This window comes from Wolbachia endosymbiont (group B) of Parapoynx stratiotata, from assembly GCF_947250635.1.
In the GTDB taxonomy this organism is placed as follows: domain Bacteria; phylum Pseudomonadota; class Alphaproteobacteria; order Rickettsiales; family Anaplasmataceae; genus Wolbachia.
In genome coordinates this window covers 57,672-115,342 of sequence record NZ_OX366335.1, presented here as the reverse complement: position 1 = coordinate 115,342, position 57,671 = coordinate 57,672, and the positions used below count along the sequence as shown (strand labels likewise).

General features: G+C 34.0%; 60 protein-coding genes, 4 tRNA genes and 1 pseudogene (2 of these 65 cut by a window edge). 41 read left to right on the top strand and 24 right to left on the bottom strand.

The window, feature by feature from the left end; genetic code table 11:
• Together tilS and OOT12_RS00620 are read right to left on the bottom strand one after the other, a co-directional pair.
• A protein-coding gene (tilS, locus tag OOT12_RS00625) for a tRNA lysidine(34) synthetase TilS (RefSeq protein ID WP_264377202.1) crosses the window boundary here: on the bottom strand, positions 1-223 show its 5' end (the start). Its footprint begins 1,070 nt before the window's first position; only the first 223 of its 1,293 coding nucleotides appear in the window; the start codon lies at positions 221-223; the stop codon falls past the left edge of the window.
• A 142-nt stretch (positions 224-365) separates the two neighbouring features.
• The gene (locus OOT12_RS00620) at positions 366-845 is read right to left on the bottom strand and encodes an OmpA family protein (protein WP_264685291.1); all 480 of its coding nucleotides are present in this window, start codon (positions 843-845) and stop codon (positions 366-368) included.
• A 274-nt stretch (positions 846-1,119) separates the two neighbouring features.
• Between OOT12_RS00620 and OOT12_RS00615 the strand changes: the two genes are divergently transcribed.
• From OOT12_RS00615 to OOT12_RS00575, 9 genes are all read left to right on the top strand, one after another.
• Positions 1,120-2,538, top strand: coding sequence for a gluzincin family metallopeptidase (locus OOT12_RS00615; RefSeq protein ID WP_264685290.1), 1,419 nt, complete (start codon positions 1,120-1,122; stop codon positions 2,536-2,538).
• A gap of 20 nt (positions 2,539-2,558) precedes the next feature.
• Positions 2,559-3,626, top strand: coding sequence for a rod shape-determining protein (locus tag OOT12_RS00610; protein WP_019236777.1), 1,068 nt, complete (start codon positions 2,559-2,561; stop codon positions 3,624-3,626).
• 227 nt (positions 3,627-3,853) lie between these two features.
• Positions 3,854-4,960, top strand: a complete 1,107-nt coding sequence (gene mnmA / locus OOT12_RS00605) for a tRNA 2-thiouridine(34) synthase MnmA (RefSeq protein ID WP_264376559.1) — start codon at positions 3,854-3,856, stop codon at positions 4,958-4,960.
• A gap of 112 nt (positions 4,961-5,072) precedes the next feature.
• On the top strand, positions 5,073-6,365 hold the full coding sequence (locus tag OOT12_RS00600; RefSeq protein ID WP_264375090.1) for a WD1261 family protein: 1,293 nt from the start codon (positions 5,073-5,075) through the stop codon (positions 6,363-6,365).
• Between the two features lie 75 nt (positions 6,366-6,440).
• Positions 6,441-6,947, top strand: a complete 507-nt coding sequence (gene ppa / locus OOT12_RS00595) for an inorganic diphosphatase (protein ID WP_264375091.1) — start codon at positions 6,441-6,443, stop codon at positions 6,945-6,947.
• Positions 6,948-7,055: 108 nt separating this feature from the next.
• A tRNA-Ser gene (locus OOT12_RS00590) sits at positions 7,056-7,146 on the top strand.
• Between the two features lie 118 nt (positions 7,147-7,264).
• Entirely contained in the window at positions 7,265-8,392 is a 1,128-nt protein-coding gene (locus OOT12_RS00585; protein ID WP_264377203.1) for a SurA N-terminal domain-containing protein, read from the top strand.
• Between the two features lie 33 nt (positions 8,393-8,425).
• Complete coding sequence (locus OOT12_RS00580) at positions 8,426-9,055, top strand: ferredoxin reductase domain-containing protein (protein WP_264375093.1); 630 nt, start codon at positions 8,426-8,428, stop codon at positions 9,053-9,055.
• Entirely contained in the window at positions 9,039-9,590 is a 552-nt protein-coding gene (locus OOT12_RS00575) for a 5-formyltetrahydrofolate cyclo-ligase (RefSeq protein ID WP_010403418.1), read from the top strand. The genes OOT12_RS00580 and OOT12_RS00575 overlap by 17 nt, the downstream gene beginning before the upstream one ends.
• Positions 9,591-9,764: 174 nt before the next feature.
• Here the strand turns inward: OOT12_RS00575 and OOT12_RS00570 are convergent.
• Positions 9,765-10,603, bottom strand: a pseudogene (locus tag OOT12_RS00570) (IS630 family transposase).
• A gap of 298 nt (positions 10,604-10,901) precedes the next feature.
• Positions 10,902-12,140 (bottom strand): cell division protein FtsA, encoded by a 1,239-nt coding sequence (gene ftsA / locus OOT12_RS00565; RefSeq protein WP_264685289.1) that lies wholly within the window; start codon positions 12,138-12,140, stop codon positions 10,902-10,904.
• A 137-nt stretch (positions 12,141-12,277) separates the two neighbouring features.
• Here ftsA and def point away from each other — a divergent pair, with 137 nt between their 5' ends.
• The 3 genes from def (at position 12,278) to OOT12_RS00550 (ending at position 14,554) form a co-directional block, all read left to right on the top strand.
• On the top strand, positions 12,278-12,817 hold the full coding sequence (gene def, locus OOT12_RS00560; protein ID WP_264375094.1) for a peptide deformylase: 540 nt from the start codon (positions 12,278-12,280) through the stop codon (positions 12,815-12,817).
• Entirely contained in the window at positions 12,807-13,580 is a 774-nt protein-coding gene (locus tag OOT12_RS00555; protein ID WP_010403847.1) for a uracil-DNA glycosylase, read from the top strand. Before def ends, OOT12_RS00555 begins: the two co-directional genes overlap by 11 nt.
• Positions 13,581-14,026: 446 nt before the next feature.
• Positions 14,027-14,554, top strand: a complete 528-nt coding sequence (locus tag OOT12_RS00550; protein ID WP_007302313.1) for a demethoxyubiquinone hydroxylase family protein — start codon at positions 14,027-14,029, stop codon at positions 14,552-14,554.
• Positions 14,555-14,685: 131 nt separating this feature from the next.
• Here OOT12_RS00550 and OOT12_RS00545 read toward each other — a convergent pair whose 3' ends face one another.
• Positions 14,686-15,906, bottom strand: coding sequence for a hypothetical protein (locus OOT12_RS00545; RefSeq protein ID WP_264685288.1), 1,221 nt, complete (start codon positions 15,904-15,906; stop codon positions 14,686-14,688).
• 249 nt (positions 15,907-16,155) lie between these two features.
• On the opposite strand from OOT12_RS00545, the gene purF reads away from it, so the two are divergent.
• On the top strand, positions 16,156-17,541 hold the full coding sequence (gene purF / locus OOT12_RS00540) for an amidophosphoribosyltransferase (protein ID WP_264685287.1): 1,386 nt from the start codon (positions 16,156-16,158) through the stop codon (positions 17,539-17,541).
• 459 nt (positions 17,542-18,000) lie between these two features.
• On the opposite strand, the gene OOT12_RS00535 is transcribed toward purF, so the two are convergent.
• From OOT12_RS00535 to OOT12_RS00520, 4 genes are all read right to left on the bottom strand, one after another.
• Complete coding sequence (locus OOT12_RS00535) at positions 18,001-18,480, bottom strand: dihydrofolate reductase (protein ID WP_064085991.1); 480 nt, start codon at positions 18,478-18,480, stop codon at positions 18,001-18,003.
• Positions 18,477-19,730: a dihydropteroate synthase gene (gene folP, locus OOT12_RS00530; RefSeq protein WP_264376556.1), complete on the bottom strand. Its 1,254-nt coding sequence runs from the start codon at positions 19,728-19,730 to the stop codon at positions 18,477-18,479. Before folP ends, OOT12_RS00535 begins: the two co-directional genes overlap by 4 nt.
• A 141-nt stretch (positions 19,731-19,871) precedes the next feature.
• Positions 19,872-20,060 (bottom strand): dihydroneopterin aldolase, encoded by a 189-nt coding sequence (locus tag OOT12_RS00525; protein ID WP_264685286.1) that lies wholly within the window; start codon positions 20,058-20,060, stop codon positions 19,872-19,874.
• A 70-nt stretch (positions 20,061-20,130) separates the two neighbouring features.
• Positions 20,131-20,790 carry a CADD family putative folate metabolism protein gene (locus OOT12_RS00520; protein ID WP_108784268.1) on the bottom strand — a complete coding sequence of 220 codons (660 nt, stop codon included), beginning with the start codon at positions 20,788-20,790 and terminating at the stop codon, positions 20,131-20,133.
• Between the two features lie 180 nt (positions 20,791-20,970).
• Between OOT12_RS00520 and OOT12_RS00515 the strand changes: the two genes are divergently transcribed.
• Positions 20,971-22,104 (top strand): alpha/beta hydrolase, encoded by a 1,134-nt coding sequence (locus OOT12_RS00515; RefSeq protein ID WP_264375098.1) that lies wholly within the window; start codon positions 20,971-20,973, stop codon positions 22,102-22,104.
• 15 nt (positions 22,105-22,119) lie between these two features.
• On the opposite strand, the gene OOT12_RS00510 is transcribed toward OOT12_RS00515, so the two are convergent.
• The 4 genes from OOT12_RS00510 to OOT12_RS00495 all read right to left on the bottom strand — a co-directional run bounded on the left by OOT12_RS00510 (position 22,120) and on the right by OOT12_RS00495 (position 24,093).
• Positions 22,120-22,365, bottom strand: coding sequence for a hypothetical protein (locus OOT12_RS00510; RefSeq protein WP_264375099.1), 246 nt, complete (start codon positions 22,363-22,365; stop codon positions 22,120-22,122).
• Between the two features lie 585 nt (positions 22,366-22,950).
• Positions 22,951-23,027, bottom strand: a tRNA-Ile gene (locus OOT12_RS00505).
• A gap of 39 nt (positions 23,028-23,066) precedes the next feature.
• Positions 23,067-23,393: a thioredoxin gene (trxA, locus tag OOT12_RS00500; RefSeq protein ID WP_007302120.1), complete on the bottom strand. Its 327-nt coding sequence runs from the start codon at positions 23,391-23,393 to the stop codon at positions 23,067-23,069.
• A 79-nt stretch (positions 23,394-23,472) separates the two neighbouring features.
• A complete protein-coding gene (locus OOT12_RS00495) occupies positions 23,473-24,093 on the bottom strand; it encodes a ribonuclease D (protein ID WP_010402854.1) in 621 nt (206 codons plus the stop codon).
• Positions 24,094-24,252: 159 nt separating this feature from the next.
• Between OOT12_RS00495 and OOT12_RS00490 the strand changes: the two genes are divergently transcribed.
• The 4 genes from OOT12_RS00490 to OOT12_RS00475 all read left to right on the top strand — a co-directional run bounded on the left by OOT12_RS00490 (position 24,253) and on the right by OOT12_RS00475 (position 26,628).
• Positions 24,253-24,325: transfer RNA gene (locus OOT12_RS00490), tRNA-Gly, on the top strand.
• A gap of 101 nt (positions 24,326-24,426) precedes the next feature.
• Complete coding sequence (locus tag OOT12_RS00485) at positions 24,427-24,879, top strand: hypothetical protein (protein WP_264685285.1); 453 nt, start codon at positions 24,427-24,429, stop codon at positions 24,877-24,879.
• Between the two features lie 44 nt (positions 24,880-24,923).
• Positions 24,924-25,808 (top strand): GTPase Era, encoded by an 885-nt coding sequence (gene era, locus OOT12_RS00480; RefSeq protein WP_264375101.1) that lies wholly within the window; start codon positions 24,924-24,926, stop codon positions 25,806-25,808.
• Positions 25,801-26,628 (top strand): 3'-5' exonuclease, encoded by an 828-nt coding sequence (locus tag OOT12_RS00475; RefSeq protein ID WP_264375102.1) that lies wholly within the window; start codon positions 25,801-25,803, stop codon positions 26,626-26,628. The genes era and OOT12_RS00475 overlap by 8 nt, the downstream gene beginning before the upstream one ends.
• Positions 26,629-26,670: 42 nt before the next feature.
• On the opposite strand, the gene OOT12_RS00470 is transcribed toward OOT12_RS00475, so the two are convergent.
• On the bottom strand, positions 26,671-27,237 hold the full coding sequence (locus OOT12_RS00470) for a lipase family protein (RefSeq protein WP_264685284.1): 567 nt from the start codon (positions 27,235-27,237) through the stop codon (positions 26,671-26,673).
• A complete protein-coding gene (locus tag OOT12_RS00465) occupies positions 27,213-27,965 on the bottom strand; it encodes an alpha/beta hydrolase family protein (protein ID WP_264685283.1) in 753 nt (250 codons plus the stop codon). The genes OOT12_RS00470 and OOT12_RS00465 overlap by 25 nt, the downstream gene beginning before the upstream one ends.
• A gap of 328 nt (positions 27,966-28,293) precedes the next feature.
• Here OOT12_RS00465 and OOT12_RS00460 point away from each other — a divergent pair, with 328 nt between their 5' ends.
• The 5 genes from OOT12_RS00460 (at position 28,294) to OOT12_RS00440 (ending at position 31,901) form a co-directional block, all read left to right on the top strand.
• Positions 28,294-30,336, top strand: coding sequence for a WD0745 family porin (locus tag OOT12_RS00460; protein WP_264375104.1), 2,043 nt, complete (start codon positions 28,294-28,296; stop codon positions 30,334-30,336).
• A 121-nt stretch (positions 30,337-30,457) separates the two neighbouring features.
• Complete coding sequence (locus tag OOT12_RS00455; RefSeq protein ID WP_127463811.1) at positions 30,458-30,682, top strand: TA system antitoxin ParD family protein; 225 nt, start codon at positions 30,458-30,460, stop codon at positions 30,680-30,682.
• A 32-nt stretch (positions 30,683-30,714) separates the two neighbouring features.
• On the top strand, positions 30,715-30,957 hold the full coding sequence (locus OOT12_RS00450) for a type II toxin-antitoxin system RelE/ParE family toxin (RefSeq protein ID WP_230608979.1): 243 nt from the start codon (positions 30,715-30,717) through the stop codon (positions 30,955-30,957).
• A gap of 37 nt (positions 30,958-30,994) precedes the next feature.
• The gene (locus OOT12_RS00445) at positions 30,995-31,783 is read left to right on the top strand and encodes a DUF2163 domain-containing protein (protein ID WP_264375105.1); all 789 of its coding nucleotides are present in this window, start codon (positions 30,995-30,997) and stop codon (positions 31,781-31,783) included.
• A 31-nt stretch (positions 31,784-31,814) separates the two neighbouring features.
• Positions 31,815-31,901, top strand: a tRNA-Ser gene (locus tag OOT12_RS00440).
• A gap of 364 nt (positions 31,902-32,265) precedes the next feature.
• Here the strand turns inward: OOT12_RS00440 and OOT12_RS00435 are convergent.
• Positions 32,266-32,529, bottom strand: coding sequence for a hypothetical protein (locus OOT12_RS00435; RefSeq protein ID WP_264375106.1), 264 nt, complete (start codon positions 32,527-32,529; stop codon positions 32,266-32,268).
• A 137-nt stretch (positions 32,530-32,666) separates the two neighbouring features.
• Here OOT12_RS00435 and OOT12_RS00430 point away from each other — a divergent pair, with 137 nt between their 5' ends.
• Together OOT12_RS00430 and OOT12_RS00425 are read left to right on the top strand one after the other, a co-directional pair.
• On the top strand, positions 32,667-32,897 hold the full coding sequence (locus OOT12_RS00430) for a hypothetical protein (protein ID WP_264375107.1): 231 nt from the start codon (positions 32,667-32,669) through the stop codon (positions 32,895-32,897).
• 157 nt (positions 32,898-33,054) lie between these two features.
• Positions 33,055-33,165, top strand: a complete 111-nt coding sequence (locus tag OOT12_RS00425; RefSeq protein ID WP_264375108.1) for a hypothetical protein — start codon at positions 33,055-33,057, stop codon at positions 33,163-33,165.
• A 301-nt stretch (positions 33,166-33,466) separates the two neighbouring features.
• On the opposite strand, the gene OOT12_RS00420 is transcribed toward OOT12_RS00425, so the two are convergent.
• Entirely contained in the window at positions 33,467-33,622 is a 156-nt protein-coding gene (locus OOT12_RS00420) for a type II toxin-antitoxin system RelE family toxin (RefSeq protein WP_264685282.1), read from the bottom strand.
• 141 nt (positions 33,623-33,763) lie between these two features.
• Between OOT12_RS00420 and OOT12_RS00415 the strand changes: the two genes are divergently transcribed.
• On the top strand, positions 33,764-34,165 hold the full coding sequence (locus OOT12_RS00415; RefSeq protein WP_264376554.1) for a hypothetical protein: 402 nt from the start codon (positions 33,764-33,766) through the stop codon (positions 34,163-34,165).
• On the opposite strand, the gene trhO is transcribed toward OOT12_RS00415, so the two are convergent.
• Positions 34,162-35,007 carry an oxygen-dependent tRNA uridine(34) hydroxylase TrhO gene (gene trhO / locus OOT12_RS00410; protein ID WP_264375110.1) on the bottom strand — a complete coding sequence of 282 codons (846 nt, stop codon included), beginning with the start codon at positions 35,005-35,007 and terminating at the stop codon, positions 34,162-34,164. The two genes, OOT12_RS00415 and trhO, sit on opposite strands and share 4 nt — an antisense overlap.
• Before the next feature lie 130 nt (positions 35,008-35,137).
• On the opposite strand from trhO, the gene OOT12_RS00405 reads away from it, so the two are divergent.
• Positions 35,138-36,736: an ABC transporter permease gene (locus OOT12_RS00405; protein ID WP_264375111.1), complete on the top strand. Its 1,599-nt coding sequence runs from the start codon at positions 35,138-35,140 to the stop codon at positions 36,734-36,736.
• A 202-nt stretch (positions 36,737-36,938) separates the two neighbouring features.
• Here the strand turns inward: OOT12_RS00405 and apaG are convergent, their stop codons facing one another.
• Positions 36,939-37,343: a Co2+/Mg2+ efflux protein ApaG gene (apaG, locus tag OOT12_RS00400; protein WP_010402892.1), complete on the bottom strand. Its 405-nt coding sequence runs from the start codon at positions 37,341-37,343 to the stop codon at positions 36,939-36,941.
• A 106-nt stretch (positions 37,344-37,449) separates the two neighbouring features.
• Between apaG and OOT12_RS00395 the strand changes: the two genes are divergently transcribed.
• Positions 37,450-38,526 (top strand): 5-(carboxyamino)imidazole ribonucleotide synthase, encoded by a 1,077-nt coding sequence (locus tag OOT12_RS00395; protein WP_264375254.1) that lies wholly within the window; start codon positions 37,450-37,452, stop codon positions 38,524-38,526.
• Position 38,527: 1 nt separating this feature from the next.
• Here the strand turns inward: OOT12_RS00395 and OOT12_RS00390 are convergent, their stop codons facing one another.
• Positions 38,528-39,550, bottom strand: a complete 1,023-nt coding sequence (locus OOT12_RS00390; RefSeq protein WP_264375112.1) for an aspartate-semialdehyde dehydrogenase — start codon at positions 39,548-39,550, stop codon at positions 38,528-38,530.
• Between the two features lie 138 nt (positions 39,551-39,688).
• Here OOT12_RS00390 and OOT12_RS00385 point away from each other — a divergent pair, with 138 nt between their 5' ends.
• On the top strand, positions 39,689-40,114 hold the full coding sequence (locus OOT12_RS00385) for a hypothetical protein (RefSeq protein ID WP_264375113.1): 426 nt from the start codon (positions 39,689-39,691) through the stop codon (positions 40,112-40,114).
• 28 nt (positions 40,115-40,142) lie between these two features.
• Here the strand turns inward: OOT12_RS00385 and OOT12_RS00380 are convergent, their stop codons facing one another.
• On the bottom strand, positions 40,143-41,429 hold the full coding sequence (locus tag OOT12_RS00380) for an APC family permease (protein ID WP_264375114.1): 1,287 nt from the start codon (positions 41,427-41,429) through the stop codon (positions 40,143-40,145).
• 70 nt (positions 41,430-41,499) lie between these two features.
• Positions 41,500-42,774: an APC family permease gene (locus OOT12_RS00375; protein ID WP_264376552.1), complete on the bottom strand. Its 1,275-nt coding sequence runs from the start codon at positions 42,772-42,774 to the stop codon at positions 41,500-41,502.
• A gap of 145 nt (positions 42,775-42,919) precedes the next feature.
• On the opposite strand from OOT12_RS00375, the gene OOT12_RS00370 reads away from it, so the two are divergent.
• Both OOT12_RS00370 and surE read left to right on the top strand, forming a co-directional pair.
• On the top strand, positions 42,920-44,362 hold the full coding sequence (locus OOT12_RS00370; RefSeq protein WP_264375116.1) for a hypothetical protein: 1,443 nt from the start codon (positions 42,920-42,922) through the stop codon (positions 44,360-44,362).
• Between the two features lie 202 nt (positions 44,363-44,564).
• Positions 44,565-45,335 (top strand): 5'/3'-nucleotidase SurE, encoded by a 771-nt coding sequence (gene surE / locus OOT12_RS00365; RefSeq protein ID WP_264375117.1) that lies wholly within the window; start codon positions 44,565-44,567, stop codon positions 45,333-45,335.
• Here the strand turns inward: surE and hisS are convergent.
• Positions 45,332-46,555, bottom strand: coding sequence for a histidine--tRNA ligase (hisS, locus tag OOT12_RS00360; RefSeq protein WP_264375118.1), 1,224 nt, complete (start codon positions 46,553-46,555; stop codon positions 45,332-45,334). The two genes, surE and hisS, sit on opposite strands and share 4 nt — an antisense overlap.
• A complete protein-coding gene (locus tag OOT12_RS00355; protein WP_006015115.1) occupies positions 46,552-47,124 on the bottom strand; it encodes a NifU family protein in 573 nt (190 codons plus the stop codon). Before OOT12_RS00355 ends, hisS begins: the two co-directional genes overlap by 4 nt.
• A gap of 169 nt (positions 47,125-47,293) precedes the next feature.
• Here OOT12_RS00355 and OOT12_RS00350 point away from each other — a divergent pair, with 169 nt between their 5' ends.
• The 10 genes from OOT12_RS00350 to OOT12_RS00305 all read left to right on the top strand — a co-directional run.
• Complete coding sequence (locus OOT12_RS00350; RefSeq protein ID WP_236607909.1) at positions 47,294-47,545, top strand: DnaJ domain-containing protein; 252 nt, start codon at positions 47,294-47,296, stop codon at positions 47,543-47,545.
• A gap of 91 nt (positions 47,546-47,636) precedes the next feature.
• The gene (locus OOT12_RS00345) at positions 47,637-48,650 is read left to right on the top strand and encodes an ankyrin repeat domain-containing protein (protein ID WP_264375119.1); all 1,014 of its coding nucleotides are present in this window, start codon (positions 47,637-47,639) and stop codon (positions 48,648-48,650) included.
• Between the two features lie 259 nt (positions 48,651-48,909).
• Entirely contained in the window at positions 48,910-50,076 is a 1,167-nt protein-coding gene (locus OOT12_RS00340; RefSeq protein WP_264375120.1) for an ankyrin repeat domain-containing protein, read from the top strand.
• Between the two features lie 122 nt (positions 50,077-50,198).
• Positions 50,199-51,425 (top strand): cytochrome b, encoded by a 1,227-nt coding sequence (locus OOT12_RS00335; protein WP_264375121.1) that lies wholly within the window; start codon positions 50,199-50,201, stop codon positions 51,423-51,425.
• Entirely contained in the window at positions 51,425-52,186 is a 762-nt protein-coding gene (locus OOT12_RS00330; RefSeq protein ID WP_264375122.1) for a cytochrome c1, read from the top strand. The genes OOT12_RS00335 and OOT12_RS00330 overlap by 1 nt, the downstream gene beginning before the upstream one ends.
• Before the next feature lie 85 nt (positions 52,187-52,271).
• A complete protein-coding gene (gene uvrB / locus OOT12_RS00325; protein ID WP_264375123.1) occupies positions 52,272-54,206 on the top strand; it encodes an excinuclease ABC subunit UvrB in 1,935 nt (644 codons plus the stop codon).
• 1,109 nt (positions 54,207-55,315) lie between these two features.
• Entirely contained in the window at positions 55,316-56,512 is a 1,197-nt protein-coding gene (locus OOT12_RS00320) for an MFS transporter (RefSeq protein ID WP_264375124.1), read from the top strand.
• A gap of 38 nt (positions 56,513-56,550) precedes the next feature.
• Positions 56,551-56,850, top strand: coding sequence for an integration host factor subunit alpha (locus tag OOT12_RS00315; RefSeq protein WP_007302154.1), 300 nt, complete (start codon positions 56,551-56,553; stop codon positions 56,848-56,850).
• On the top strand, positions 56,847-57,173 hold the full coding sequence (locus OOT12_RS00310) for a MerR family transcriptional regulator (protein WP_264375125.1): 327 nt from the start codon (positions 56,847-56,849) through the stop codon (positions 57,171-57,173). The genes OOT12_RS00315 and OOT12_RS00310 overlap by 4 nt, the downstream gene beginning before the upstream one ends.
• A 52-nt stretch (positions 57,174-57,225) precedes the next feature.
• Positions 57,226-57,671 carry the 5' portion of a murein hydrolase activator EnvC family protein gene (locus OOT12_RS00305; protein ID WP_264375126.1) on the top strand. 145 nt of this gene lie beyond the right edge of the window, so the window shows 446 of its 591 coding nt (coding positions 1-446); the start codon lies at positions 57,226-57,228; its stop codon lies beyond the right edge, outside the window.

Sequence of the window (57,671 nt, the reverse complement as noted above, 5' to 3'; positions counted from 1 at the left end):
CTTTTGCATAACTTATAACAAAATCAGCTTCTTTTTGAGACTCTGAACGTAACCCATGATTTACTGTTAATGCTATAGGAAGTGAAAGCTTGTTTTTTTTTGCCCAGTTAGTCATTAAATGCAGTAAGACTATACTATCTACACCACCTGATATTGCAACTGCGATTTGGTTATGGAAAGCAAAACTATTAGCTATATTTTGAAATAATAACTCTAATTTCATTATGTTTCTTGATGGCCAGATAGTCTCTACGTCATACAGCGACTTATTTGTGGTATATATAGATCCCGCTAACAAGCAGCGGAATTGCTCTCTTTTGTCATCCCAGTGCTTGACACTGGGATCCAGGTTTTAATGCAAGAAACTATTTCTTTATTCCAGAAAATGAAAATTCCACTCTACGATTTTTAGCATGCTCTTTTTCATATTTAGAATTTCTAGAATCATCTTTTACATTAACCAAAGGCTCAGTTTCACCTTTAGAAGCAGTTTTTATTCTATTTTCTAGATAAGGTGTACAGCTGACCATAAATTTTTTAGCTTCATCTGCTCTTCTAGCTCCTAGTGCAAGATTATACTCGTGAGAACCACGATTGTCAGTATGACCAGTTAAAGTGACCTTTGCGTCAGGATTATTTTGTAACACTTCCATCACGTCAAGTAATGCATCTGCACTCACTTCACTGATACTAGATTCATCATAACCAAAGAAAACTCTTTTATCACCTATCTGCTTAACAACAGCATTCATTTTATTTGTCGTATTTACTCCTTTTTTAGGGCAAGAACTTACACCAGTAAGCAGTAAACAAAAACAACACATTATAATCAGTCTACTCCACATCACTAAACCTCCATAAATTTAAAATATAGTGCGTAATTTTAATTTTAGTACTAATAATCCCTCTATACTAGAATAGAGTCAAGGGAAATAAAATACTAAATGTTTTCTTTACAATCTTATAATTAATTTTCTGATAAGATGCTCAATTCTTAGCAATGAAGTACAATAAAAGAATAAAAATACAATTTTTTATTGTACTTTAAGCAAATATACTTTTAACTTTATTATTAATCTATTACGATATTAAGCAGATGTTTCAAAGCAATGAATAAAAATGAGATCTTATAAGTTTTTAGAGGAAGTATTACATAAGGTAAGGAATATCGAAAACACACTAAAACTACTAAGCAAAAGCCAATTGAATGTAGAGGACAAAGTTGAACAAATGTGTCTTCTAGAGGAAATCAGACATGAAATTATCTCTCATGATGCAATAAAGGAATCATTAGCGAATGCTCTTAGGAATAAAAAGAGTGCTAATATTCAGCAGCTAAAGTTAATAGAGGGGATACACAAAAGCAGCAGTGCTATTCCTATTGATTTAGTAAAATCTTTGTCCAAAGCTAAGATTGAATGCCAAAACTTATGGAGGCTAACTAATTCTGAAATTAGTAACTTAGAAAAGCTGAAAGAATGCTTTACTAACCTAATTAAGCTTACTCGTGAAGCAGCTTCTATAAAATCGCAGCAATTAAAGCGCTCAAACTATGAGTCATTGCTTGCTGACTATGACTCTAATATCACAGAAAAGAACATAAAGGAAATATTTCCTAAGCTAGGTAAATTTTTTAGTGAAAATGTAGAGAAAGTAACTCAAAAGCAGAAGAAGGATAAGGTTACTAATATACAAAAAGTTACGGTTCAGAGACAGATTGAACTTGGTTCCTTATTCTTACAGCAAATGAGTGTTACACCAAATGAGATTTCCATTTCTTATTACGATTCTATCGATTATGATGAATCTGACCTTTGTTATGGTTTATTTTTACTTTTACGGCATACTGGTTATGCAATTCATCAAAAATGTTTAGCGCAAAATTCTATAAAGAGCTCAATTACAAAACATATTATGTATGAAACTCAAGGGTTATTCATGGAAAGGATCATTGGAACATCCAGAGAATTTATTGAGTTCATTCAACCACACATAAAGGAGAAACTTTCTACAAAAGGCAAAATTAATAGTAGTGTTGAAAATTTGTATTTGATTTTCAATAAAGTAAATCTTTCATCTTTTTTGAAGAATGAGGATGAATTTAGTTTATTGGCTCACATTATGCTAAGAACTAAATTAGAACAAGATCTAATAAATGGTACGTTAGAAGTTAAAGATCTACACGATAAATGGTTGGAAGGTATGAAGCATTACAAGATTTCAGTAAAAGCTAAAAATGAGCTAGACACTTATTTTCAAGATGAGTATTGGATAAGTGGTGTTATAGGCTACTTTCCTATTAAAGTCATAGCGTTAATCGCTGCTGTGCAGTTTTTTTCTTTCATTAAGAAAAATCATTACGAATTTTTAGATTCTATAGTAAAAGGAGATTTCAGTTTACTTATCGATTGGTTCTCTAAAAATGTATATAGTGCAAATTATGGCTTTTTGGAACAGCTAAAAAAGGTAACAGGTAGGGATTTAGATATTGAGTGCTACACTAGTTACTTATCTGAAAAGTATAATTTGTCTCAATAAATGGTTTTCTTGAGTTGTGTATGAGTTTTGTTCAGAATTTAATCAGAAATTTTTTTACTTTCAAAGGTTTATTTGCTAGCGATATTGCTATAGATCTTGGTACTGCAAATACTTTAGTTTATCAGAAAAATCAGGGGATAGTGCTTGATGAACCCTCAGTTGTAGCAAGAGTAAAAGAAAAAGGAAGTTACGTTCCTTATGCTTTTGGCAAAAAAGCTAAGATGATGCTCGGAAAAACACCTGGAGAAATAGAAGCGATAAGGCCCTTGAAAGACGGAGTTATTGCTGATTTTAAAAGCGCGGAAGAAATGTTAAAATATTTCATACGCAGCGCAAACACAAGATTCACTGTTAATAAGCCTAGTATTATCATATGTGTTCCATCTGGATCTACCCCAGTTGAAAGGCGTGCTATACAAGATGCAGCAGAAAGTGCTGGTGCAAATGAAGTATTCTTAATTGAAGAACCAATGGCTGCAGCAATTGGGGCTGGACTTCCAGTTACCGAACCTGAAGGTTCTATGATTGTTGACATAGGAGGTGGTACAACTGAAGTTGCAATTATTTCTTTAGGTGGAATTGTTTATTCACGTTCTGCCAGAGTAGGTGGCGATATTATGGATGAGGCAATAAAGTCATACATTCGTGAAAATCATAAGTTATTGATTGGCGAAACAACTGCTGAAAAAATTAAGAAAAACGTCGGTTCAGCCAGTCTGCCAGTTGAAAACAACAAAGAGGGAATGATAATTAAAGGCAGGGATTTAGTGAGTGGTATGCCAAAAGAAATGCTTTTATCAGAATATCAAGTTGCAGAGAGCCTAATAGAGCCTGTACATCAGATAATTTCTGCTATTAGAACTGCACTGGAGAGTACTCCACCTGAACTTTCTTCTGATATAGTTGATAGAGGAATAATTTTATCTGGTGGAGGTGGGTTATTGCGCAACTTGAGTAAAGTTATTAGTGAAACAACAAAATTACCAGTTCGTGTTGCAGATGATCCACTTTGTTGTGTTGCCCTGGGTAGCGGAAAAGTACTTGAAAACATGGACTATTTTGGCCATGTTTTATTCAAGCAAGATTAAATTGTTTTTGAAGGCAGTTTATCGAATTGTTTTGATGGAATTATGTAATATAAATGAGATCCCAGTGTCACGCACCAAGTAATTTAAAGGCAACTTCCAGCAGGAAGGGGTGTCATCCCAGCGCTTGACACTGGAACTTGACTACAAATAAGTACGCTGTTTCGATGAAATTGTGTAATAGAAACTGGATTCCAGTGCTTGACACCAGGTTTGTGTTTATAAATTATATGCTAAAAGAATTTGAAATTGAACCTTTATTAAAAGATAAAGCTCCGCATCAAACTAAGGCTATTGTTGCAATGTCCGGGGGAGTTGATAGCTCCGTTGCTGCAGCACTGCTGTATAACCTTGGGTACGAAGTGATAGGTGTGACTCTTCAGCTCTATGGCAGTGATGGTAATGCGAGAAAGGGTGCATGCTGCGCTGGACAGGATATTTATGATGCCAAATACGTGGCTGAAAGTGTTGGCTTTCCCCACTATATTTTAAACTACGAGGAAATATTCAAAAAGGAAGTAATAGAGGATTTTGCAAATACCTATATGCGTGGGGAAACCCCCATACCATGTGTAAGATGTAACCAAACAGTAAAATTCCGTGATCTATTGCAAGTCACAAAAAATCTTGGTGCGGATGTGCTCGTAACAGGACATTACGTAAGAAGATTAGAAGAAAATGGTGAGGTAAAGTTGTGCAGAAGTATTGATAAAAGTAAAGATCAAAGTTATTTTTTGTTTGCTACAACTGAGGAGCAGTTAAAGCTTTTGCGATTTCCACTAGGTGAGTTCTATAAAAGTGATATAAGAAAATTAGCAAAATATTTTAGCTTACAAATCTCTGAAAAGCCGGATAGTCAAGATATATGCTTTGTTTCCGAAAGCTATAGTAAAACAATAGCTAAATTAGCTCCACAATCTGTACAGAAAGGTAAAATAGTAGATATTCATGGAAAAGTGCTAGGTGAGCACAGCGGCATAGTAAATTTTACAGTGGGCCAGAGAAGAGGCCTCTGCATTGCACACAGTGAGCCTCTTTATGTAGTAAGAATTAATACAGAAAATAATGAAGTTGTAGTAGGCCCGATCAATGCTCTAATGCAAAAAAAGATATTGGTCAAAGAGTTAAATTGGTTAGAACAACCAAAAGAAGGCATGGAAGTAACTGTGAAGCTTAGGTCATCACATGCAGGAAGCTTAGCGACAATACATTCGACTGACGAAAAAAATAAAGCCTGTGTAATTTTAAACGACGATTACTTTGGCATCAGTCCAGGTCAAGCCTGTGTAGCATATAAGGGCGAACAAGTTATAGGTGGAGGTTGGATATGCTCCTAACTTGGTGGTTTAATTTTTTAATGCAGAATGTAAACATACAATAAAATTTATTGCTGTTTTATCCTATATTCTTTATACTATAAAGGTAATTATTATATTGTGGACTAGAGGGATGGTTAAAGAAGTTGAAGAGTTAATAAAAATTGTTGGTAAGGGCAATTTACTAGAGGCCGCATTTATTCGTTTGGGCAGTTTTCAACATGCTGACTTACATCATTGCATGGATTGCAGAAATCATATAGGTCTATCCGAATTCATTAATAAAAAAGAACAAGAGCCATTAGATAAATATTTTAACTTAAAATTTAGTCTACAAGGATTGTTTTTAATTTATGTTCAAGCTTATAGAGTTCTTGCAAAAAATGCTCAGTTCAATACTCAAGAAGTAATTGATAAAATATATGCTGCAGTTGAAAGTAAAAAAATACCTACTCTTTGTGACACTTCGAAGAAACTGCTAAGGGAAATTGTAGATCAAGTAGGATTGACAGAAGATCAAAAAAAACTAAAGCTTTTTAATATTCTAGCAAATCCGAAAGGTGAAGCTCTATTTAACAATAATGATGACTTTGAGAAACAAGTACTCAATAATGTTAAAAAGTTACTCAAAATAAGCTATGCAAATGAATTTGATAAAGAGTTTAGCTTATGTAAAGAGGTAATAAATCATTATTATTCCATACATAATATAAAAGTGGATAAAGACATAGCATTACTATTTTCTAGTTATGGTATATTTTCTACATGTACTGAAAATCGAGATATTTTACCACTTAATCAATATATTAATGAGAAAGCTAAAGCAATCAATACACCACTGTATTACGATTACATTCAGAAGTTACTACAAGTATTACAAGAAATTGAGTTAACGCATAGAAATGGATTCACCAAGTATACACTTAATTATAGAGATATAAGTGCATTGGAGGAGACATTTACAGCTCAAAGAGAGCAACACAGTCAAGATTTCCTATATCCTAAAAATATCAAACGTACTCTAGAGCAACTGTTAAAAAACCAAAACAGCGATGAATTTGAACAGTTAGTAACAAGCCCTGAGAATATATACTACTCAGTGCAACAAGAAGAGAATGAATGTAGGCCAAATTTCATCCTCAGCAAGCAAAATCACAAAAATACATTCTGTAAACTTATTTTAGGTATGTTTGTATTGTCTGTTGGGTTATATGTTGCTGATTATTTCTTTATGGAGCAAAAGTTATTCAACTCAATAACAAATATTTTGCCACAAAATAATCTCATCAATTTCATAGTTGCTGCAGTACTTACTATCGTAATAGTATATGCCTTATCTCAATTATTGAAACCACCACAGGAACCACCACTTTCAACAGTCGATGATGTGCGGAAGAAAAAATTAGAACCGCTCCATGCAAAATAAGCTCAGAACTACATAAATGTGGCAACTTAAAAGCACATATTGTATAATGCTTATTCTTAAGTTAAGAGGTAATTTATGGATTTAAGTAAAATAACAGCGGGACCAAATGCGGTGAATGTGGTAATTGAAATAGGCGCAAATGCTGAGCCTGTAAAGTATGAATTTAATAAAGAGCTCGGATTATTACAAGTTGACAGATTTTTGTCTACTTCAATGACTTATCCTTGCAATTATGGATTTGTACCAAACACCTGTTCAGGTGATGGTGATCCTGTGGATATTTTGGTACTAACTCAATTTCCTTTAGCGCCTGGAGTTTTGATATCGGTGCGTCCAGTAGGTGCATTACTCACTAAAGATGAAAAAGGAGAGGATGAAAAGATATTAGCGGTGCCCATTTCCAGTGTTGACAGCTATTATGACAATATAAAGAACTATTCTGACTTACCTAAAAATCTATTAGATAAAATTGTTCATTTCTTTTCTCATTATAAAGATCTAGAAAAGGGAAAAACAGTGACAGTTGGAGAATGGGCTGATGTAGAAGAAGCAAAAAAAATCATTGAAAAAAGTATAATTTAGTTTGCATTAGAGCTATTCAGAAAAACATTGTTGTTTTTAATGTTGCGGTTAAAAGCATTAGACAGGCAGTAAAGGTCTTGATATTATATAATCTTAAGTTCTAAACTTGGAAGGGTGGCCGAGCGGCTGAAGGCGGCGGTTTGCTAAACCGTTATACGATTGAAAAGTCGTATCGAGGGTTCGAATCCCTCTCCTTCCGTATATTATTGTTTAGGTATTCATTACAGTAATTTCATCCTCTTTTTTAATTATTAAAAAGTTAGCTAGCGTTTATTCAGTATTTATTATAGAATTAGTTATTAGCTAAATAATTTTATATGCATAAAATACTAATTTTGATATTAATAATGCTGCCGCTTAGGTTACTTGCAACTGAGATTGAAATTGTTGCAGATGTAAATGGTGAGCCAATTTCAAATTTAGATATTGAAAAACGCGTCAATTTTATAAATTCATTGCTTGGCAATCAGAAGATTAATCAAAAAGAGGTAAAATCTCAAATTCTAAGACAGTTAATAGACGAAATTATCATTGTCAGCGAAGCACAGAAGATGAATATAGAATTGAGTAACGAGGAGTTAAATAATGCTGTCACGTTATTCTTAACTCAAAGTTTAAAACTTGAGGCTGATGAAGTTGATCAATACGTAAAAAAGCATAATATAGATCTCAATACCCTAAAAAAACAAGTAAAGTGTCAGCTACTGTGGAACAAGATTATTGAAGTAGGAATTGTGCCACTTGTCAATATCAGCGATAAAGAAGTGGACGATGTAAGAAAACAAAAAGAGAAACCTGACTACCTTATTACATTTCAGGAGTTTGTAATTCCTGATCAGAAGATGGCTGAAGATTTAATAAAACAATTACGTAGCAGTAATAATCCAGAATCTTCAATAAAGATGAGCAAAGCAACCGTTAATTTAAGTCAGCTAAAAGGTAAACTCAAGGACGTTTTGGAAGGATTAGAAATCAGTGATGTAGCAGGTCCGGTTAGTTTAAGCGAAGGTTACTCTGTTATAAAAGTCATAGATAAAGTACAGCTTAATCATACAATGCTGAAAAGTACTTTAAAACTGAAACAGGTTGTAGTTGAAGGTTCAGAAAGTTTACTCTCTAGTTTTAAGGAGCAAAAGGTCAGTTGTTTAAATTTTGACAAGTTAGCAGATGATTTCAAGTTGCCAAGCGTAAAAGAGTTTGAAATAAAAATGCGAAATTTAAATCCTGATTTACAGATTTTATTTAGTAAAACAAATATGAATGAAATAGTAGAATTAAGAGAAAATAGCACTGCAAAGTTGATGATGTTATGTGATATCAAAAATAATGCAATGGATATAGAAGCAATCAAACAGGAAATGTATCAACAAAAGATTATGATACAAAGCAACCTGTTATTGGATAATATGCGAAAAAATGCAGCTGTTAGTTATCAGTTTAATTGAAGTTAGAGAGGTTTTCTACTCCATAAAAAGTTTATGAAGAATATAATGCTCATTGGCGGTGGAGTTGGAAATGCAGTGTTATTTTCGATAGGGAAGGCATGTCTTGAAAACAATCATAAGATTTTATATTTCGCTGGCTATAAAAAATTAAGTGATGTATTTAAACGAGCACTGATAGAACGTGCATCAAGTGCAGTAATTTGGGCATGTGAAGAAGGATTGATAGAAACAAGTAGAGATCAGGATAAATCCTTTCATGGTAATATAGTTAATGCAATAAGCTCATATCAGCAAGGAAAGTTAGGTAAAATTACTATTAGTTTAAACACTATAGATAAAATCATCACTATTGGTTCTGATAAAATGATGAAAGCTGTAAATGAAGCTAGAAAAACAATTTTAAAGCCATATCTGAAACCAAAACACATAGCAATATCATCAGTTAACTCTCCTATGCAGTGCATGATGAAAGAAATCTGCGCTCAATGTATTCAGCAACACATAAATAAGGAAACAGGAGAAATAAGTTTTGTTTATAGTTGCAGTAATCAAGACCAGGATATGGAGCTTGTTGACTTTGATTTTTTAAGTGAGCGCTTGAAGCAAAATAGTTTACAAGAAAAGCTCACTGCAAAATGGATAGAACATGTTCAAAGACACTAAACAGCACAAAGAAGAACTAAGGAAGCAATATAGAACCATAAGAAAAGATGTTGATGAAAGTTATTCTAGTTATGCAGCAAATTCTCTTATTAATCTCTTTAACAAAAACTTAAGTTGCGTTAAAGGTAAAACAATAGCAGCGTACATTCCAACAGACGGAGAAATTAATGTTGTGCCTTTGATGCATCATTTACTCGATTTAGGATATAAAGTAGCAATTCCTAATAAAAATAAGTTATTAAAATTTGAGGAATGGAATAAAGCAGATGAAGATATAATTCCCGACACAATCATTACCCCTATTGTTGCTTTTGATGATCATTTTAATAGGTTAGGTTTTGGCGGTGGTTGGTATGATGAAATGATAAAAAAATTACGGCCACTTGGAAAAATATTTATAGGTGTAGCCTATGAGAAGCAATATTGTAAAAATTTACCTGTAGAAAAACATGATCAAAAATTGGATATTATAATCACTGAGATGTGTGTTAGATGTAGAAGTGGATTGCTCAAAAAAGTGGATAGAAAGGAGTAGCATAGTCTCCCTCTTTCTGATAGTAATTGCTTATCTGTTCAGATGCATGCAAATATTGAAACCTGTACTCCCTTTCTTGTCATCAGAGTAGCTGACACTGGGATGGCTTTGTTGCATCACACTTTATGAGATGGTGATTTATGGTAAATTCATGTATAGCACTTCTCATAATAGTCAGAATAAAAAAGCAGAATCAACAGCTTGACGGAAAGACTTAAAAATAGGGATATTTTTTCTAGCTCTGTTCTTTATAGCAAACCACTGATGCTCAATTTTGTTAAAGTCTGGAGAATATGGAGGAAGATAAAGAATTTCAGCACCAACTCCTTTAGCAAGATTATCTATTTTTTTAGATTTATGGAATGTAGCGTTATCAAGAATTACAGTTTGGCCAGACCTTAAAATTGGAGTTAAAAACTGCTCAAACCAAGCCTCGAAAACATCCTTATTGCAGTATCCTTCAAAGGTCAATGGAGCAATGATCTTCCTTTTATTTAGAGCTGCAATCATACTGACACACTGAGTTTTTTTACCTGATTTTAATGAATTCTCCTTTTCTGCAATATCCGTAGGTTCTGTATTATCTATTCCAGATTCATCAATATATACAAGATTTTCATGACGTTTTGTTGCTATAACCTTTAAAAATTGAGCTCGCTTTCCTTCATTTCTTTCTTTATATCCGTAGGTCTTTTTTTCTTGTAAATCCAATATTTTTAAGTGCGCGGTGAATCGTTTGTCGACTGATATTACCCCAGCATCTCTGACTGAGTTTTGCCACCATGGTTTTTTGCAAATTTGGTAAAAACATTCCAGTCAGTAATTTTATGGTTATATCCTACGCTTCCAGGCTTTTTTGACTGAAAATCTCCCGTTTCCTTACGCCTTTTCTGCCACTCATATAGAGTCGTTTTTCCAATTTTAAATCTCTCGGCAACAGTTGCTCTACTTTCTCCTTCATCCAATGCCTCCATTGCTTTTTTCCTTAAATCGTAACTATACGCTGCTGGCATACAAACCCCACTACCATAAATCCATATCTTAACTTGTTTGGATTATTATGAGAAGAGCTATAACTGCCAGTTCTTTTCACTTGAGCGATGCAACAAAGCCCACTGGGATCCAGCCTGTTTTATCTTTTATCATAGAATGAGACGTTCAGCATATTCATCTTTTTCCATTACCATATCATAAACAATCATTCCATGGGAGCGCATAATTTCAGGTGTATGATCACGAATCAATTTATCAATCTTGAAATAATTTTCTTTATACTTCCTTTGACGGATATCAAAACTTTATTTGGTAAAATCAAACCGTGACTTTCGATTTAACCCAATTATACAATTTACTCATTTTACCATCTTGACCGAGCATTCCAGAGTTATTTTTATAAAAAGTGTCAACTATTAGCTTGATAGAGCCTATGGCAGCAGAAAATACGGGATTTTTATCATACTCGCCATCAAGGCCACTGAGAGACTCAGGGCATCCAATGCGGACTTGTTTGTTGAATATATAGCTTGCAATCTCTTTCATGCTTGTGAGTTGACTGGTTCCACCTGTGAGCACTACTTTATTGATTGGATCTTTTTGTTCTTGAAATTGTTCTCTTACCAGTTCAAATATCTCCTCAACTCTAGGTCTTATGATGTCAATAAGTTCGGACTTGGGTACTTGAGTCGGTTCATCATTTTCACTGTTTTGCAGTGTAATATATTCGTTCTCATCTATTGAAGTTACGACAGTGCTACCGTATAGTATTTTTATGCGTTCAGCATGCTCTATACTTGTGCATAGTCCATAAGCTATATCTCGAGTGATGTGAATGCCGCCAATTGGAATGCTGCTTGTGTATATAAGCTTCCCTCTCTTAAAAATTCCAATTGCAGTACACCCACCCCCTATGTCAACAATGGCAGTTCCTAGCTCTTTTTCATCTTCACTTAGACAGGCAAGGCCTGCAGAATATGCGGAAGCAATACAACCAGCCATACTTATCCCGCTATTATTAGTTATACAATTTTCAATGTTGGTAAGCGCTGGACGCGAAGCAGTGACGACATTAACATCAGCAGATAGTCTTTTTCCGTACAATCCACCAACCTCTTTTATATCAGTCATGTCATCCAAGTGATATTTCAGTGGTATATTGTGAATGATAACATTTTCTTCGATATATTTCTCAAACGTCTGAAAGACTACACGTTTTATATCTCGGTCTGAAATTTCGTGATTAGCTGCAATAATTTCGTTATATACGTTAAAAGATGAGACTCCACATCCGGCTACATTCACATATATCTGGTCTATAGTCTCTTCTGATACTTGCTCAGCTAAACCTATAGTTGATGAAATAGAGTAACTTGCATGCTTTGCATCAGTTATTGATCCACCGCTTATACCTTCTGCACTTTTATAACCCGTTCCTATTATTTTATAGCTGAAGTTGCTATTGATCTTAACAATGAGACAGATAATTTTTGTTGTACCTACGTCTAAAACGGCAAAAACATTTCGCTTTGGTTTTATTATTACTGCAGAGTACATTAGTTGACCTTATGACACAATTCCATTCAAATTGTAGCTTCCTTTAATAATTTATATTTCTATTAAAAATACAGCAACATTTTAATATACCCAAAATACTGTACAAAGGAAAAAATAAAACATAAAATTTTAATTTTATGTCTAAATTGCCAATTGTAATTGCCCCTGATGAAAGGTTAACTACACGTGCCAGTGAAGTAATAGATATAACCGATAAAATTAAAGAATTAGTAAACGACATGTTCGAAACTATGTACTATGCAGAAGGTCTTGGTCTTGCTGCAGTACAAGTTGGAGTGCTGAAGAGAATTTTTATCATGGACGTTCAGCCAGAAAAGGTTGGAGATGAGCTAGCAGGGTATGACTCAGTTGGCAAGTTTTGTATGATTAACCCTGAAATTACAGAATTATCGGGTGAACAAGTAATTCTCAAAGAAGGGTGCCTTTCAATTCCAGAGCAAAGCCATGAAATTAAGCGTCCAAAATATTTAACTGTGAAATATAAAAATTTAAATAACGAAGAACAGACGCTAAAAGCTAGTGGTTGGCTTGCAAGGTGTATTCAGCATGAGTTAGATCATTTAAATGGTATATTATACGTTAGACATTTGTCTAAATTGAAGTACGATATGGCTATGAAAAAAGCTCAAAAGGTTAAGAGGCACTATGAACAATGAAGATCTAGAATTGTTGAAGTTCTATCATGAAGTGGGTGTTGACTGCACGCTAACTGAAGGTGAAGAGGAAAAAAAAGTGGAAAATGAGAGAGCTGCACAGTCTTCTGTCATCGAGCAGAAAAAAGCCATGTTCCCAAGTGACTGGATCATTGAAGCAAGGAAGCTTGCAAGTGAATGTGGTAGTGTAGATGAACTAAGAAGTGCAGTTAAGTCATTTGAGGGTTGTGAAATAAAAAAAACTGCAACTAATACTGTTTTTTCCGATGGTAATCCAAATGCAAAAATCATGCTTGTTGGTGAAGCACCAGGAGCAAATGAAGACCTGAAAGGCATACCATTTTGTGGTGCAAGCGGAATGCTGCTCGATAAGATGCTCGGTGCAATTAATCTGGACCGCACTAAGGTATATATAAGCAACACCGTGTTTTGGCGTCCACCAGGTAATAGAAAACCAACTGATCTAGAGCTTGATATGTGCAGACCATTTGTTGAGAAGCATATTGCTCTTGTTTTACCGCAGATTCTGATTTTTGTTGGAGGAATCGCATGTTATAGCCTTCTTGATAACACAAAGACTATATCGAACTTGCGTGGCAAATTTCATACTTATACTAACCAATATTTATCTCATGCAATTACCACAGCCGCTATATTTCATCCAGCCTATCTACTTCGTCAACCAGCACAAAAACGCTTAGCTTGGGAAGATTTAAAGAAGATTAGAGAATATCTTGATAATACCAATAACCACACGGACGTTTAGCTCACTACTCGTTGTCATCCCAGTGCCGGCTAATTGCATTAAATATTGAAAAATTTACTAAACAGAGAAAAAGGCAAAAGAAAATCTATCAGCTACTACCTATTTTTTTAATTGGCGTTTTTCATTGTATTAAATGCTTTGATAAGCGCATTTTAGCTTATGTGGGTAAAAGTTTTATAAAGACATAGAGTGCACATAGTGCAAAAAATTAAACATCAAGTATATTGAGCTTTTTGTCGTTTTATCTGCACAGACTGAAGATAAATAATATATCTTCACCCTTATTTTAAGGAGAATGGCGGAGTCCGTCAAGTAACTCTTGCCGTTGCTATAGCTGCTTGAGTTCCTGTAATCACAATGTTGGTGCAATGCACGCATGGAATTTTATTTACTCTATAATATGTTGGTTTATAGTAGTACTAATGCAGAAATAAAGGGAGGAGACATTGGAAAGCAATATAAAAAAATTGAAAGGAAATTTTTTAGAACAAGCAATTAGAGTAAATCATGCTGGCGAATATGGAGCCATTTGCATTTATTCCGGTCAAAAATTTATTCTTAAAAAATCTTCCATAATTGACAAAATAATTGAAATGGAGGAGCAGGAAAAAAAACATTTCCACTATTTTAATGAGAAAATCAAGGAGCAAAGAGTTCGTCCTACTGTTTTGTTGCCAGTTTGGGGTGCTTTAGGGGTATCACTTGGTGTTGTAACTGCCATGATGGGTAAAAAAGCCGCTATGGCTTGCACTGCTGCAGTTGAAGAAGTGATCGGAGAGCACTACAAGGAGCAAGTCTTACATTTAGAAGATGGGGAATTAAGAGAAACTATAAGTAAATTTCGCGATGAGGAATTAGAGCACAGAGATATTGCAATTCAGCACAATGCCGAAAGCGCACTTGGCTACAACGTTTTATCTTTGTTCATAAAAACAAGCTGCAAAGCTGCTATTTACCTCTCTAAATTGATTTAATCAATCACTATTTGACAACCAACCACATTTGCCTTTAGTTCTTGTGCTAATTGCTGCCCCATATCCTCTACTACAATCGAATGCGTATGAATGTTTATAATTAATTTCTTAATTATTATCCTAAAAATACATTAATTTAATTCCCTATTAGAGTTTTCTTGTTGTTGTAAACATGTTTGCATAAGACTAGTAGATGGAACGTTTTTAATAGTCTGAGTTAACTCCTCAGGAATATTTTCAAAACTCTTGCCCATAACTTCTAAAACACTTTTCCCCTGTATAAGACAATTCCCTCCAAAGCTTGATTTGTTTTCTAACTTGCTAAACCTTATTTTGCTTTTCTCATCAATTTCTACTACCATTTTGTTACCATCTTTCCGTAGATAAATACTAATCTCTCCTATTTTAGTAGTAAAAAATATTTCAATACCACCTTTTAAGATATCTGTGTAATTTCTTTTTCCATCTTCTGTAATTTCAACTTTTACTATACTTTCCTCAATCTGAAATATGCCAACTTCTAAATCCTTATTTAAAGTTCTCGCAGTTTCAACAATACTACCTTGTGGATACTTAATATAAAAATATTTATTATCTACTTCTACTTCAAGATCATATTTATCAATTTGCTTGTTATTTTCTTTCACAATACCTTCATATGCTAGACCCTCTAGCATTTTTTTCTTACTCTTACATTGTTCGTTAAGATCATTTAAATAATTAGAGCCGTAATATCCGCCTTCAATATCGCTATAAAAAGATAATCCTTTTTCTACCCCACCTTTTAACACTAAATTACGAGTGATCTTTTGTATGATATTTTTTGTAGTTGAATTGTGTGGATTTGCATGAAAGCGATTAATTAATTCTTCCATTTTTTCAAATATAAAATTTGTTACAGTCTTATTATCCTTACCGTAATATGAGTTTAATCTTATTCCTTGATTTAAATAACCCTCTATTATGCGTTCCATGTACTTTAAAACGCTTTCTTGCTCATCGTGTTCTGTTATACCTTTTATCATCTCATCACAAAATTTTTTAACTAGAATTTGTTCATCTGTAGTCAATGGTATTTGCAATTTCGTAGAAGATGAGTCTCGCTCAAAAAGATAAATTATTGACAATTCTTCTGCTCTTTTAATAAAGTCATAACTTCTTAGATATTCTGCAACATCTTTGTTTTTTGCGTACCTTTTCTTGATTAAATCCATATGCCTATCTTTACGACTTATAGTCGGTAATTTTGGATTTGATGAACTACTCTGTTGACTATTGAAGAAGCTGTTAGAGAACTGTTCAGGCTCTAAAATAAGATTACTTTCACCTTGTTTACCTACTTGCTTAGACATATTATATACCATAACCACTAAAACTTTTTAGTGATTACTTCAATACATAGATAAGTCAATAAAAATATCTTTTTCTCTTCAGTGCTAAAAAATTGTCAAAAATCTCAAAATTGGTTAATTGCATATAACCTACTTTCTGGTATACATCAAAACTACCGTAGAAAGCTTCAACTTTGAAAGGGATTAACAAATAAAATTCTTGTACTTTGCCTCTACTAAAGTACAATCAGGCTTTATTTAATATTTTTCATGCTTGATGAAGTACATGAGGAGTGCGGGGTATTTGGCATAAGTTATAACCAAAGTGCTGCTTTTAACTCTATACTTGCTCTCCACGCTTTGCAGCATAGAGGTCAAGAGTCTTTTGGCGTAGTAACCAGTAACAACGATAAGCTGAACTCTTATCACTTTCAAGGCCAAGTGAGCAGTGTATTTGATGATATAGATGAAATAAAGAAATCCTTACCTGGGGATTGTGCAATAGGTCATGTTCGATACTCAACAAGTGGTAGTAAATTTGGAGTGCAGCCCATGTTTGGCAAAAGTGGCAAATTTGGGGATTTTGCCATAGCACATAATGGTAATTTAATTAATATTTCTCCGATACGCGAACAATTAATTAAACAAGAGTGCGTTTTTCAGTCAGATATTGATACAGAAGTAGTAGTGCATCTGACAGCAAGCAGTGAACAAGATAGCTTTTTAGAGAGTTTTATATATGCATTAAAGCAAATACAAGGTGCTTATTCTTTTGTGGCAATCAATCAAGAAGTAGTTATTGGAGTACGTGATCCATCTGGAATCAGGCCTCTTGTTTTAGGAAAGTTAAACGGTTCTTACGTTCTTGCATCTGAAACTTGTGCTCTTGATATAATAAATGCAGAGTTTATTAGAGAAATAGAACCAGGCGAATTAGTTACCATCAGTTCGGATAGTAAGCTAGCCTCAATGTTTCCTTTCCCACAGCAAAAATCAAGTTTTTGTATTTTTGAATACGTTTACTTCTCGAGACCAGACAGCATAATGGAGAAGAGGTCCATATATGATATAAGAAAAGAAATAGGAAGAATACTTGCAGAAGAGAGCCCACCAAAAAACAATGTAGATATGGTTGTACCAATACCTGATTCTGGAATACCTGCAGCTATTGGATATGCAAAGCATTCAGGATTACCTATGGAACTGGGGATAATTCGTAATCATTACATAGGAAGAACTTTTATACAACCCACCGCTGAAGTACGTAAAGTTAGAATAAAATTAAAATTCAATGCTAATAAGCACACTTTGAAAGGCAAAAACATAATTTTAATAGATGATAGTATAGTGCGTGGTAGTACGCTCAGAAATATAATAGTTATGCTAAAGGATGCAGAAGTAAAAGAGATTCACCTCAAAATTTCAAGTCCACCAATTAAGCACTCTTGTTTTTATGGAATAGATACACCAGATTGCAAAGATTTAATTGCTGCGACTCAATCTATAGAAGAGATAAAGGAAAGTATAGGAGTAGATAGCTTAGCCTTTTTGAGTATTGATGGGCTATACAGAGCTGTTAAAGCAGAAAAACGTAACAATGCTACACCGCAATATTGTGATGCTTGTTTCACTGGTGACTACCCAATTGGTAAGTAATCTATTATTAATGAAGGTGAGGTTTTTTCTATGTTATATTAACAGTTTTAAAAATAGATTTTTTGCATAACCATATAGTTTTTGCCTGGGCGTCATTTGAGTGAAAACTACTTTACAAATTTCGTCATTCCCTTTACTATGATACTAAGAGTATTTATCCTTATTTTTGACCTGCAGGCTCAATCACAAAATCAGTAAAAAACTCAAATATTTATTGGCAAATTACACAAAAATTATAGCGGCTTTTTTTATTTTTTCTACATTCAGCCAAAATGCGCTTGTTAGCACATTATTATAGCGCCAATTTACATTATAAAACTCGTCACACGGGGATTCTTCTGCCTTTTTTCTTCGTTTGGTAAATTTCTTAATATTTATAGCTAAAGCTTCAGGCTAGCACTTGATGCTGGAATCCAGCTTTCATTAGAAACGTTGATTACTTTTATGCTAATAATTTTACTACTCTGCTGAACGGATACAATTGAATATAGTATAGTCTTCTGTTCTGACGAGAATAGTTTTATTCCATCCATCAAAAAATGCTAAATTGAGGTATGTATCACCCTTATAGGGCTTGTGAATTTCAGTTATAATAAATTCTGAGATTAGGTTATGCTCTAAAAAAAGGTGTGCTATTTGTGCCCCACCAATCACAAAGACTTGAGAACTACTTTGAATTGACAGAAATTCTTGCATGGAAGAGACAACAGTACATTTTGGACCTCTATTAAAACACTTGTTACGGGAGAAAACAATAGGTGTACGATTCTTTAGTATGCTTTGAGGCACGGTTTCAAATGTCTTTCTTCCCATCACAATAATTTGTTTGTCGGTCACTTGACAAAAATGTTTAAACTCACTTGGATAACGCCAGGGCAAATCATTATTTATTCCAATTACCCCATTAGGGTCAACAGCCATAATTCCAATAATCTTCATCCTTTTAAGACAGCTTGGGCTACAAAAAATCTCATGTGGTCGCGTACATTATGCACTCTAAGGAAATCAACCTTATTTTGCAGTATAGCAGATGTAGCAATTGTTTCTAAATCTCTATTAGAGGGAGATTCTATGGAAAAAGAGGAAATAAATGACTTTCTGGAATGGCCAACTAAAACCTTGCAGCCAAAATTTTGTAAAGTTTCTATACTGCGTAAAATCTGAATATTCTGATACATAGATTTGCCAAAACCAATACCAGGGTCAATAATTATTGAATTTTCATCAAAACCCAGGCCTAGTAGTTTGTTAATGCTCTTCTCTGCCCAATTATTTATGATATCAATTGGGTCAGTGTCATGTGGAATAATATTGTCCTTATGTGGTGGTATCGAAAGTGAATGCATAATAACGACACTACACCCACTGCTAGCAACTTCTTTTAAGGTATTACTACTCAGATCTCCCTTCTGATCATTTACCCAGGCAATATTGTAGTGCTTCAAAACGTTTAAAATAACGTCTGGCCAAAAACTATCAATGCTGACTTCAATATCACCATTTTTCATATAGTCGCTAAGATTATCAAGTACTGGTTTTAGACGTTCATACTCTTCCTCTGGCGTCTTTATTGAAGCTCCAGGCCTTGTTGATTGAGCTCCAAGATCAACTATGCTTGCACCATCTGATACCAGCTGCAATGCCTGCTTGGTTGCTCGATTCGCATCATAATAAAGACCACCATCTGAAAATGAATCAGGGGTAATATTGACGATACCCATAAGCTTTGGTGAAAGCGTAAAACTCTTTGAAAAACAGTCTTGAACATTGAAAGCAAAGGTTTTGTTAACCATTGCCATCAAGTGGAGCAAAAATGGTCTATTTACTAATTCTGGGTGAGGAATTTTAAGGTCAGGTATATCAAGCGTTAGATCATCCCATAACAAAATATCTAAATCAATAACACGAGGTGCCCATTTTTCGTAGACTTGTGGACGACCAATATCACATTCGATTTGTTTTAAGCCTTTTAGTAGCTCCTCAGGAGAAGAAGAACAACTTCCATAGACAATCATGTTGAGAAATGGCTTGTTCCAATCAGGTGGAGCACCATTTGGTAAAATAGCCTTAGTTTCTAGAATGATCGAAGACTTTAAGTCTTTTAAATAGCGCTTCTTTAGTAACTCAGTAGCTCTTTGTAAATGGGAAAGGCGATTCCCTATATTTGATCCAATAGAAATATAGATCATTCTTGCAATTCATTACAGTAAGTAAAAAAAACGCCCCCATGCACACCAGGAACTGGTGGTGCGATTTTGTGAGTAGTCACCCTGACAGAAGAAATAATATGCTTCTTTCGCAGCAAAAGGTTATTAATGGCTCTGTATATCTCATGAGTTAAATGCTCGATTAAATTGCTTGCCCTGAACAAGAGATTGAATATTTTGCACTACTTCCAAATAGCAGATAGTATCTTTAAGTTGATCAGTTGTAAGCCCTGAAGGAGGAGATTTAAAAGTGAAATCAACGTCAATACTCACCAATTGGGGAGAAAACTTCTCTTCTGCACTACATCCCAAATGAACCCAAAGCCGTAAATCAGATATAAGAAGATTACATGCTACCACTGAATTTAGTATCTACTTATAATTAATGACAAACATCAACATTCATCATGCCATCAAGAAAACCCCATAAGAGTTTTGCTCCTTTTTCAGCGCCTTGCATAACTTTCTCTTGTTCTTCTTCGTTTAAATCTGCAATAAGGTTTGCACATTCTTCAGAATGCCACTCATCAGCTTCCATATGAACGGTAAAAAATTTGAGAGAACGCTCATCATTTATTGAATAGTGTTTTTTCAGACCTTCAATTTTAGACTTAGAAACCTCTGGAGTTTGACGTTCATAAGCGTACAGAGCTCCAAGACCTGCTGCAAAATCTGATTTTACAATGTCAAAATAACCATCAACTAATTCTCGTGTCTCCTTAATTTGTGCATTTTCACAAAGTTCTGAACGTGCTACTCCCAGTCCTTCAGCAAAACGCTGCCATAATTCTGGGTGATTCTCGTCGCCTTGTTCTTCCTCTATTAAATTACCAAGTAAAACTTGCCGCATTTTCAAATTCGGACACAAGGAATGTATACCGCTGATATAACGAGGAAAAGCAGCAACATGGTGATAATATTCCTTAGCGTAGGTTTGCAGAGCCTGAAGGCTTAAGCTACCTTCATTCCATGACTCGTAAAACGGGTGTTTTAATAAGTGTAAACTATCTAATTGATTATTAAGTGATTGAACAAATGTCATAAATAAACAGTAAATTGTTTTAGGCTACGTTTAGGTTTATCAAATGTCAAGAGGCATTTCTCACTACTACTTTAATTCCGATAAATATAAAGATAGATACGCTATGAGTTAATTTTTTAGTAAAATTGATTTTTTCTAAAATTTCATGTATTATTAAATCAATATAGTGAAAAACGCAAAATGAAAGTAACAGAAGAAAATACAATAAAAATTAGGGAAGAGTTCGTAGAAGTTCAAAATGGAATGCGAATTCAAAAGATAGTGATGTCAAACTCGAAGAGCAGTGCAGATAGCAGAAAGAAAAAGCATATAGTTTACTTTCCAGGGCTTACATATACTTTTGAAAAAGAGCCAAATGAAGACAAAAGTGAATGGAATTGGGCAGCTGAAGCAGGTATGGATGTTCACCTTATTAATTTTCCTGGTTCTGGAAAAAGCAAAGGCCATTCTTTAAACGGTCGAAATCGAGTAAATGCAGGAATTGGAGTCATTTCAGATCTTCTAAAGCAAGGCATTCACCCAGACAATATAGTACTGTATGGAAGCTGTGCTGGAGGACCAATAGCTGCGGAGGTTTATAAAAAATTTAAAAAAGATGACAATATTCATTTAAGATGCATTATCAATAAATCCTTTAGCTCATTCAAAAAACTTGTAGTGAAATTACTACACATATCAAAACCTAAATGGCTATTTCCTCCTATAATAAAATTCATACTCAAATGCTTTGGTTGGCACTTTAAGCCACACACAATAGTAAACGACATTACTCCATACACAATTTGTTTTAACTTAGAGAACGATGGCTTTATTAGTAAGCAGGCAAATATAGGTACTAAAATTGCTGACATAGAAAAAAGTCATAGGAAAAAAAACTACCAAAAAAAAGAAACTTTTGAAGGTTTTGAGCAATATAAAGAGTTTTTTATGGAGCATGCCAACTTAGCTAAAATAAAAAACCTTGAACCTGAAGTTGGAATAATGAAAAAATGCTGGAATAAGTTTCTATCGTTACTACCTATTAAGGCAGATGATATTCACTTTTCTTCGATTACAGAATTGTGCTCATCAAGTGAACACAAATACAATCTTCCTGAGCTGATTTCACTCTTTTTAGAATTCACAGATAATTATTTTGAAAAGAAGGGCTCTCTCAATCAAGAGAAACAACCAGAGATAAAAACAGAAGCGATATGTGGAAAGAATAGTGAAAAAGAAATAGAGGAAAAGAAACAGTATTTTACCAATTTAAAGAATTATTCAATAAGTCAGAATATATCTAAAAAGCTAACATCTCTGCAAATATTGAAATAAGTGTTTCTTTTGTGATTAAAAAAACATTGCATCTAGAGTATCTGCCATAAGTGATAATTCTGTGCTTTCATCATAGAGATTGTTTTCACTAGCTAATAATTTCTCACTAATTTGTGGATAAAGTTTAGAAACGTACTTCTCATAGCATTTATCTAGGCATTCTTGGTCTGTCAGTTTTGTTTTGTAGGAATGGCATTTCTGCTGACATTGATTATATCTAAATTCAATCCCTTTCTCTTTGTTTGATGCTTGTTGTTCCATAATATTCTTCAATTTAAATAATATTAATATTAGCATACAAATATGAACATTATGTTAATATCATTACTTTTTAGGTATACATGGCAAATTTATGCCTGGAAACAGTTTTTGGTTATTTCCTAGATTTTCTTTATAAAAACCAAAGGCGCCAGTTGGTTTTTATTAGCTAAGGTAAAGGTCAAATATCTGGAATTCTGGACATAAAATCCTCCTGTATAAATTAGAAAAAAATGCAGCGCACATATAACAGACGTGTGTATACGCTGAAAAAGATACGCTACGTTTTTTATTGAAAAGTTAATTGAAAGTCTGCAGACAAAGATAAATTTTTGAGCTCTTAAAATATCTCTAATTGTCATTATAATCAGATTCAAAATACGCGGAAGTAATTTTTTTTGACAATAGATTTCTTTCATAACCAGGCGTCATCCCAGCTGAGATCCAATAAGAAAACCGCGCTGGAACTTTTGAATTCCAGTTATGCAAGGAATCTAATATCATGGAGTTTTCAAACACTAACAGCCAAGTACTTTAATAAGGCAAAAAGCTTATCTAAGAGAGTAGGCCTTGCAATTGTATCAATAGTGGTGGGATTGGTAGGACTCGAACCTACGACCAATTCGTTATGAGCGAACTGCTCTAACCGACTGAGCTACAATCCCTTTTATCAACACCTATAATACACGCAAAAGGAAATTTGTCTACTCGCTTATTTCACTATCAACCCAACTGTGTAAATCATTTATTGCGCCAATTTTGCGTGCAATTTCCTTACCATCTTGAAATATGATTAAAGTAGGTATAGATTGAACTCCATACTTACTTGGCACCTCAGTTTCTCCATCTATGTCGAACTTGCAGATCTTGATCTTGCCTTTTCTATCCTCAGCCAATTGCTCGATACGTGGCATCAGACTTTTGCATGGTCCACACCATTCTGCCCAAAAATCTACCAGCACAAATCCTTTGTGGTTAGCAACTTCAGATTCGAAATTTTGATCATTTACCGCTTTAATATCATCACTCATAAAATACCTAAATTTTTATAAATATAGCGTATCAATTAACAGCTGATCAACTAAATTTTTCTGGATTCAAGTGAAGTGATTACATATGATGATTAAAGATATCTACACTCCCCCAACCCATTGAATCTAGCTCAATACGAGTAGGAAGAAATTCAAAGCACTTTTCGGCTAATTCTTTTCTATTTTCACGTTCTAGCATTAAATCTAGCTTTTCCTTTATTTTATGGAGATATAAAACATCAGATGCAGCATAACTTTTTTGCTTGTCTGTTAAAATTTCATTTCCCCAATCAGAAGATTGTTGTTGCTTATTTAATTTTATATCAAGTAGTTCTAAGCACAACTCTTTTAAGCTATGATTATCTGTGTAGGTGCGAACTAAACGTGAGGCTATTTTCGTGCAATAGCAAGGCAGTGCCCAAGTTTGCAGGTAGTAATGTATTATACTCACATCAAATCGCGCAAAGTGAAATATTTTGGTTATATTTTTATCCTCTAATATTTTTCTCAAATTTGGAGCTGTATAATCGTTTTTGAATTGAACTAAGTGAGCGTTGCCATCATTGAAAGAGAGCTGAACAAGGCATAATCTATCTCTGCTATGCAGTAGCCCCATTGCCTCTGTATCAACAGCTATAGATTTTATATCATTCGGTATTGCACTGGCTGGCAGGTCGTCCTTATATATAAATATTCTCATAAATTTAATATGTTTTATGACACATACAATAATCAAAAATGAGTTTTAAGTACACGAAAAGATCATAGAAAATTGGCTCTCATGATTTTCATGCATGTAGGGTTTACAAATTGTAATATGTACCTATAATTAGAAGTAGAACCTAAGCAGAATTTAACTGCGGGAGTAGCTCAGTTGGTAGAGCGCAACCTTGCCAAGGTTGAGGTCGAGGGTTCGAACCCCTTCTCCCGCTCTTTAATTTTAACATAAAAAATTTCCTTCCCCTGTTCAACTAGTTCAGCTATACTCAAAGTAGCTAAAAGTTTTTTAGAAATTTATTATTTAGGGGGGGATATGAAAAAAGATGATGTTATAGCCTATTTAATAGCTTTAGGCATAGGAGCAACAATAGGAGCACTTACAGGTTTGGGACTCAGTTTTACAGCTCTGTCACCTTTGGTGATGGGTGGAATTGTTGCTGCAATTCCTGCACTCTTACACTTTGCCCTTTGTACAGGTGAGAGACTCTCACAATCCCAATTCTCTTATGCTCATGCTTGTTTATTTGTTGCAAGTGCTGCAATTGGAGTTGGTCTTGCTGCAGCTGCAACTGCTATTTCTCCAAGTATAATGCTTGGAATGGGATCGGCAGCTTTAGCAGGTGCAATAATAGCACCCATAGCAGTAATTGCAGGGTTCCTTGTAGCATTTGGTATTATTGAACCAATAGCTCAGAAAGTGAATGAGTATATTATATCACCTATAGTTGAGCGTTTTTCTTCAAAAGGGGAAGAGAAAGCTATATAATAATCAATTGACGTTAGCATTTAGTTTTCTTTATAATTTCCTTTGTGAAAGAACAAAAATGCTTATTTGTAACGATAGCTGGTTTGCCAAATGCTGGAAAGTCAACGCTAATTAACAGCATCGTAGGCAAGAAAATTGCAATTGTCACCCCTAAAGTGCAGACAACAAGGACGCAGGTAAGGGGTGTTGCTATATGCAACAATGCGCAAATTGTTTTTACTGACTCTCCGGGAGTGTTTTCAGCAGAAACAAATCTTGAAAAAGCTTTAGTCAAATCTGCATGGGGAGCAGTTAAGGATAGTGACATTACTTTATTGCTTGTTGATGTAAACAATTACCTAAAAAATATAGAAAGAATAAAAACGATATTTGCACGACTGGAGCGCACAAAAGGCAGATGCATTTTGGTTATCAATAAAACTGATTTAGTAAAGAAATCAGGGCTCAAGATGGCACATGAGCACCTAAATTTGCTTTATAAGTTTGAAAAATTTTTTACGATCTCGGCACTGAAGAATGATGGACTTTCTGATCTGACTAGTTACTTGTCTGAAATTGCACCGATAGGCCCTTGGTTTTATGAAAAAGATCAAATAACTGATTCCTCAGCTGATTTTTTATCAGCGGAAATTACGAGAGAAAAGTTATTCTTGAACCTACGTGAAGAATTGCCATACTCTACAGCTGTTATAACTGAACAATTTGAGGAAAAAAAAGATAAGAGTTTAGTCATAAAACAGATCATATTTGTATTGAAAGATAATCATAAGAAAATAGTGCTAGGAAAAGACGGCAGTAGCATAAAAAAAATTAATATCGAGGCGCGTACAGAATTGGAAAAGTTATTTGAGTGTAAAGTTCATCTCTTTTTGTTCGTAAAAGTGCGACCTTGGACTGATCGCCCTGAGGAATATATAAGTAATGCTTAATTCTTTGTTAGTATTTGATATTGAAACTATACCAGATGTAAATTCCTGCAAGAATTTACTAAATATTAGTGATGATAGCAGTGTAGAAGAAAAGAGGAACGCATTAACAAAATATCATCTTGAAATAACAAACGGGCAAAACTCTTTTCTGCGTCAGCCCTTCCACCTTGTTGTAGTCATTAGTTTTTTACTTTGTAATATAACACGCCAGAGCGGTTATGAAATGTTCACACTACAAGAAATAAGATCTGGAGGCACAGTAAACTCCAATGAAAAAGAGCTAGTAAAGGGATTTTTTAACTACATATCAGAGAAAAAGCCAAGACTAGTTTCGTTCAATGGACGCACTTTTGATATACCGGTACTGAAGTACCGTTCTATGGTTCATGGCATTCAAGCAGAATATTTTCACAAAGCTGGCGATAAGTGGAATAGTTACAATCAGAGGTACAGTAGTGATTGGCATTGTGATTTGCTTGAATCTCTCTCTGATTTTGGAGCTTCTGCAAGAATGAAGATGAACGAAGTTTGCGCAGCATTTAATCTTCCTGGTAAGATTGGAGTCGATGGGTCACAAGTTATGGGCTTATACGATAGTGGCAAAATACAAGAAATTCGCGATTATTGCGAAACAGATGTAATTAATACTTATTTGATTTACTTGAGATTCATGCATCATCAAGGAAGAATTACTACAGAAAGCTATAATAAGAGCATAGAAGAACTGCTTTTAGAATGCGAAAAAAAAGAACACCTAAAGAAATTTAAAGAAGAATGGAAAATAACTTCTGGTGAAAATTTTTATATTGAATGTAAATGAACAGATGCTATGGAGCAATCTAATGATTGCTCTGTATAGTAGTTATAAACTCCTTGTAGTAGAAAAGACATTTTGATGTGCCCTTTGCTTAACTTCTGCTTGTTCAAGCTTAGAAAAATTTTCTAAGTTTTTATCTTGGTATTCCTTTTTTACTTTCTCGAAAAAATTTTGTCCACCAAGAATATAATTACCTAAATTAGCAGCATAATATTGAGCATTACCTAAAACTGCACAGTTAATTCGACTTAATATTCTCGAAGGGTAATAAAAGAGAGAAACGTTATTGTTCGATCGGAAATCCTCTTCATCCATTATTTTAATGGCTTCATGATAACCATCTATTTGATGAACAAAATATCCTTCAGGTACTGATATTCTCAATTGTGCACCTACATGAGCATAACCACAAATACCAGGTGATACCGCTGGTACTGGGTCTTGTCTATGTTGAGTTACTCTAATGGTTTTTTCTTGAAGAACATCATTATAAAATTCACTAGCAGTAAGATCAAAAACTCGTGGATCACCAAAAGTTGCAACATGAACATCTTCAGCTCCTTCTGTTTTATTGAGGCATAAAGCAGCTATCTTAGCAATAGCTCCTCCCATACTGTGACCTGTGAGATTAATTTTAAAATCCTTGATTTCTGATCCTGTTTTTCAGCATGAGATTTCAAAATGCCATACAGATTAGGCCATGAATCCATAAATGAATTATAGAAACCACAATGAATTCTTCCACCTTCAGGTAAAAATTCCGAAGTAGCAAAAAGTACATTTATATCAGTAATTCCATCATTAAAACTCTGGCTCAGACGAGTACCATGGTAAGCTATTGTTATTTCTTTACCTTTTATAAAAACGTGACCAGCATCTTTTTCAAAGCTATTACCAAATGGAATAATTTCATAACCTTCGCTGATGAGTTCAGCTCTAGTTTTATACATTTTTTCAGTAGATGGAACAATTTCAAATTCAGTTTTGTATACTCTTTGAGCTAGGTTGTTACATCTTTTTTTACTTAATTTACCATCATCATCGCCATAGCTTATCTTGCAGAAATTACCCATTTCTAATAATTTCTCTCTATCAAATCCTGCAATTTTTACAATACTTTCATCTATTTTATAGTCAGAAGGTAAAGAACATGGCTCATTTGGATCAGCACGATTTATAAATTCATAATCTTCAATGATCTCAAATTCATCGTCATATTCTTTCATCTCGTATTTGCCATCATCTACTGAAATAGAGTCTGGCTGTTCAGTATTACCTGGCTCTGAGCCTGTAGCAGCACCTGTAGTGCTAAACCAATTTCGTAAAAAACTAAAATCCATAAATACCTTGATTATTAAAAATAAAACAATAATTCACTAATTATAATATAAACTAATATTATTGTCAATAGTTATATTAATATTTTAATCTTTATGTACTTTCACTTGAGTAAATTTTACTTCCATAGAATAAGTATAGAGTTATAATACACTAACAAGCAAACCTCTGTACTAAATTTTGGTTAATATACACGTTGAGCGTATTAAGAAAGTTGCTTTTAAAGTATTGCATTTTACTTTTATTTTCGCTATAAGGTTGCTTTAAGTTGGATTTTCAACACCTTTATACTATTTATGTTATGATTTTAAAATTTTTTGGGGGCACTTCATGAAAAAATCTATTTATACTAGAACTGCTCTAGCTTCTCTATTGACTTTATGTTCTTTCAGTGGCTTTGCTGCTGACTTTTCTGACGAGAGTATGAAGGAAGTAAAAAAGCAAGAGAGTAACGAGTCAATCAAAACTTCTGGAAAGATGGAAGTGATGAAGACGTCAAATAAGAAACTAAAAGAAAAAATGGACAGGATATGTAATGCTGATCCAAGAAAAAAAGCTGAGGAGCTTAAGAAAAAAGAAGAATTAAGATTAGCAGCTGAGCAGAAGAAAAAAGAGGAGTTAAAATTAGCAGCTGAACAAAAGAAGAAAAAAGAAGAGTTAAAATTAGTAGCAAAACAAAAGAAAAAAGATGAAATTAGGCTAGCAAATGAGAAAAAAGCAAAACTTATAGGAGATTCAAAAGCGAAAGCCCTGAAAGTTAAAAATTCTAATGTAGAAAAGTCAAAAATTAAGGGTTCTAAAACTAAGAATGCTAAAATTGAAGCTAAAGATATAAAAAAGGATGTAAAAGTTGTTAACAGCAATACAGAGGAAAAAGGTAAGGCAAGTCCTGTTGTTTCAGTTGGTGGGGTTGATATTATCAATACCAATCAAGGGGATGGTTTAAGAATAACTTTCGGTGGCGTTGTTGATTCTCAAGGTTATGGTAACCATGGGCTAAGTGGCTATAACCATTATAATGTTATGCCAGGTAAATCTACAGATTATTTTAACAATACTCCAGATAGTATAAAAGGAGCAAATCCAATATTTCCTAAAGGGATAGGGAATATTGGTGATTACAGTGAAAACATGGGCATGATTTCAGATGCAATATTGCACTTAAGAGCTGAAAATAAAAATGAGGATATTGGTCTTCGTTATGGTGCCGATGTACAATTCCATGTTCCAGTTACTGAAGGTAAAGGAGCTTCACAAGGCGTGAATGCTGCAAGAGGTAGAAGTGCACATGTGTTTTTGAATTCAAAATATGGTGATCTGAAACTTGGCTATCAGTTTGGTCCTGAGTCTCTGATGAGACTTGATGCAACAAGAATTGCAACTGTTGATGGAGCTGCAGATAGTGACTGGTTCAGAAAAGTAAACTTAGAAGGAAGTGCTGCAAACTTCCCATTTTACGTAACACCACGTCTTTACACTGAAAGCTTCTCGAGCGAGAGCGAAAAACTCTCCTTCCGTATGGCAGGAAAATACAACAAAGAGGTTATGACCACATTGCCATTTAGAGCTGCTTACTACTCGCCGAATTATATGGGTGCAAGATTTGGTCTTAGCTACTCACCTCGCTACGATAGTGGTTTATCCGTTGTAAAAGAAATAGCTCCAGATTTCCTCAAAGATTCAAGTAATAAGGTAACAGGGGTAAAGAATGAGGAAACGTTAAGACATGTTGGACCAGATTACCAGCATATAATAAGTGCTGGTGCGTCATATGAATATGACTTTAGTAAACATAATGTAAAAGTTAAAACTTCCGTAGTTGGTGAATATGGGGTTTCAAAGCAACCGAGTAAAGATAAGCATCTTTATAAGGAATTTGTAGAGTACAATGACCTGATGGGTGTTAATTTGGGTGTAAGCGCTGATTATAAGATTGATGAAGGTCAAAATATAAAATTCGCTGCTTCTTTTGCATATTTAGGCAAATCTGGTCAACCGAAGATTATCAAGGAACTCGACCCTGCTTCAAAAGAATATAAAGAGACTACTGATATTGCTAGAAAAAATGGCTTAAAGCAATTTAATGACAAGGACACCATGTATTGGACTGCAGGTGCTGGTTATCAATATGAGAATGTTTATACAAGCTTGACATACTTTGGCAGTACAATGAATGATAAAGATATGCTTCATGATGTTGCACTTGGTGTTCAGTATGATCTATCTTCTTGCAATAAGAGCAAGTTTGTTCCTTATGCAGCCTTACATTATTTTATGACTGATGAAAAAGGTGTGCTGAAAGATCAAAAGGGTACTGATGTACCTTCTAACCAAGGAATTCTTCTACTAACTGGTGTGAAGTTTTCTTTCTAATTTGTTCTAGTAATACACACCACAACTTGAATGTGGTGTGTGTTTTCACTATGCACTTTCAAAATGTTGAAAAAATTTCCAATATATGATATAATAGCTAAAACTAGGAAGTAATAATCTAATGAGTATAACAGTAAATCTTGATGGGGAATTTGAGAAGATAGTGCAGTCTCATTCCGTATTGCAAAATCGTTCTGTACCGCAACAAATCGAGCATTGGGCTAAGATTGGTCAGATTGTTGAAGATAACCCTGAGCTAAGCTATAATATTATCAAAGAAATCCTTTCAGGCATTGAGGATATCAAGTCAGGTAATGTTGAGGAGTATAAGTCCACAAAATTTTGAAGATTCTTCTCACCAACACTTTTAAGCGGTCAATGAAGAAGCTGCACAATAATCAACTACCCAAACTTGAAGAAGCCATCAAACAAATTCAAGGTAACCCATATATTGGAGAGCTAAAGTCAGGCGATCTTGCAGGTGTTCGCGTGTATAAATTCTCTATTTTTAATCAACTGACATTATTAGCCTATATTCACAACGAACAAAATAACATATTAACACTTCTTGCATTTGCTCCACACGAAAATTTTTATAGAGATTTGAAAAAACAAGTGTAGCTAAATGCAGGTATGCCATTATTTATAAGAGGCAACTATGCAAACCAAACTAAAAAACCATTTAACTGGAGAATTACTTACCATCGCTACTTGCTGGAAATTAACACTTGTAGGTGGGAAAGTAATGGGATTTACCGACTATGACGAAGATTTAAATCTCAATAATATACTCTATAAATCTTCAAGCGGTTTTATAGCCAGCAGTATAATATTAAATAGCGATTTGAGAACTGATAATCTAGAAATTGAAGGAATATTAAATAGTGCTGATATTAAAGAAAAAGATGTTTTATCAGGAAGGCATGACTTTGCAAATATTGAAATATTTCTTGTGAATTATAAAGATTTGAGTCAGGGAATTATGAATTTGCATGCAGGAACTTTTGGTAAAGTAACATTAAATAGTGGGAGGTTTATCGCTGAAATTAGAGGTCTTGCGACAAAGCTTGAGAGAAGCATAACAGAGCTATATTCTCCTGTATGCAGGGCACAATTTTGCGATGATAGATGTAAAGCTGATGCTAAAAAGTTTAGTAGAATGAGCACAATTACTAAAGTGATAGATGAAAGAAGATTTGAAGACACTAATTTAATCGAAAGCGATGGATATTATAAGCACGGAGTGTTTAGTTCAGCAACATTTGAAGTTGTAGTTAAAGAATACAAAAATAAAGTAGTTACATTATTTGCTTCTCCTCCATATCAAATTTCTACCGGAGATAAATATTCGATACTTGCAGGTTGTGATAAAGCGTTTTTAACGTGCAAAAACAAGTTTAACAATACTGTGAATTTCCGTGGCGAACCATATATACCAGTTGTTTAGCAGCATAATTTTTAATATTATGAATAAGTATGGAAAGGTGGCTGAGCGGTCTAAAGCACACGCTTGGAAAGCGTGCACATATGAAAATATGTCGGGGGTTCGAATCCCCCCTTTTCCGCACATTATTTCTAGTATAACATAGGATTTTCCGTTTTGTTCTTGAACGTAATAACCATATAGCATTAGCACTTCAGCTCCGCAATTTTTCAGAGTCATCTACGTCAATAAAAGAATAGAGTTATCAAGTTGCAGAGCTTTCTTGATTTTTGATGACGAAGAGTAGTTGTTATCATAGAAATACATCCAATACCAGCATACCTTCCCTATTCCTAATAATGTCTTGCAATACTATACTTAGTCTGTGTAATTTCTCACGAGCATCAGCAAACTCGTGTATACTTAACCTACCATAATATGTCAATACAATTCTTTATTGAAAATTCCGGAAAACAAGAGAAGCCTCACGCTTTTTACTGTATCTGCTACAGAACAGAAAATGAATCTGCGAGAGCATGGAAATTGTCTCCAATACCTCTTAATGTATCACTTACATTAACCTGGTATTCTTCACAAACTGTTCTGCCCTCTGAGCTCTTCCAGAGCCGAGAAGGATCCATGTCCGGATCCAAATCATTCAAATTTGATTCATTTCGGTGTACACGTGTTTTTCCATACTGTGTTGATTGATTATCCAACTTTTGTTGTAAATCTGCTCCTGTTTTCTCACTCTGTAAGTTTCCGAACATAATATTCTCCTTAATTAATATTGTATTAATTTTAATATAAAAGCATTAATATTATATTAATAATAGTATAATTACTTTTATTGAAAATTTTAGGAAAATATTGTATAATTATACAGTAGTAGAACTTGGTAAAACTTATGGCAAACGCTAATTTAGCTTTCAGTAAAGAAACCTTACAGCATCTTGCTAAATTATCTGAACTTACTAAGCAACCTGCTCAAGCATTAGCAGAAAAACTACTTAAAGAAGCAATAGATAGTGAAATGGAAGATTTTTTACTATCTGTAGTTGCTGATCAATATGATATTGAAAATGAAAAAAAAACTAAAAGTGAGGACGTGGATTGGAATACACTATTATCTTCCTAGACAGTGTTCTTGAAAAAGATCTTCCAAATCTTCCAAAAAAAGTACGGTCAAGAGCTATAGATGCAATAAATGAGCGACTTACAGTCGATCCATTGGTGAGCCTTTATATCATAGCTTTAAAGGGTTTAGAAGACTAAGAGTCAGCGATTACCGTATTATGTATTGTGCAGACACCAAAAAACATGAAGTAACTATTATTACAATAGGACATAGGGATACCATTTACGAGAAAGCTTTGAAGGTACTTAAGAACTATGTTTTTCAATAATCGTTAAGTTACGTAAGTAAATTATAAATATTATATTATACACCTCTCCTTCCTCTTCACCTTAGGTGGCTTTGCTCAGCTCAAAAATAACTCATTTTTTGACTATAACCCTATAATTTTACTATTCTACAGACTATAAAATCGATGCTAATAACGGATTAGAGATAAACGTTGCAAAGAATCGCAGTGGCTCAACCGGAAAGGTTACAGTAAGTTAATACTGGAAGGATATTAGTATGGAGCCTCAGACTCGTAAATGTCTTTTCTGTGTTTTATTGAAACACTTCATACTTTGCAGCATTTACATGATACGATAATCGCCAGTTCTCAGTCTTCTGTATCCTTTGAGTTTGTAACAAAACGATTCACCAAAATCAATTGGATTAACTGTAAGTCGCTCTTTCACTATCTCTTCAACTCTTAACTTTATTTTTTTTGGAAAAGCTCTTCTTACCAAAATTTTTCAGGAATTTAATCTTACAGCGCTTTAGTCCCACCTATAGTGGTAAGATTATCTACTTATTCTTGTATGGGAATTTACCAATCATTAAGATGCTCAGTGTAATAAGAACATATTCTAATAGTATGGAAAAATAAAATGACATTTGAAAAATATGTAAACAATGGCGTTATATCTTTAGATAATTTGCGTGACAAAACAATAGGTAAGCTTATCGATTTTGTGGACAAAAACCCAAATGTCGAAATCTTTGATTGGATAAGTAACAATACTAGTCATAACCTAAAGCATAGAAGAGGTTACAATATTAGTAATAATATGAAACTTAGGTGTATAGGTGTAGGAATTGGTTTAGTTGCTGGTCTAGTTGCAGCATGTTATTTAGGGCAAGAAACTTTAGCTCTTATTGGCGGTTCTGGTGTAGTGTTGATTGCATTTGCTATAGTTGGTGCGTTACTTGGAGCTGGAGCGGGCTATGTTGTAGGTAAATGCCTTGATAAAATTAAGGTTACAAATATGCAAAGAGAAAGGAGTTATTAAAGGTTCGTGTTGTATTCTGAATTTCTTTCAATACTTAAAGATTTACAATCAGAGCAAACTACCTGGCCACGTGGAACTGATTTCAGCTCATCAGTTGAAACTTTACTTGAGCAGAATATGCATTTTATTTTATCACTTGGGGCGAGTGAGTGATCAACAGCAATTCTATCATCAAAAACAAAACACTCGCCTTCCCAATTACCACTTTTATTACCAGTTTTTTCAAGATAGGAAAGAATACCGCCTTTAAGATGGTAAACATCTTTAAATCCAAGGCTTTTCATATATGCTGTAGATTTCTCACATCTGATTCCACCAGTGCAGTACATAGCCACTTTCAGATCTTTACTCTCAGAGAAAGACTCTGCCCACTGAGGAAAATCGCGAAAACGCTGAGTATGTGGATTGATTGCATTTTTAAACTTGCCTAGTTTTACTTCGTAATCATTTCGTGTGTCTATCACTAAAACATCAGGTTGAGAGATAAAATCATCCCAATAATCTGGATCAACGTACTGGCCTCTAACGGAAGTATCGAGATTACTTACACCAAGATTTACAATTCCTTTTTTTAATCTTACTTTCATCTTACTAAATGGTTGATATTCTGCCGAGCTCTCTTTCCACGTAAGACCTTTCAGCCTGTCATCAGAACGTAAAAAATCAAATATTTTATTAATCGCGGTTCTTTTACCAGACACAGTTGCATTAATACCCTCTTCTGCAAGGAGTATAGTACCCTTTAATTCGACATTATCGCATGCAACTTTTATTTCATCTTTCATGTCATAATAATTAGAGAGTTTTACAAAATGATAGAAAGTTGCAATGACAAAACTCATAATTAATTAGTTTATCGATTTAAAACATAATATATAAAATTATGAAGATATTCAATAGGACGGCTGTTAATTACTGGATATCTTTAGTTTTTGCATATAACATTTTAATATCAAATATAGATTCAAGTTAATGTTTCTGAGAGTATTTAAAAATATATTCTTGTTTTTAGTAAGTGTATTATTTGTCTGCCCTATACTATCGTTAATATCGATTCTATTTACAGAATCAGCAAACTCTGGATGGGTAATTAGTAGACTTTTTCCTGAATATATACTCAATACGTTGATTTTGATGATAGGAGTAGGGTTAATATCCTTTATATTTGGAGTAATTCCAGCTTGGCTTACTACATTTTTTTCGTTTCCCGGAAGTAGAATTTTTGAGATTGCCTTATTCTTTCCGATATCAATTCCTGGATATATAGTATCGTTTGTTTATGTAAACACGTTAGAGTTTTCAGGTCCGATTCAGAGCTTGTTAAGAGATACTTTTCAATTGGGCAAAGGTGACTATTGGTTTCCCGAGATCAAATCCCTAGGTGGTGGAATATTAGTAATGGGATTTAGTCTATATCCATACGTTTATATGTTGGTCCGCTCAAGTCTAAAGAGCGTTAGTAACTCAGTCACTATTGCATCAACACTTGGGTTCTCCTCATTACAGAGTCTGTTTTCTGTCATCATACCCTCCATACGTCCATCAATTATAGCTGGGTTATCCTTGGTACTAATGGAAGTAATTACAGATTTCGGCACACCACAGTTTCTTGCTATCGATACTTTCACGACAGGAATATACCGTACTTGGTTTTTATTGCATGACAAATATTCAACTACTGTTTTGGCAGTTGCAGAACTGATTTTCGTTGCAACACTAATAGTTATCGAGAAAAAACTACAAAAAAGAGAAATATCTTACTCTTCAATCAATACTAATGCAGATTATCACAATAAACGTATTATAAACGGTTCTATATCGTTGATCTTTTCTTATCTTATGTGTTTATTGCCGATATTAATAGGCTTTATTTTACCAATGATTCCACTTATATATTGGAGCATAGAGAAAGGCTTTTTCATATACGAAGCAAGATTTTACAATATAATAGCAAATAGTGTTGGTTTATCATTTATTACCGCATTAATCTCAATTAGCATTGCGATAATTATTGGATATACAGCACGTAAAAATAAGGTAATAAGCAATATAGCACGTCTCATTTCTCTTGGATATGCAATTCCAAATGCAATTATTGCAATTAGCATAATAATGTTTTTAAGCAGAATATCTTCTTTCATTACTCAATATATTGTAGAAATTAGCTTGGTAGGAACTATTGGTGCATTAGTTTACTCATATTTATTTCGTTTTTTTGCTATATCTTTCAAGGCGATAGAGTCGGGACTCAAAAAAACACCAAATGAAATTGAATGGACTGCATATACTATGGGTCATGGGCCTATTTCCACGTGCCTGAATATTCATATTCCCCTTATCAAGAAAAGCATACTATCGGGATTTCTGCTCGTGTTTATGGATACGGTAAAAGAACTCACGGCAACACTAATTATCAGACCATTTAATTTTGAAACTATATCAACTAGAGTATATGAACTTGTCAGCGATGAGCGTTACAGAGAAGCTGCCCCATTTTCGTTAATGATAGTTATTATAGGTTTAACCTCTACAATAATCTTATTCACACTTGATGATAAGAATCAAAAATAAACTATTTTGCATCTGTTCAGCAGAGTAACAAAATAAGATAGACGAAAAAAGACAACTATAGAAGCAAATGGTCAGTGCTTTCGTGTTTATCAACTTAGTTGAATCTCAGTATCAGCTACTCGGATGACATTATGGAAGCTCAAATGACAAAACAAGAAGCACTGGTTTCAGATGCACTTAAACAAATACACTATCTTGATGATCAATGAGGTCTAGTGTTAACGTATGGACTATCTAAGGAAAAGGGTGGTACCATAACATCAAAGGTTTTTATGCTCTCTTCGTTCAGAAATTCATATTTACCCTGCATTATTCCTGATGGTGTATTTAAGTATGTTCCACTTGTATATTTGAATACCTCTCCAGATTTTATTACAGGTTGTTCTCCAATAACACCAACTCCAGCAATTTCATTTATTTTGCCCTTATGATCTATTATTCGCCAATAGCGACTTAATAATTGAATGGTTGATGAGCTTTTATTTTTTATCTTAACATTATACATCCATACGTAACAATTTTCATAAGGAATGGATTGCTCTTCAATGTAAATTGGCAAAACTGTAACTTCAACAGAATTAGTAATAAGTGTGTATTTCATGGTCATCGTAAAGTGTTCATGATAAAAATTTAACACACTTCAATTATACACTTTTTTCATAGATTTTCCAAGCATATTATCGTACTCTAACTAGGAAATATTAATCTACATGATGAACAAAACAGATCCACTGGATAAAAAAGTGATAGGAATAATAGGAAGTGGGCAATTAGGTAAAATGACTGCTATCGCTGCAATAAAACTTGGGCACAAAACGCATATTTTTGCCAGTGCTAAAAACGATCCAGCTTGTTCTGTTGCTGATGATTTAACAATAGCAGACTTCTGTGATAAGAGGGCACTTGAATCTTTTGCACAGAGTGTGGATTTAGTCACTATTGAGTCTGAAAATATTCCATGTAGTGCAATTGATATTGTGTCGCTGCACGCAGATTTTTATCCAGGCAAAAAGGCGTTACACATTTCGCAAAATAGGCTGAGAGAGAAAGATTTTATTAGAGATTTAAGCATAAAAACTGCTGATTACAAAAGTATACAAAATTATAATCAGCTACTAGAAAGTAGTGAAACTTTTAGCTATCCAGTGAGGCTAAAAACAACAGAAATGGGTTATGATGGAAAAGGACAATATGTGATTGAAAATGATTCTGAACTGAAGCAATTTGCTTCCTTCGATTGGAATAAAGAGTACATTCTTGAAGCAAGTGTTGATTTACTGAAAGAGGTTTCAATAGTCGTTGCAAGAAATAAAAACGGTAAAGTAGCTTTTTTTCCTATAGCAGAGAATCACCACGTTGACGGAATACTTAATACTTCAATAGCACCAGCTAAAATAGATAATAAATTAGCCCAAGAGGTACAAAAAACTGCAAAGAAAATAGCAACTGCGCTTGATGTAGTAGGAATTCTAGCTATTGAATTTTTCATCACTCAAAATCATGAATTACTAGTTAATGAACTGGCCCCAAGACCCCACAATTCTTGCCACTGGAGCTTGGATGCATGCAACGTTAGTCAATTCGAGCAGCTGGTGAGGGTAATATGCGGATTACCTATGCAGGAAGTAGTATTACGCTTTCCTTGCATGACAAAAAATATAATAGGTAATGATATATATAATTCTCACAAATATTTGAGCAACGAAAGAGCTAGTTTAACCATATATGGGAAAAAAGAGGTTAGGGACAAGCGTAAAATGGGACATGTCAATATAGATTTAAGTTATTGAGCTATAAATGCTCTTTGATCAAGATCTCCAAGATCTGCACTATATTTAGTGCTGCACCTTTGCGTAGATTATCAGCTACTATCCACATATTTAATCCGTGTTTAACGGTATCGTCTTGTCTAATACGCGATATGTATACGGCATCCTCTTGCACAACATCAATCTGAGTCATATATCCACCATCTTCGCGCTTATCTTTCACTAAAACTCCATCGTCTTCACTGAGCATTTCACGAGCTTCTTCTTCAGTTATATGCTGATCAAATTCTACATTTACTGCTATAGCATGACCAACAAGAACAGGTACTCGGACACAAGTTGCAGTTACTTTTATATCCTCTTCTAAAATTTTTTTTGTCTCCTCTTGCATTTTCCACTCCTCTTTTGTAGAACCATCTTCCATGAACTCTCCTATATGAGGAATGCAATTAAATGCTATTTGCTTAGGAAATATTTCAGGTTTTTTAGCTTCATTCATAAAGATTTTTTTTGTCTGATTGTAAAGCTCATCCATTGCTGCTTTACCTACACCAGAAGTTGATTGATAAGTTGAAGCAACGATTCTCTTTATTTTTGCTTTTTTGTGTAATAAATGTAATGCCAGCAACATTTGTATTGTAGTACAGTTTGGATTAGATATTATGTTATGGTTTTTATATTCCGTAATTTTATCTTTGTTGATCTCTGGAATAACTAGTGGCACGCCTTCTTTCATCCTAAAATAGGAAGTGTTATCTATCACAACGCACCCAGCCTCAGTTGCAATTGGTACGTATCTCTCAGAAACATGAGATTCTGCACAGAAAATGGCTATATTAGTTCCAACGAAGTCATAATCCTCAAGGCATAAAACTGTTAACTCTTTGTCACCAAAACTCACCTTTTTTCCCTTTGATTTTTTCGATGCAAAAGCAACAACAGAATCTATCGAAAATTTTCCCTCTTTTTGAAACTCAGCAAGCATGTTCAATACCTCATATCCTACTCTTCCTGTTGCTCCAATAACTGCAATCTTACATCCCATATAAATAAACCTCTGATTTTAAAGCTATATTATATTTTTACTGATAAAATTTACAATTACTTTAATATTTTTACCTTGCAATTAACCATAATTTAGTTATAATTATAAGACACTAGTAATATTGCATGGTAGAATGAAATGAGTAAAAAACATGATGACACTAAGGTCAAACCTGCAGTATCTGCATTTCAAAAGCCTGAAAAAATCAATAGATTAGAGATTCAAAATGTTCTTTCGAAAAAAAGCAAGCCAGCGATAAATTTTGATGATAAAAAGTATGGTGTGAAAATTTCTAAGATAGACCAGCATCTTTCAAACAAGAAGCAAGAATCTTTTGGATTAAGAGATTTTCTAAGTTCAATACCAATAATAGGAAGATCTTTAGTGAAAATTTTCACGCCTGAAAAAGAAGAGTATAAAAAACTGCAATCGCAAATAGGTCTTTCTAATAAAGCAAAAAATGAGATCTACATAGATAATAAACGCACAGAAGAAGTAGGTAGCAAACTTGAGAATGGTAATATTGAACAAGTAGATAAAGAGAAAAAAAATCTTGGCCCATAAATATTAACCATTTAAAGTGTATCTCTCACTACTGAATTTGTTGCACAGAAGTTTTGCAGTACCAAAATAAATAAATGGGTATGCCACTTGCAGTGAACAGGCTCGAAGTCAGCAGAGTACCTACAGGGGTTTCTAATATCACCCAACAACAAAAGGTTGTTGCTATGCTACCAATTAAAAGCTTATAACAACTCCTCTCCTGTATAACAACCTTTAGAAAGGCAAAACAGCACGCAAGATAAACGAACAAAAATGAAATTACAGAAAAGTCAATAATCGACGTAATCTGCTGGGCAAAATTGTTGTTTGAAGTGAGAATTAGTAAAATTGCAGTTCCAATTGAACTAACTGTTATTCCCCAAAAAGGAGAGCCATGCTTGTTCCTTTTAGCAAAGAATTTTGGCATTAGTCTATCTTCTGCAAGACCAAAAGCAACTTGTCCACTAGATAAAACCCAAGCGTTTAGACTGCCAACACAAAAAATGAATGCAACTATAGAAACAATTAAATGCCAATTACCAGAAAACATAATTTTTATCGCATCAACATATGGTGCTCTTGAACTTGCTAAATTGTTGCCATTGATCAATCCCATAATTGCAAAATTGTTGATAAAATATATAACAGCAACACAAACTGTGCCAAGCACCACAGCTTTTGGTATAGTTTTAGCTGGATTATCAACTGACCCTGCAGGTGCTGTTGCCAATTCAAGTCCAATAAAACACCATAAAGTAAGGAGTGTAGAGCGGGCAAGAATTTGCGATGTTGTAAGACTTAATATTTCTTCACTTATGATAAAATTATTTCTATCGAAAAAAAACAACGCTGCTACAGGTATTGCAAGCAATACAGCAACCTTCACAACCGTGAGCAGAAATTCAACGTGCCCTGCAGTAGCTATTCCCCTTAAATTTATTAATGTAATGATTGTAAATAACAACAGCTCTAAAAATAAACGCATACTTTTGATATCTTCATGGAAAAATGGTGTAAGATAGCCAACACCCACAACTATTAAAGCTGTTGTACTAACCCATGAGATTATCCAATATGTCCAACCGACAAAGAACGCTGCAGCAGGACCAAAAGTATGTTTCACATAAACGTGAGGACCTCCTGTTTCTGGAAACTTTGCACATAGCGTAGCAAAAACTAGCGCAAGAGACACAGCACCAGCTCCTGATATCATCCAGCTTATAAGGCTATAAGCGCCATATGGAGCAAGGCTAATTGGAAGCATAAAAACCCCAGAGCCGATCTGACTACTAATGACTAAAGCAAAAACAGCCCAAAAACCTATTTTATTTGACACAATACCTCTTAATTCTATTAATGTAAGCCAGTAGTATAGCTTAAGAATTTTAGCAAATAAAAAATTTAAGTTAAGTTTTTAGTTTATGATACCAAAGTAGATAAATAAGTGTTCCGCTTAAAGGGAATAGACTTGATATTAATAATGTTTTTATAGAAGTCTCATATATTATCCAACAGCAAAAAGATACAGCCACACCTCCAATTAAAAATTTGCAGTAGCTTTTGTCTTGTATATTAACTTTGAGAAAAGCAAGGCTACATGCTAAGTAGATAAACAAAAATGACACCACAGAGATATCAATTATTGAAGTTACTTGCTCAGCAAAACTTTTATTTGACGTTAGGATAAGTAAAACTAACACCCCCAAAGTACTGAGTATTATTCCCCATAATGGAGCATCATGCTTATTTTTTTTGCCAAAAAATTGCGGCATTAACTTGTCTTTTGCAAGGCCTAAGGTGACCTGTCCATCAGCTAAAAACCAAGCATTTAAATTACTTACAGAAACGATAAAGGCAACAACAGAAATAATTAAATGCCAATTACCTGGAAACATAATTTCTATCGCATCAACATATGGTGCTTTTGAACTAGCTAGGTCATTACCACTTATCAATCCCATAATTGAAAGACTATTGATGAAATATATCACAGCAACACAGACTGTTCCAAGCACTATAGCCCTTGGTATTGTTTTAGAGGGATTATTGACAGATCCTGCAGGTGCTGTTGCTGATTCAAGCCCAATAAAACACCATAAAGTAAGGAGTGTAGAACGAGCAAGAGTTTGCGATATTGTAAAGTTTGATACTTCCTCACTTACAATAAAATTATTTCTATCAAAGAAAAATAGCCCTGCTATGGGTATTGCAAGAAGTGCGATAATTTTAACAATGGTTAGCAGAAGCTCAACACGGCCAGCAGTAGTTACTCCTCTTAAGTTTATTAGCATAATAGCTAAAATTAATATTATTTCTAAAAGCAAACGTATATCTTGTATATCATTATGAAAAAGTGGAGCTAAATAACCGATACTTGCAATCGTTACAGCAGTTGAGCTAACCCACGAACTTACCCAATATGTCCAACCAACAAAAAAAGCTGCTGTAGAACCAAAAGCATGTTTCACATAAATGTGTGGTCCCCCCGTTTCTGGAAACTTTGCGCAGAGTGAAGCAAAAACCAAAGCTAGAGATATAGCACCAAATCCTGATATAACCCAGCTTATGAGGCTATAAGCGCCGTATGGTGCAAGGCTAATTGGGAGCATAAAAATTCCAGAGCCGATTTGGCTACTGATCACCAAGGCGAAAATAGCCAAAAAGCCTATTTTATTTGACACGACAATGTTTAATTTTTATCTGAATATATTAACAATATAGCTGAAGCTCGAAAATTTCAATTGATCTTTTTTGTATAAAAATTTGCATTTTTTTAATTTAAGCATATAATGAGAAGTATATTAATAGGTTATTAAGAAGTGGTTTATGAATCCAAGGTTAAAAAAACTCCTGATTACTTGTGCTTTTATTTTATTATCACTTGCCATTTATTATTATTTAAGTCTTCTTATTAACTATATCCTTGATCCAATTCTAGTTCGCCCTTGTAATGATTTAATTAGTAATCTTTACACCTACTTATCTACAAGTACCTCTAGCCCTGTACTAGCATTTTTTGCTACAGGTTTTATTGTTATCGCTGCATTTATTTGTTTGAATAAAATGCTCCTTCCTTTACAAGACAAAATCATAAACAACTATAACTCATTTAAAAACGACAACATTGATAGTAATAGCATGTTGTTTGAGGTTTACAAAGATCCAACAATAAAATTAAAGGACAAAATCTTATTCTTTAATATACATCTAATATATTACCTACAGCTTCCATTTTTGTACATTGCATCAAAGGTATCAGCTCTACGTAGATTTTTTATATTCAATTTCGGTTTATTATTGTTAAATTATGTATTACTAGCTCCAGTAGCGCTTCTCGAATTAATAAAGTATCCATTGATAAAGCTTTTCTCACCTTTGGGTTTGAATGTACAGCAACTTAGCTTCTTGTTTAATGTAAGTGATGTAGGCACTGGTAATCAGAATGTTCATACTAGAAGTTTTGAGCAAAGTGTTATTGAGTGTGCCAAAAAATTAAAGGAAGAACATGGGACTCCGTCAAATGAGCTGGATGAAGAGTTTAAAAACTATATAGGCGGTTTGACAAATCAGCAGAAAGAACTGATAGCGCCTTATTTGAAGGTAGATAATTATAGAGAAGGAGAATGGGTAAGGTGGGTAGATTCCAAAACCGGACTGACATTAACACAGGCTACAAATTTAGTTTTAATTGCAGCAAGAAAGCAAAATGCAGATGTAGAGCTGTTGAAATCCATATTGCTGGTTCGTTTTGAGGAAAGTAATCGCCAGTGTGGCCCTGGAATGCTTAATCGTATCGTTTATGCATTAAGTGGCCTTGAAGCAGAAAATAATTTTGCAGCTCAACTAGAGCCTCAGATAATAGGAGAATTGGCCGGTAATGCTACTAAAAGATTTCTTGAGAGATCTGTAGATAAGCACTACTTTAAAATAAAGATTTTAAAAGAAAAGTTTGACGACTTATATTCGCCAAATTCTGGAGTGAATTTGAGCAATGCAAATGATGAAGTAAAGGAAGGAATTTCTTATATGAGAGATGCTATAAAAGAATTTGTGTTTAAAGAATTATATGTGAAGTTTTATAATGACTATGGAGAACATATTCGAAGAGGGCAAATAAAACAAAGGCTGAGAGAATTAATAACAGATGAAGTCATAGATGTAGCAATATCTTATAAGATAGACGAGATAGAAGTTCCTGCAGAACCATCTACTTATCTTGAAAAGATGAAAGCATTTTTTGCAGGGCATACAAGATTCTCTGCTGCTTAGAGCTCTGAGACTTGCCTAAGCTTTGATTGTGAGTTAGGCGTGAAGCTAAAATTGGTATTTACAGTTAACTCACAGCAAACTAAACGATGGCAATCTGGCCGTCTTCTAATTTTTCCTTATTGATTTATAGCAGGTTCTTTGTTATGGTTATGAAAAGAAACTTCAAACCTCATTAGTATACTTTGATAGGTGAGTATTACATATGATAATATTGATAACAAATGATGATGGTTTTGAAAGTGAAGGAATAAGACTACTTAAAGAAATTGCACACAATTTTGCATCGGAAGTATGGATAGTGGCGCCAGATGCTGATAGGAGTGGATCTGCAAGATCTCTTGATTACCCAGTGAAACAATCTATTAGAATAAACCAACATAGTGAAAGGGAGTTTAGTGTGTCTGGTACTCCCGCAGATTGTGTTATTATCGCGTTAAATAAAATTATGAATAAGAAACCAGACTTAATATTATCTGGAGTAAATATTGGATCAAATGTCGGAGATGATATTTGTTATTCAGGCACAATCGGTGCTGCAATGGAAGGTGCTGCAAGATCGATACCTTCTATTGCGCTGAGCCAAGTTTATCATGATAAAATAGACTGGAACAATACAAAAGTTTTTGCACCAAAGGTTATCAGCAAGCTAATGAAAGTTGGTTGGCCTAAAGATATAGTGATGAGTATAAATTTTCCTGCTACAGAAAAAGTGAAAGGGGTCGAATTTGCTGAACAAGGTGAATATAACATTGATGGTGATTTAACTTTTACTGAAAACTTAAATGGTTCTTTGAGCTTAAATTGGTCTCGGGAACACTCAGGCAGTGGTAGTGTAGATAAAATAAAAGGAGGTTTTATTACTATTACACCGATAAAATTAGATTTTACAGATTATGATATATTAAATGCTATGAAAAATTCTTGTGCAGAGGAATTTTCTTCTATAGCTAACACTCCTATTGCTTCTGATTAGATATTTTCTACGGTTTTATCGCGAGCAATCATTTTTTCTTCACCCGTGTCCATATTTTTAATTTTTAAAGTTTTACTGCTTAGCTCTTCATCACCAAAGATTAATACAACTTTTGCATTTGCTTGATTTGCTTTTTTCATTCGGGTTTTTAGAGTTCCACTATATTCGTAAATCACATATAAACCATTTCTGCGTAATTCACTTGCAAGTGTTATAGCATGTTCTTCAGCTTCTCCACCGATTGGAATTATATAAATAGGCCTCTCTTTTTTTTCAGCATAGTTGATTAATTCCATTATACGCTCAATCCCCCCTGCAAATCCTATTGCTGGAGTGTGTTTTCCACCTACTGAAGATACTAGATTATCGTATCTTCCACCGGCAAAAACTGCTCCTTGTGCACCTAAATCTTCTGTGACAAATTCAAATACTGTGTGACAATAATAGTCTAGACCTCGAACTAATTTGCTATTTACAGTGTAAGGTATGCCAAGAGCTTGGAGTCCATTTAACACCTGGTCAAAGAAATATGAAGATTCTTTTGTATAATAATCACTGATTTTTGGTGCGTCAGAGATTATTTCTTTATCTGTCTTATCCTTAGAGTCTAATACTCTGAGTGGGTTTTTAATCAATCTATTTTGACTATCTTCTGATAGGTCATTTTGAAACTTTTTTAAATACGATATCAAAGCTTCTCTATACTTACTTGTTGTTTCACTATCACCCAGAGAGTTGATTTCCAGCTTTACATTTTTATTGATGCCAAATTCAGTTAGTAAGTGCTGAGCGAGTGATATCAATTCAATATCAGCTTTTGGATCTTCTATGCCAAAAACCTCAAAATTTATCTGATGAAATTGCCTTTGTCTTCCCTTTTGCGGTCTTTCATAGCGAAATGCAGGCCCTATTGAAAATAATTTTATCGGCGTTTGCAGTTTTTTTTCAATGAGTAACCTAACAATAGCTGCAGTGAACTCAGGACGCAGAGTTATGCTCTTTCCCCCTTTATCATTAAAGGTGTACATCTCTTTAGTGATGATGTCTGAGCTATCACCTAAAGTCTTTGTGAAAACTTCCGTATATTCAAATATCGGAGTTTGAGCAGGCAAAAAGCCGTATAAACTTGAGATTCTATTTGCTGTTTGCTCTATGTATTTAGATTTATACCATTCATCAAACAGGAGATCTTTCGTTCCTCTAACTGTTTGATTAGTCATAGCATAGTCTCTATACCTGAAACTTCTGGTATGTGATAGCTTAGCATATTCTGCACTCCTTGCTTTAAAGTAATTGCAGCACTTGGGCATCCGGAGCAAGCTCCTTGTAACTCAACATAAACTATCCCGTCTTTATAGCCACGAAATTTGATATCACCACCATCTTGAGCAACTGCAGGTTTAATATAACTTTCCATCAATTCTTTTATTCTATTTACAATTTCTATATCATTTTCATTAAAGAATTCTTCCTCTAGCATTTTATTATCACTTACTCCTTCTTTATCAAATGCTTTTCCACCAGAAGTAAAGTGATCCATAATTGTAGTTAAAATTTCCACCTTTACTATATCCCAATTCATTCTATCTGATTTTGTTACCGAAATAAAATCATGACCAAAAAATACTCTTACAACATGTTCTATTTGAAAAAGATTTACTGCTAGTTTGGAGTTCTTTATTTCATCTGCATTTGAAAAATCAGCTGTTTCTCCTTCGCTCAGAATTTCAAAACCAGGAAGAAATTTCAGCGTGTTTGGGTTTGGTGTTTCTTCAATCTGGATAAACATGTTATTTACCATGACAATTATAATTGTTACTATTTAATCATAAAATGATAAAAAAATATACATGTCATTCATCTTCTTCCTTTTTTTGATATTCACAATAATCACGTTTGTTTTACCTAGCGTTGTTGTATTTTTTCTCTTTTTGGCAAAGAGAAATAACATAAGTTTTATGATGAACTCTATATTAAGTAAGTTTTTGAACGAATTTAACAGCAGTAAAAGTTACACCAAAAATTACACTGGTGATAATATGTCCAAAGATGAAGCATTAAAAATACTGGGGCTGAATTCCGAGGCAAGCCAAAATGAAATCAATAAGGCATACCAAAATTTAATGAAACTGGTCCATCCAGACAAGGGAGGCTCGGAATATTTTGCACAAAAGTTAAACGCAGCACGTGATAGATTGCTAAAGACCTAATTTTTAACTATTGTTTTCTCTGTAAATTTTACTTGTAAATACTAAATCATGTGATACAAAGCCAAGGGCGTTGTCTTATAGGAGGTATTTGATGCGAAAATACAGAATAGAAGAGTTAAGGAATAAATTGTTTATTGCTATAAACAAACTTGATTTTGAGAAAGTTAAAAGATGTGTTAGAAAGGCAAAGATTAAAGGTGTACAAAACGATATTATTAATGGTAAGCAATATGGCATGGCACCTATACATTTTGCTACTTACAGAGCTAACTCAAAGATATTGCAGTTTTTGATTAACAATGGTGCTCGTGTTAATGCTGTGAGTGATGCGTGCATTGTTCCTTCCGTATCCATTGTTGTAACATATGATATGGAGAAAGTTGTATTTGATTGTATTCACGGCAACACTAGCTTTCAAGGAATGCAAAATTTTACAGCTTTACACTTAGCACTTTATCAGTGTCGATTAGATATAGCAAAAGTTCTGCTTGATAATAATATTGATATTAATATTAGAAGTACAAATGGCAAAATAGCATTTGAGGTTATTCCAGGTTATGAAAGTCTTTGCAGTGATGGCTGTGACATAAAAAAAATATTCTTAGCTGTGTTAAGATTTCATAAAAATAATTGTACAGAACTATTACTTTCTGCTAGAATAAATACTAAGTTAGAATTAGAAGCTGGTGATACTCCAGATCCTGAACCAAGTAGTGCAGTAAAACCTTTTTCTTTTATTAATAGTATATTTAGTTGGGTAACCACTGCCACACTCAGCAGCTTATTCAGCAGTGCTCATGCTTTACCTTCTGCACAGCAATCTGTTGATCACTTCGCTGGTAGCCCAATTGGTTCTTCACAAGTTGATTTTAATTCAACAGCTCTACTAACTGATGTAATGATCAGAAAGTTCACAGAGAAAAAATACTCAAGGCCACTAGAAGATTCACTTCTCACAATACAAGAAATTAGAGAAAGAAGGCTTAACACTATAGAAAAAAACTTCGAGACAGCACTTAGTAAGTGTGAAAAACTTTATCAACATCCTGAAAGTTCATTAAGCAATTTAACGATACCTAAAGGTATGCATCAAAAGTCCCTCTAAATCAGTTAAAATAAGCACTCGAATTCGAGTGCTTATTTACAAAACTTATCCCTTATTTCCTTTTCTAAAGCATATTGCTTCTTATTAAGAGCAAAAAAATTTGAATAAGGAAGCTCAGCATGTCTTGTACGAAAGTTAAAGTGATAGATTGCTGAAGACCTAATTTTTAACTATTGAAATTTTTTCTCTGTAAATTTCACTTGCACATACTAAATTGTGTGATATAAAGCCGGGAACGTTGTCTTTTAGGAGGTATTTGATGGAAAGACAAGAAATAATTGAGAGCCTGAGAAAAAAATTATTTTCTGCTATAAACAGAGATGATTTTGAGAAAGTTAAAGAATATATTGAAGAGGCAGAACATAGACACATAAAAAATGAGATTTTGAATAATGAAAAATATAGTATGAAGCCTATGCATTCTGCTACTTACATAGGTAACTTAAAGGTATTGCAGTTTTTGTGTGACAGTGGTGCTGATGTTAATACTACTATTAGCAGTCGATATTTGAGTACTCCCTTACACATTGCTGCTATTAATGGCAAACTAGAAATAGCACAGTTTTTACTTGATCGTGATGCTAACATCAATGCTACAAATTATAAAGGCTTTACACCTTTGTACTTAGCATTTAACCATTGTCATTTAGATATGGTAAAACTCCTACTCTGTAGAGGTGCTGATGCTAGTATTCAAAGTCAGTACGGCAAAACAGCATTAGATGTTGTTGGAGGTTATAGAAAAGATAGATGTAATAGCAATAGTAAAATTCAAGAGATAGAATATGTATTGAGCAGTGCTACTGAAGATGATTGTGAAGCAAAATTAACTTCTATAAAAGCAGGTGTTAAGGTAGGGTTAGACGCTAATGACGCCACAGATTCTGTAAGTAGTGCAGCGAATCTTTCATTATTCCCTACCAAAGCAATCAAGATAGAATTGGAAGTTATTAATACCACAGACTTGGCAAGTAGAACAGTGAATTCTTCCTTCACTCTTATCAGAGAAAATTTTGAAGAAGTTAGCAGCACTGCAAGCAATGCAGTAAAACCTTCTTCTAATAGTATATTTAGTTGGATAACTACCACCATCAGTGGCTTATTCAGCAGCGCTCCTGCTTTACCTACTGTACAGCAATCTGTTGCACATTTAACTGGAAGTCCTATTGGTTCTTCACAAATTGATTGTAATGGAACAGTTCTGCTAACTTCTTTAGCAATAAGTAAGTTCACAAGAAAACAACATTTTAGGCCAATAGACGATTCACCTTTGACAGCAGAAAAAAATAAGGAAAGAGAACTTGACATTATAGAAAAAAAATTCGAGACGGCACTTAGTAATTGTGAAAAACTTTATCAATGTCCTCGGAGTTCATTAAGCAATTCAACAATATCTAAAGGTGTATGTCATCAAAAGTGCCTTTAAAACAAGCACTCAAATTTGAGTGCTTGTTTTTGTGAAATCTACTCTTTAAACTTAAACTTCTTATTGTTTATTAGCGTTAAATTGTTACAATACAATGAGTTAAGATGACAAAGCTTTAAGTTATGGAAGATGATAGCAAAAAAGAAATAATAGAAGAAAAAGGTATATTAGGTTGGATAGAGTATAGACTGCCTATATTTTCTTTTCTAAAACATACTGCTTCTTATCAAGTACCAAAAAATTTAAATTATGCTTGGAATTTTGGTTCTTTAGCTGGTATAGCGCTGATTTTACAAATAATAACAGGTATATTTCTTGCCATGCACTACACTCCGCATGTTGATCATGCATTTAATAGTGTGGAGCGTATAATGCGTGACGTAAGTTATGGATGGCTGATACGTTATACTCATGCTGTTGGGGCGTCGCTCTTCTTTATGGTGGTCTATGTTCATATCATGCGTGGATTATATTACGGATCTTATAAGAGACCGCGAGAAATGGTATGGTTTATTGGCATATTTATATTTTTTGCAATGATGGCAACTGCCTTTATGGGATATGTTCTTCCATGGGGACAAATGAGTTTTTGGGGTGCAACAGTTATAACTAATTTATTCTCGGCTATACCTTTAATTGGTGATAAAATAGTTATATGGCTATGGGGAAGTTTCTCTGTTGATAATCCAACGCTCAATCGTTTTTTTGCGCTGCATTATCTTATGCCTTTCATTATTATCGCTTTAGCTATGTTGCATGTTGTTGCTCTGCATAGGTTTGGCTCTAATAATCCAAGTGGAATAGAAGTCAGGTCAGATAAGGATACCATTCCTTTTTATCCTTACTATATAGCAAAGGACTCCATAACTTTTGGTTTATTTTTTATAATTTTATTTGCATTTGTTTTTTATGCCCCTAATTATCTTGGGCATCCTGATAATTATATAGAGGCTGATCCTATGGTAACTCCAGTACATATAGTGCCAGAGTGGTATTTCTTACCTTTTTATGCGATGCTGCGTTCAATTCCAAATAAACTTATTGGTGTACTTACCATGTTTGGATCTATTTTAGTGTGGTTTCTTTTGCCTTGGCTCGATAAATCAAAGGTTAAAAGTGGTTCCTACCGTCCATTATTTAAGAAATTTTTTTGGGTTTTTGCAATAAATTTTGCATTTCTTGCCTGGCTTGGGGGACAAGAAGTTAAGGAGCCTTACATTACTTTAAGTAGGCTTTCAACTCTTTATTATTTTTCATATTTTGTGATAATTTTACCTTTACTTAGTAAGTATGAGAAACCAAAAAAATTACCAAAAACAATAAGCGATTCCGTGCCGGAGATGAAGTGATGCTATTGGTTAAAGTTGCTGTGTTTTGTGTATTATTTTTCGCTAATTCTCTATCTGCAGAGGAGTTTAAACCTTTACCAAATAAGAAAATCGACTGGAGTTTTGATGGAATTACTGGATCTTTCGATAGAGAGTCAATTCAGCGTGGCTATAAAGTATACAAGGAAGTCTGTGCTGCTTGCCATTCAATGAATAGAATAGCGTTTCGTAATTTGCAAGATGTTGGTTTTTCTGAAGAGGATGTAAAACAAATTGCAGCCTCTTACCAAGTTAAAGATGGTCCGAATGATTTGGGTGAAATGTTTGATAGGCCGGGAGTGTCTTCGGATTATTTTATTGCACCTTTTGATACAAAAGAAGCAGCTGCAGCAAGCAACAATGGAGCAATTCCACCGGACTTATCATTAATTGTCAAAGCAAGACATGATGGTGCAAATTATGTCTATTCACTACTAATTGGTTATCAAAACGGTGAACATGATGAGAACGGTTTATATTTTAATCCATATTTTTCAACAGGCAGGTTAGCTATGGCACCACCATTATCTGAAGGAATGGTAGAATATGATGGTGCAAGGCAAGCTACAGTTGAAAGTATGTCATATGATGTGGTAAATTTCTTACAATGGGCAGCAGAGCCAGAAATGGAACGCCGACATAAACTTGGGTTAAAAATAGTGACATACTTTATAATTTTGACGGTGTTTTTTGTATTAACCAACAACAGGATTTGGAGCAGGCTCTATAAAAAGAAAAAATAGAGTTTTTTATGTTCATTCTTTCATACCTTATTTACACTAGCAAATGTATTGTATAGTAATAAATACATTATGAAAATATAAAGGTATGGAATTTCAAATAATTACACATTTTCAGCCAGCTGGAGATCAACCACAGGCAATAGACAACTTAGTTGCAGGGTTAAATAGTAATAAAAGAGATCAGGTTTTGCTTGGAGTTACTGGCTCTGGAAAAACCTTCACTATGGCAAATGTTATTGCAAGAACAAACAGGCCTGCATTAATTATGGCACATAATAAAACTTTAGCGGCGCAGCTTTACGAGGAGATGAGAGGATTTTTCCCTCACAATGCTGTTGGATACTTCATTTCTTATTATGATTATTATCAGCCTGAGGCTTATTCGCCACAAACAGACACTTATATTGAAAAAGACTCTTTAATAAATGAAAGAATTGATATGCTACGCTATTCTGCTATATGCTCTCTTTTGGAGCGTAGGGACACGATTGTAGTTGCGAGTGTTTCTTGTATATATGGTCTTGGTTCGCCTGAGAGCTATCTCAGCATGACCTTGACTTTAAGTGCTGGAGATAAGATTCATGTTAATGACTTTCTGAATAATTTAGTTAATCTCCAATATAAACGTTCTGATGTCAGATTTGAGCGAGGATATTTCAGAGTGCGCGGCGATATTATTGATATATTTCCTGCCTATTATGAAAATAAAGCTTGGCGTTTATCATTGTTTGGTGATGAAATAGAGGAAATTTCTGAGATTGATGCCATGAACGGCAATATTATCAGACGCATAGATACAGTCACCATTTTTCCAAATAGCTATTACACTACATCACGTGAGACTCTTTTGCAAGCAGTTCAACTGATTAAAAAAGAACTACATGAACGCCTGGATTATTACTATTCACAGAACAAAATTGTTGAAGCAAAACGCCTTGAGCAGCGTACTAATTTTGATATTGAAATGATGATGGCAACGGGAGTGTGTAAAGGTATTGAAAATTATTCGCGTTATCTTTACGGAATGAAAGCCGGAGATCCACCGCCTACATTGTTTGAGTATTTACCTAAAGATGTAATTTTATTTGTTGATGAAAGCCATGTAACCGTTCCCCAGATAGGTGCAATGTATAGCGGTAATGAAGCACGTAAAAAGAAATTGATAGATTATGGTTTTAGGCTACCTTCTGCTTTTGATAACCGTCCATTAAAATTGGAAGAGTGGGAGGCAATACGGCCCCAGACTATTTACGTTTCGGCTACTCCAGGAAAATATGAGTTAGAAAAGACTAACCACGCATTCATAGAGCAAGTTATCCGCCCAACAGGACTGACAGATCCCATCTGCACCATAAAACCAACAGAGAGTCAGGTTGATGATGTGATTCACGAGGCGCAAGTAACAATAAAAAAAGGATTTTGTATTCTAATTACCACATTGACAAAAAAAATGGCTGAAAAGCTAGCTGAGCATATGAGTGAGCTCAGTATGAAAGTAACTTACCTACATTCAGATATTGGTGCACTGGAAAGAATTGAAATTATATGCAAATTAAGATCTAAAGAAATAGATGTTCTTGTTGGCGTTAACTTGTTGCGGGAAGGTCTTGATATTCCCGAGTGTGGGCTGGTTGCAATTTTAGATGCTGACAAAGAAGGGTTTTTACGATCAGAGACTTCGCTCATTCAAACGATAGGTCGTGCTGCACGCAATGTTGAAGGCAGAGTAATTTTATATGCAGACAAAATTACTAATTCTATGGATCGTGCACTGAAAGAAACTGAAAGGAGAAGAAAGAAACAGACAGAGCATAATACACTGAATAATATTGTACCAAAAACTATAATAAAGCCTATATCAAATACTTTACAGGAAAAAGTGGTAGTTGAGAATTTTAGTAAGAATGATCTAAATAGTTTGAAAAAGCAAATGTTGAAGCATGCTGAAAATTTAGAGTTTGAAGAGGCGGCAAAAATAAAAGGTATTATTGAAAAATTTAATAACAGACCCGTTACATAACTAGAAAAAAGATAAATAATTAATAGTTAAGCTGACTTTGATTTACCAAAGATTTGAAAAACTATTATCTAAGAACATATCTTGAAAGGACTTAAGTGGTTAAATATTAAAGAGTTCTTGAAGTAAGGAGAGCACACTCATACGTCAAGCAAACAACGTTTACCTAAAATTCTGTGACATTAGCAGCTTTCTTGGCCCGTTTTCAGTAAACAGTGATTTTGTAATTCTTCTATATATTAGAAAAATTTTTATTTTAATTAGCCATAGGCGCCTATTGTTTTTTAGCTAAAGTAAAGATCAAGTATCTGGAATTCTGGACATAAAATCCCCCTATGTAAAAAAGATTAGAAAAAAGTGCAGCGCACATACAACAGATACGCACTAAAGAAGATACGCTACGCTTTTTGATTAAAAATTTGACTGAACAGTCTGCAGACAAAGATAGATTTTGAGCTCTTAAAATATCTCTAACTGTGATTATAATCAGATTTAAAATATATGGAAGCAATTTTTTACGTTAGCTATTTAATATTTTAAATTAGGCCTCTTGCATAACTATATTAAAGGTTAGCACCAGCAACTACTCCTCATTACATATTTTATCGCATTAATAATTGTTATGTTTTTGCTCTCCCTATTCTATTGCTCCTTGTGCAACATTTGGCCTTGTCACTTATATCACTTGTTACCCTCCTATTTCTTGCTTTATTCTTTTTTTTCCCTTTCAAGACAGGTTCTGAGTGGCAAAACATAGGTCCACTTTAATGTGTATTAAACAAGATTTTATAACTCTAATTGTCTTTGCTTGTGCTGTTCAACTGTGACATCAACCATTACATTCAATGGAAGATGATCTGAAGGGTATCTCTCTTGTTGGAATTATATCATCTTTACCCAGGCCTTTCACCGTACGCTGTATACTCCTTTATAACAGGGGATAAAAAGCAAAAATCTATTCTTTTTTTGAGATCATATACAGATTCTAACAATTAAAATCTCACAACAAATTTGTTGTTTCATAGCTTTTATATAATCTATAATTGCAACTGTTTTAACATTAATCAGAACCTAAAAGAGGCTTGTTATTAATGGATTACTTATAAAATCTTATGGAAAGTAGAGCTTGGTTCATTTGGCTAATTAGCAACTTAATTGTTATATTCAGCAATATGCAAATAATCTACACCTTTATAAGTGTGGATCTTGAAAAAGAACTTGGGATCACGATTGCGCAAGTTGCACTGGCTAATTCAGCATATACTTGGACTTTTGCTATCTCACAATTTTTTAGTGGGGCAATGTTTAATGTTTTTTCCAGCAAAAAAATTTATTTTCTCTCATTATCGATTATGATCTTTGGGTTTTTTATCCTTATTAGTAGTGACAGTTTTGTCCATCTAATTTTATCTCAATTCTTGATTGCAATTGGAGCATCATTTGGTTTTGTTGGAGCTGCTCATATAAGTAGCACATATTTTCCCATTACCCAATTTGGACTGATGTTCTCACTAGTGCAGACAATTTCAAGTCTTTCCGCTTTGATGATTCAAATGTTGTTCTCTAGCTTCCTTGCTGAAGGTATGGATTGGAAGAATTTGATTGTATACGTAATATTATTTGGCGTATCGATATTTGTACTTATGTTTTTTTATCCGAAAGGACTTTCAAAAAAAAGTTTGGAAAAATGCACAATAAAAAGCTCTATAAAAACAGTAATATGTTCTGTACTAACAGTGCTAAAATTAAGAGATATCTGGATAACCTCAATAGTGGGTGCTATTACTTTTGGAACATTTTTAGCGCTTAATATGCTGTGGGCACCAAGGTTACTAAGCAACTTAGAACTCAATACAATGGAGTTAGGTGTGGCAACTGCAATATTGTGGCTTGGTCTTGCAGTTGGTGCTCCAATTGCAGATCTAATCTCAAATCTATTTAAAAATAGAAGGCACGTAATCTCTGCTTTTGCCACATTGCAAAGTATTTCAGCTATTATTTTACTATGCGGTAATTTAACAGTTCATATTATATACTTTTGTATGTTAATGTTTGGTTTTTTTGCAGGAGGACATATGCTTAATTTTACTGTTGGCAGTGAGATTGTTGAGCAGAAGTATATTAGCACATCATCATCCATTATCAATGGATTTATGTTTGTTATGAGTGGAATTTTAGTGTCAATTTTAGCACTTTTTTCAGATCATCAAATGGCGCTTTTCACAATATTTGCAATGTTAACATTTGCTAGTATTTTTAATTATGCTACAAAAGAAACATACTATAAAAATATAGTAGCTGAATCTTGAGTCGATTGTTATATTATATTAACATACTGTAATAAATTATGACAACAAAAGATACAACTGTAACTAAGGCAACAATAGCTGAATGTATAAACCAGGAAATTGGATTATCGAAAGAAGACTCTATTGCAATAATAGATGATATATTGGATGAGATAAAAACGAGCTTAGCAAAGGATGGAATAGTAAAAATATCTTCATTTGGAACATTTTTGGTTAAAAACAAGAAAGAAAGACCAGGAAATATACCAAAGACATCGGAAAGGGTAGTAATTAAAGCGAGAAAATCAATTTCTTTTAGACCTTCAAAAATGATGAAAAAATTAATAAACAACCGATGAATAAGAAAAAATTATTTTACACAATTGGAGAAGTAGCTGAAGAACTACATTTGGAGCAGCATGTTTTAAGATTCTGGGAAAGTCAATTCCATCAAATTAAACCCATAAAACGGAAGGGAAGAAGACTATATGATCATAAGTGTATAGAGGCAATAAAGAAAATAAAATATATGCTATATGACAAAGGATATACAATAAAAGGAGTACAAAAGGAATTTGGTAACGATGTAAGAATTGATCATTATTCAAGAAATTTGTTGCAAGAACTTACCGATTTAAGAGACTATTTGACTGATAAAATAAATGAAGAAAGTAATAAATAGACGAAAAACACTATAAAGTTTTGTGAAAGTTGATATATCTAGAGATAAGTGTATGTGTCGTATAGCCTTGTTCTTTATATTATCAGCAATACTGATAAGCTGTGGCCTGCAAAAACCTGCACCTGTACTACTTAAAGGCGAAGAATTTTATGGGAAAAGAGACCTAGAGTACACAAGGGAGTATCATTTGATTAAAGAAAATGTTGATTCTTCGCTGCGAAAAGAAAGTAGAAAAGCCTTTGTAGATAAGGTATATAACAATAATGCACAAAACATGTGTAAATTTGTAATACCGGTTAAAGGTGCAGTTACCTCTTCTGATAAAATATGTCAAGATGGCATAAAAATTACTGCTCAAAGTGGAACAAAGGTTATTGCTTCTGCACCTGGCAAAGTAATATACGTAGGCAAAGGCCTGAGGTGGTACGGAAATTTAATTATAGTGGAACATAAAGATAATTACATGACTATGTACTCCTATTTAAAAAATATACAAGT

What these genes read in the sequence shown, in the direction of transcription:
- OOT12_RS00575 (WP_010403418.1), top strand. Translation starts at nt 9,039, where the DNA reads ATGTTCAAAGACACTAAACAGCACAAAGAAGAACTAAGGAAGCAATAT.
- OOT12_RS00600 (WP_264375090.1), top strand. Translation starts at nt 5,073, where the DNA reads ATGGTTAAAGAAGTTGAAGAGTTAATAAAAATTGTTGGTAAGGGCAAT.
- OOT12_RS00310 (WP_264375125.1), top strand. Translation starts at nt 56,847, where the DNA reads ATGAATAAGAAAAAATTATTTTACACAATTGGAGAAGTAGCTGAAGAA.
- trhO (WP_264375110.1), bottom strand. Translation starts at nt 35,007, where the DNA reads ATGAGTTTTGTCATTGCAACTTTCTATCATTTTGTAAAACTCTCTAAT.
- OOT12_RS00315 (WP_007302154.1), top strand. Translation starts at nt 56,551, where the DNA reads ATGACAACAAAAGATACAACTGTAACTAAGGCAACAATAGCTGAATGT.
- OOT12_RS00405 (WP_264375111.1), top strand. Translation starts at nt 35,138, where the DNA reads ATGTTTCTGAGAGTATTTAAAAATATATTCTTGTTTTTAGTAAGTGTA.
- hisS (WP_264375118.1), bottom strand. Translation starts at nt 46,555, where the DNA reads ATGACTAATCAAACAGTTAGAGGAACGAAAGATCTCCTGTTTGATGAA.
- OOT12_RS00515 (WP_264375098.1), top strand. Translation starts at nt 20,971, where the DNA reads ATGAAAGTAACAGAAGAAAATACAATAAAAATTAGGGAAGAGTTCGTA.
- OOT12_RS00520 (WP_108784268.1), bottom strand. Translation starts at nt 20,790, where the DNA reads ATGACATTTGTTCAATCACTTAATAATCAATTAGATAGTTTACACTTA.
- OOT12_RS00370 (WP_264375116.1), top strand. Translation starts at nt 42,920, where the DNA reads ATGAATCCAAGGTTAAAAAAACTCCTGATTACTTGTGCTTTTATTTTA.
- folP (WP_264376556.1), bottom strand. Translation starts at nt 19,730, where the DNA reads ATGATCTATATTTCTATTGGATCAAATATAGGGAATCGCCTTTCCCAT.
- OOT12_RS00610 (WP_019236777.1), top strand. Translation starts at nt 2,559, where the DNA reads ATGAGTTTTGTTCAGAATTTAATCAGAAATTTTTTTACTTTCAAAGGT.
- OOT12_RS00455 (WP_127463811.1), top strand. Translation starts at nt 30,458, where the DNA reads ATGAGTATAACAGTAAATCTTGATGGGGAATTTGAGAAGATAGTGCAG.
- mnmA (WP_264376559.1), top strand. Translation starts at nt 3,854, where the DNA reads ATGCTAAAAGAATTTGAAATTGAACCTTTATTAAAAGATAAAGCTCCG.
- surE (WP_264375117.1), top strand. Translation starts at nt 44,565, where the DNA reads ATGATAATATTGATAACAAATGATGATGGTTTTGAAAGTGAAGGAATA.
- def (WP_264375094.1), top strand. Translation starts at nt 12,278, where the DNA reads ATGTCTAAATTGCCAATTGTAATTGCCCCTGATGAAAGGTTAACTACA.
- OOT12_RS00475 (WP_264375102.1), top strand. Translation starts at nt 25,801, where the DNA reads ATGCTTAATTCTTTGTTAGTATTTGATATTGAAACTATACCAGATGTA.
- OOT12_RS00350 (WP_236607909.1), top strand. Translation starts at nt 47,294, where the DNA reads ATGATGAACTCTATATTAAGTAAGTTTTTGAACGAATTTAACAGCAGT.
- OOT12_RS00585 (WP_264377203.1), top strand. Translation starts at nt 7,265, where the DNA reads ATGCATAAAATACTAATTTTGATATTAATAATGCTGCCGCTTAGGTTA.
- trxA (WP_007302120.1), bottom strand. Translation starts at nt 23,393, where the DNA reads ATGAGTGATGATATTAAAGCGGTAAATGATCAAAATTTCGAATCTGAA.
- OOT12_RS00425 (WP_264375108.1), top strand. Translation starts at nt 33,055, where the DNA reads ATGTATTGTGCAGACACCAAAAAACATGAAGTAACTATTATTACAATA.
- OOT12_RS00510 (WP_264375099.1), bottom strand. Translation starts at nt 22,365, where the DNA reads ATGGAACAACAAGCATCAAACAAAGAGAAAGGGATTGAATTTAGATAT.
- OOT12_RS00495 (WP_010402854.1), bottom strand. Translation starts at nt 24,093, where the DNA reads ATGAGAATATTTATATATAAGGACGACCTGCCAGCCAGTGCAATACCG.
- OOT12_RS00320 (WP_264375124.1), top strand. Translation starts at nt 55,316, where the DNA reads ATGGAAAGTAGAGCTTGGTTCATTTGGCTAATTAGCAACTTAATTGTT.
- purF (WP_264685287.1), top strand. Translation starts at nt 16,156, where the DNA reads ATGCTTGATGAAGTACATGAGGAGTGCGGGGTATTTGGCATAAGTTAT.
- OOT12_RS00345 (WP_264375119.1), top strand. Translation starts at nt 47,637, where the DNA reads ATGCGAAAATACAGAATAGAAGAGTTAAGGAATAAATTGTTTATTGCT.
- OOT12_RS00390 (WP_264375112.1), bottom strand. Translation starts at nt 39,550, where the DNA reads ATGGGATGTAAGATTGCAGTTATTGGAGCAACAGGAAGAGTAGGATAT.
- OOT12_RS00580 (WP_264375093.1), top strand. Translation starts at nt 8,426, where the DNA reads ATGAAGAATATAATGCTCATTGGCGGTGGAGTTGGAAATGCAGTGTTA.
- OOT12_RS00415 (WP_264376554.1), top strand. Translation starts at nt 33,764, where the DNA reads ATGACATTTGAAAAATATGTAAACAATGGCGTTATATCTTTAGATAAT.
- apaG (WP_010402892.1), bottom strand. Translation starts at nt 37,343, where the DNA reads ATGACCATGAAATACACACTTATTACTAATTCTGTTGAAGTTACAGTT.
- OOT12_RS00450 (WP_230608979.1), top strand. Translation starts at nt 30,715, where the DNA reads ATGAAGAAGCTGCACAATAATCAACTACCCAAACTTGAAGAAGCCATC.
- OOT12_RS00620 (WP_264685291.1), bottom strand. Translation starts at nt 845, where the DNA reads ATGTGGAGTAGACTGATTATAATGTGTTGTTTTTGTTTACTGCTTACT.
- OOT12_RS00460 (WP_264375104.1), top strand. Translation starts at nt 28,294, where the DNA reads ATGAAAAAATCTATTTATACTAGAACTGCTCTAGCTTCTCTATTGACT.
- OOT12_RS00340 (WP_264375120.1), top strand. Translation starts at nt 48,910, where the DNA reads ATGGAAAGACAAGAAATAATTGAGAGCCTGAGAAAAAAATTATTTTCT.
- OOT12_RS00355 (WP_006015115.1), bottom strand. Translation starts at nt 47,124, where the DNA reads ATGTTTATCCAGATTGAAGAAACACCAAACCCAAACACGCTGAAATTT.
- OOT12_RS00435 (WP_264375106.1), bottom strand. Translation starts at nt 32,529, where the DNA reads ATGTTCGGAAACTTACAGAGTGAGAAAACAGGAGCAGATTTACAACAA.
- OOT12_RS00430 (WP_264375107.1), top strand. Translation starts at nt 32,667, where the DNA reads ATGGCAAACGCTAATTTAGCTTTCAGTAAAGAAACCTTACAGCATCTT.
- OOT12_RS00330 (WP_264375122.1), top strand. Translation starts at nt 51,425, where the DNA reads ATGCTATTGGTTAAAGTTGCTGTGTTTTGTGTATTATTTTTCGCTAAT.
- OOT12_RS00470 (WP_264685284.1), bottom strand. Translation starts at nt 27,237, where the DNA reads ATGGGAGGAGCTATTGCTAAGATAGCTGCTTTATGCCTCAATAAAACA.
- ftsA (WP_264685289.1), bottom strand. Translation starts at nt 12,140, where the DNA reads ATGTACTCTGCAGTAATAATAAAACCAAAGCGAAATGTTTTTGCCGTT.
- OOT12_RS00615 (WP_264685290.1), top strand. Translation starts at nt 1,120, where the DNA reads ATGAGATCTTATAAGTTTTTAGAGGAAGTATTACATAAGGTAAGGAAT.
- OOT12_RS00535 (WP_064085991.1), bottom strand. Translation starts at nt 18,480, where the DNA reads ATGAAGATTATTGGAATTATGGCTGTTGACCCTAATGGGGTAATTGGA.
- OOT12_RS00385 (WP_264375113.1), top strand. Translation starts at nt 39,689, where the DNA reads ATGAGTAAAAAACATGATGACACTAAGGTCAAACCTGCAGTATCTGCA.
- uvrB (WP_264375123.1), top strand. Translation starts at nt 52,272, where the DNA reads ATGGAATTTCAAATAATTACACATTTTCAGCCAGCTGGAGATCAACCA.
- OOT12_RS00335 (WP_264375121.1), top strand. Translation starts at nt 50,199, where the DNA reads ATGGAAGATGATAGCAAAAAAGAAATAATAGAAGAAAAAGGTATATTA.
- OOT12_RS00485 (WP_264685285.1), top strand. Translation starts at nt 24,427, where the DNA reads ATGAAAAAAGATGATGTTATAGCCTATTTAATAGCTTTAGGCATAGGA.
- ppa (WP_264375091.1), top strand. Translation starts at nt 6,441, where the DNA reads ATGGATTTAAGTAAAATAACAGCGGGACCAAATGCGGTGAATGTGGTA.
- OOT12_RS00555 (WP_010403847.1), top strand. Translation starts at nt 12,807, where the DNA reads ATGAACAATGAAGATCTAGAATTGTTGAAGTTCTATCATGAAGTGGGT.
- OOT12_RS00545 (WP_264685288.1), bottom strand. Translation starts at nt 15,906, where the DNA reads ATGTCTAAGCAAGTAGGTAAACAAGGTGAAAGTAATCTTATTTTAGAG.
- OOT12_RS00445 (WP_264375105.1), top strand. Translation starts at nt 30,995, where the DNA reads ATGCAAACCAAACTAAAAAACCATTTAACTGGAGAATTACTTACCATC.
- OOT12_RS00395 (WP_264375254.1), top strand. Translation starts at nt 37,450, where the DNA reads ATGAACAAAACAGATCCACTGGATAAAAAAGTGATAGGAATAATAGGA.
- OOT12_RS00465 (WP_264685283.1), bottom strand. Translation starts at nt 27,965, where the DNA reads ATGGATTTTAGTTTTTTACGAAATTGGTTTAGCACTACAGGTGCTGCT.